Source organism: Myroides sp. DF42-4-2 (genome assembly GCF_030326445.1).
Classification (GTDB): Bacteria; Bacteroidota; Bacteroidia; order Flavobacteriales; family Flavobacteriaceae; genus Flavobacterium.
The window spans coordinates 115,344-173,014 of record NZ_JACAKI010000003.1; the positions used below are offsets into that span (position 1 = coordinate 115,344).

Sequence of the window (57,671 nt, forward strand, 5' to 3'; positions counted from 1 at the left end):
ACAAGCTGAAATAAATCCAAGTTGATCTATTTTTTTTATGCCTGACTTTTGTGCTTGTATGGCTTTCCAATTGTACTGTTGACCAAATCCAATTGAACTGAAACACTCTGCTTTGTTGATGTAAACCTTTCTCATTCTTTTGTCAATCCTAATTTTGCTTTCCACTCTTCATAGAAAGGGGGTATAGCTAACGAAAGATTATTGGCTTTATCGAGGAAAACTTGTGTTGTTTCTCCAGTACAAACCACTTGATCTTGTTCATTTACTATTTTATATCTAAATATAATTTTAGCAGCGGGACTTGCGATATAGGTTGCTCGAATACGAATAACATCTCCGTATTTCAAGGTTAACTTATGAGCGCAAGCGGAGGCTACAATAGGCGTAACATATCCTGCTTCTAGCATGTCTAAGTAAGAGATACCATAGGTTCGTCCAAAGGCCTCTCTAGCATCTTCAAAATACACTAAATAGTTGCCATGCCAGACGATTCCTAGCGCATCTGTTTCGTTGAATCGAACTCGGGTTTCAACTTCAACAGTGAGTTCGGAAACTTCTCTATAAAGATCTTTTTTTCTTATCATAAAACAACGCTATTGAGATCATTACTAATGCAAACAAAAGTAGCAAAATAATCTCAGTTCTAATTTCCCATAAACTGCCTTGTCGAAGCAAAAGGGCATAATACCCTTCCAATCCCCAATTCATTGGTGACAATTGAGCAACATATTGCATGAAAACTGGCATGGCAAAGGTTGGTACCCAAACCCCACTTACAGCTGCGAGTATTACGACAAAAGTTGCTCCAAAAGGAGAGGATTGTTCTTGTGTTTGTGCCACTGTACCAAAAACAACACCCAAAGATATTGCAGATAAACCAATACACAAGGTCAATACGCTCAAATTAAACAACTGATTTCCAATGGTAAACGGCAGCAATCCTAAGGAAGGAAAAACGAATTTCCCCACACCTAAAATCAGGTAAAACTGCAACAAGCAAATCACGAGATACGTTATGATTTTTCCCGCCCAAATAATTCCCATATGCGTGGGAACTGTATAGAGTCTCACTTTAGTACCCTGATTTTTTTCTTTGACTAAATTCATGGCAAAAGGCACAATAATAAAGAAAATAGCAAACAATGACCAAGCTGGGACGTTGTGTTGTACAGCGTTTGGTTTTACTTCATTGTGTAAATCAAGGGGCGATATTTCTTTAAAAGTAAAAAGCGCTTGTTGATTTAGGAGTGTACTATTAGGTTCCAAATCCAGCTGTGCAGCAAAAGCGCTATAGATAAATTTATTCTCCGTTTGAGTGACAATGCGATCAATAGCTGCCTTGATTCCCTCTTTGTAAGCAATTTGCAGGGCTGGATCGAAATATAACACTACTTCTTTTGGTGTAAAGCTCAGTTTTTCTTCTGAATGACTACCAGCTTCGTTTAACTGAAGTACTTCTTCTACATTGGTGTCAATATAATGCTGAATCTCTTGGGTCAACTGTTTGGGAATTACAATAGCCAATTGATAGTCTCCTTTGAGAACAGCATGTGCAGCGCGTTCTTCTGTTAAAGGTTCTCCACCTAAAGAAGTAAGTAATTCAAAGCTTCCCAAGGCTTTTACCTCCTCAAAAATTGCCTGAGAAACTTGATCCTGATCTTGATCAATCACCAATAATTTTACGCGATGATTGGTTATATTTTCATAGGTATTATTTTGAATCAGAGTAACCACGATAACGAGAAACACAGGCATAATAAATAAAATAGCCAAACCGCCTAAATCCCTTGACAGCAGTTTTACCTCTTTGCGGATGGTCATCAGTAATTTATACATTGTCCTTCAAATTTATACCCGTTAGTTGCAAAAAAGCCTCTTCTAAGTTTGTTGTTTTCGTTTGGTTGATCAGATCTTCACTACTGCCCAGAGCAAATATTTTTCCTTGATTAATAATCGCGATAGAGGTACACAATTGCTGTACTTCATGCAAGTGATGTGAGGTGTAAATAATCGTTGTTCCTTTGGCGTTGAGTTCTTTGAGAAAAGAGACAATCAACAGTCTAGATTGTAAATCAACTCCTACCGTTGGTTCATCAAGGAAGAGAATGCTAGGGTCGTGTAAAATACCTGCGATGAGATTTACGCGTCGTTTCATTCCGCCAGAAAAGGTATCCAATTTTTTATGAGTAAACGCCTCTAGGCCTAAATAGTTGAGGTAGTATTGTATTTTTTGTTTGAGTTCTCTTCCCTTTAATCCGTACATACTACCTAAGAATTCGAGGTTTTCATAAGCCGAAAGTGTAGGGTAGAGGGCGTATTCTTGAGGGACAACCCCGATGATACGCTTAATTGCTCTTTCATTGTGTTGGTAGGTTTTCCCCTCAATGCTCAAAAGGCCTGATGTTGGTTTAACCAATCCGTAAAGCATGGATAACAACGTTGTTTTACCAGCGCCATTTGGTCCTAATACGCCAATAAAATCTCCTTTGTTAATTTGCAAAGAGACATCTTCAATAGAAAAGAAGTTTGCTCCTTCATATTGTTTGTATAGCTTTTGTATGTCGATAATAGCCGTTTTCATTAGAGGGCTTTTTTAAGCTTTTTAAAGAATTGTTCTTCCCGATCAGCCAAAGCATTCAGTTCTTCGGACAAGCTGAGGTATACATCCTCTCCATTTTTGCGTTTTTTATACACTCGAGCTGCATTTACGGCAAAATCTCTCCACGCATCACCGATTGCTGTCATTTCAATTGCAAACTCGTTTAAAAAGGGTTTATTTAACTTTTTGGATGCCTCTTGTAAAAAAGCGGCGTAAATAAAGCGAAATCCACCGCCTCCTGTTCCAATTTCTTCCTGCATGCGCACCATTTGTGCCAAAAAGTGATTGGCTTTGGGCACACCGTGTTTCTTTGGCCATTTGACAATGGCTTTGGCCACCATCCGCATCCCACGCACGCCTACTATAGGAACAGGAGCCAGCATATCATTGCACGTTTTTTTTATCGCTTTGACAATCGCCTTTTCCCAATCAATCTGTTGAGGGATGGAAACAGGATAATAGATTTGCCCTTTAGGCGCAAATGCTCCTTGGGCAAATCGCACTTTTTCCAATTCACTAGGAGTTAATTCTGTCGGTGTAGCCATCACGGGATCACTAACCAAAAAATTACTTCCCGTTTTGCCGTAAACAACCAAATTGTGGGCATTAAAATGAAAGCGATACTCTGCTGGAAAATAGGGTAGATGATACACCCCCACTTGAAGTCCACACGGAATTCCCTGTGCAATTTTAACTTCTAATTCCTGTTGTGCTTTCTGTTTATCGGTAAACTTGATGCGTTTTACTTTTAATCCTAAGCGCTTGGCTAAACGGTTAAAAATTAACCCAGGCATAGGCCTATAGCTAATTGCTGGAGCGTGATTTACTTTGACAAAAGGCAAGTAAACAAAAAACAAACCAGAACCAAGTCCAAAAGCCATCGGTTCGCTAATTTGGATCCCTTGATTGCTCAATAAATTTGATGCTACCCCATTTTCGCAATGCGCAGCCTGTTTGTGTACAAAATCTATCTTCATCTTATTTGCCGCTAAATGACTTCAACTCTTCTACGGAAATGTCAAAGGCATTTGCATATTTTTGTAGTACAGATGTACTTAATTTTTTAAATATTTCAGGTTTAAAATGTCGTTTTACACGCCATCTCCAAAGGGATACATAAGCACTTAATGTAGGTAAATCCATGCGGTTCACTTCCATAAAATAGACGATTGGACTAACTACTCCACCCGCTACTTGTTCTTTTGCTTCTTGCACTCGGGTGTTAATGCCCTCTAAAGTCGCTTCTTGAACAATGGTTTTAGTTTCCCAACCTGAACTAAGTGCAGTAACATACTCGCCTTTTTCATTAACTGCATAGCACAGTTCACGAATGTCGTTTTCCTGTAAACTGCTTTTATCTTGTGGCACTTCAGATTCTTTCATTGCTTATTGTTTTTGTAAGAATAGGTTAACTTCAGCTTTTAACACAAGTTTGTCTTCTGTATGCGTGGTAACCTCAATTAAACAGATCGAAAAATCATCTCCATCGAGTCGAGAAATTAACTTTCCCTCTGTTAAGAGCACTTCATCTACCCGAGGTAAATCAAGTATTTCCACCTTTTTCATGGTACTAATAAATCCCAATACTTGTACGTTTTGACGTTCTTGATGATTTTCGTCAAAAAAAAAGGTTTGTCCAACAATAGCGGAACACGTTTGGGCAGCATTTTCCATCAGCCCAACTTCACAAAGTAACTTATCTGTTACAAAAATATTGTCTTCTTTTATATCAAATCGCGTAGCAACACTATCCGCCGTAATAGTTGTAATAATATCCACCATCAGCATTGGATCGCGGTGCGGTAAATAATTTTGTATTTCGATTACTTTCGTATTCACCATAAGATATTAAGATTTTGCAAGGACTGTTTTCATCTGTCCTGTTGCTATTGTGATATCCTTACACATTGTGGTCAACTCTACTAGAGTTACGCCCATAAATTCATGTAAAATTTGTGCTCTAGTAATCAGTTGATCGCCAACTTTCGGCAGTTGAGCAATGTCAATTTTTTTTATGGATCCAATATAACCAGTTGGCGCAGCTATATCTTTCAAATAATAAGCATAACCAGTATGCAAAGCTACAGCCTGTGCCATATGTTCAATAATTCCTGATTCTTGTAATCGATCATTGGATACGCAAATATTATGGCCAACGATTGACAAGCCTGCTTCAATAAAATCAGCTCCAAATTGATAAAGCGCATCCACCATAACTAGGGGTGGACGTTGTGGAATTAATGTTCCAACCAATTCTCTTGCAATTAATTCTCTTTTCTCCATGACTAAATTACTTTTAAATAAGCATATGCATATGAAAATCGTCCGCTTTCTGGAACAGATAATAGAATGCGATCGCCTGATTTTAATTGACCGGAATTCATCAACTCTTCAAACATCAAATAGATTGAAGCAGACCCTACATTACCGACGTGTTTGAGATTCATAAACCATTTGTCTTTGGGAATTTCCATTCCTGCTTCGGCAAATTTGGTATACAATCCCTCCACAAAGTAATGGGAGGAGACGTGAGGTAAAAAATAATCGATTTCCTCTACTGTGATTTTATTTTTCTCCAAGGCAGCTTTCATGCTTTCAACCCCTTTTTCTAAAATATGTTCATTTAATATTTTCACATCTTGTTTCAAAGAGAATACCGATTGCGTCAACCATTCCGCTGCATCATAGTCGCTCCACGGTTTAATACTACCATCGGCTAATTTATCTCCGCCAGCATACATACACGCCTCTAGTTCAAAGGCATACGAGTAGTAATCCATCCATAAAATTTCGACTGATCTTTCGCCTCTTGGTTGGCTTTCTAATAAAAAAGCACCACATCCATCCGATAGCATCCAACGCAGAAAATCCTTTTTAAAAGCGATAATAGGGGTTTGTTCCAGCGCTTTTAAATTAGCTACTTCACCTTCAAACTTCTCTGATTTCATCCAGGTCGATACCCGTTCAGATCCCGTGCAAACTGCATTAGCAGCCGTACCCGCTTTGATAGATAAAAATCCAAATTTTAGCGCATTCATTCCCGAACAACACACGCCAGAAGAGGAATTTAATTCCAGAGATTTTGTCTGCATTAGTCCGTGCACCATAGCGGCATGTGATGGCAATAAACTATCTGGTGTGGATGTTCCACAAGAGAGTACGTCAATTTGAGCTAAGGTAAATTGAGAATCACACAAACCTTGAATAGCTTCAAAAGTTAGCTGTGCATTAGTATGCGTTACTTTTCCTTGCTTGGTCATTGCATAATAGCGGGTCTGAATTCCGTTGTTTCTCAACACAATTCGACGTGCTTTAGAGGCTTGTTGGTCAATCTTACCTAATACTTCTTCCATTTCATCATTAGAAATTGGCATATTCGGTAAACATTTTGCGGCTCTTGTTATAAAAACTCTTCCCATACCTTTACTTTATTCCTTGAAAATACACTTTATCTCGTTGAATTTTCTTGTATTTAAACGGGTACAAAAGGAGGTGGATCAAATGTACAATTGGCGAAATAAACCAAATGGCTATAAACAAATAGACATTGAAACACTTCAACAAAAAAGGTCTTCGCTTGGGGCTACTTTTCAAAATCAATGTAGACCATATGCCAAAAAGTCGATTGGCTTTTCGATCCATTGAAACCAAAAAATGGCGTACCTCTACGGCATTTTGCTGAATGAGCTCTTTTTGTAATCCCTGATAATTAGTACTATATAAATATTTTATTATTGTATCTCCAAATCTCTTACTAGCCAAAATCTCTGCTGTTGAAATCCCTGGCTTTGGCAATAGACCAAATACCTTTCGCTGTTTTCCAGAAAACATCCAATCCACTATGGTAATCACGCTAACTAAGTTAATTGTTCTATCCACAAGGGCAATATTACCAACTAGTATACCATTAATGCTTTGAATCTGTTTTTTTATTTTTTCTTGTGCCATAATCCACATATTCCTGCTACCACTAACCGTTATAATAGGGGTTTGGGCTAATAGCTTTTTTGCATAGCTACTTTTTACAAAGGAATTTATGGGGATAGAAGGCGTTAAATACCACACTTGATAGCCGAGTATAACTAAATCGTATTTCTTGTCTAAAATCGCCTGAGAAGGCGGTAGTATAGGTTGTTCTATTTGTCGGAATGATTCAGGAAAGACATCAAAGAAATCCTCTTTCTTCCAAGGAAAAGCATAGGGCTGTTCCATTTCTATTTCATACCAGGTTATTTCAATTGCTTCGTCTTTGGTTAACGAATCTACCAATTGATCTAATACCCGCTTTAATTGTCCTGACTGACTATAGTAAATGACTAATACACGCTTCATCTTCTTTATTATTTAGTAGAGATGGGTTTTTCCCAAAAATCATAATAATTAAACCATTGTAAGGGGTATTTTTTTACGATTTGCTCTACACTAGTACAATACGAATGGAGCAGGTGTTGGGCATCGCGATGTTTTACTTCAGCCCGTCTTGTGTACAAATGATAGTGTAAATTACACTCTTTCATTACATATACATAGGCAACAGGTACTTTCATACGTGAAGCTATACTGAAGGGACCAGCAGGAAATAGCGCTGCCTCCCCTAAGAATTCTTGTTGTAGGGTTTTATTAGCAGGAAAAAAACGATCCCCTGTAAAACAAATAATTTCATTGTTGGACAGACAGGTATTAATTTCAAAAATATGAGACATATCCTCTTTCACAACAATAAAATTCAGCTTTGTTTTAATGGATATTTGATCGAAATACGCTTTGATAAAACTGTGTTCACGATCTGTTGTTACTAAATTAATTTGGCAGTCAAAATCAATGTCTGCAAAGAAGTACTCCGCTACTTCAAAATTGCCAACATGCGCACTAATTAATATAGCTCCTTTTTTCTCTGCTAGTAATTCTTTTAGAATGTCGATTCCGTCAAAATCATACGTAAAGCGATTTCTCAAACCAATTGAAATAGCCGTTTTATCGATGAGCACTTGACCAAATCTAAAATAGTTGGCATACATCATGACTAGCGATTTTGCCACGCTAAATTGATGTCTGTGGTGAAAGTAATAGTAAAGAACTTTATTGGATTTCCACGCTGTGATAAAATAATAAAAAGCTACAAATATCAGAACGCTATAAGCCGTTCTGATACCGAGCTTTTTTATACATAAAACGAAAATTTTATACCCGAGTAAATTACCTTTAGATTTTCCTTGCCATTGCGCCATCGGTCATCTTACTTTTGCTTAATCTTGCGTTCAATTAAATCGTAAAAATCTTGAAAAGTAACAATAGCTGTAAAATCAGCTTCTACTAATTTAACACCAAAATTTGATTCAATTAATACCACGAGATCAACATAATCTAAGCTGTCCAAATTTAAGCTTTCTCTTAAATTATTTTCTGCTTCAATGACATCTTGATCTACTTCAAATTCTTCAATTAAAATTTGATTAATTTTCTCAAAAATCTCTTTACTATCCATCTATCAACTATATTTTTTAACAATAAGGGCGGAATTTGTACCTCCAAATCCGAAAGAATTGGACAAATATAGGTCAAATTTTTTATCTAACGTTTTTTTAACAATCTTAAGTCGACTCGAATCTTCATCTCCGATTGTGAAATTCTTATTTGGTCCGACGAAATTGTTATTCATCATCAATGTAGAATAAACAATCTCACTGGCCCCTGCCATCCAACATTCGTGCCCTGTTAGTGATTTAGTTGAGGTAACATAAGGCATACTTGCTTTAAATACTTCGTAGATTGCTTTGGCCTCATTTGCATCTCCCAAGGGAGTAGAGGTAGCATGTGCATTAATATACCCTATTTCATCCACAGCAACACCAGCATTTTCGATCGCTCTTCGCATTGCTGTAGCAGGCCCATCAACATTAGGTGTCGAAATATGTCCGCCATTAGAAGAGAAACCATATCCCAACACTTCTGCTATAATAGGTGCTCCACGCTCCATAGCTGACTCATAGCTTTCTAAAATCAACGTTGCTCCCCCACCACTAGGCACTAAACCATTGCGATTAACATCAAAGGGACGAGAAGCTTCGCTTGGGTCTACGCCTTCTTCTGCAAATACCCCCAATCCATCAAAACTAGCCATAGCAAACGGATTAATTTCTTGTGCTCCACCGCAAATAACGATATCCTGAAGTCCTCCTTTAATCATGGCAAAACCAAGTCCAACAGCATGAGATCCACTAGCACATGCCGCACTAATGGTCATATTAATTCCCCTCAATTTAAAAATCGTAGATAAATTCATCGTTACGGTCGAATTCATCGATTTAAAAATGGCACCCGAACCAATTAAGGCGGTATCCCTTTTTTCTCTAAAAATATCGGTTGCCTCAATCACCGCTTTGGATACACTATCATTACCATATAGAATTCCCACTTCGCGTTGTTCTAGGAAATCTAAGCTAATTTGTGCATTTTTCAAGGCTTCCATTGTGGCCACATAAGCGTATTCCGTTTCCTCTCCTATAGAAAGTCGCTGTCTACGATTCAAGTCAGCTTTCAAATCAGGACGTGGAACCATACCCGTATAAGCAGAACGGAATCCCATTTCATGACGTTGTTCATCGTAAATAATTCCCGATTTCCCTTCATATAAAGACGTTTTTACCTCGTCTAGATTTAGTCCTAAACAAGAGTAAATTCCCATGCCTGTGATAACAACTCTTCTTTCCATCAAACCTAATTAAGAATATATTCCACCATTGATATTAATGACTTCTCCTGTGATATAGCTCGCTTTATCTGAAGCTAGAAAACCAACCAAATCAGCTACTTCTTCTGTTTTACCAAATCGATTGGCTGGTATTAATTTTACCAATTCTGTCGCATCTAAATTAGCCGTCATATCGGTTTCAATAAACCCAGGTGCGACTGCATTAACGGTAATATTTCGCTTAGCAACTTCTTGAGCCAATGCTTTTGTAGCGCCGACAATCGCAGCCTTAGCAGCTGAATAATTCGTCTGTCCTGGCGTTCCTTTCATACCTGAAACTGATACCATATTAATAATGCGACCATATCGGTTTCTCAACATCTTTTGCATAAAGAATTGGGTTACATTATAAAATCCGTTGATACTTGTTTGCATCACAGTATTCCAATCCTCATAAGACATCCACATAAACAAACCATCTCTTGTAACCCCCGCATTATTGATAACTACCTCTACAATGGCAGTAGGATTTGTAGCTACCCATTGCGTTAATACCTCCGTTACTTCTTTATTATTACTCACATCAAAACGCAGAATTTCTCCTGTCGCTCCCATTTCCTCCACTTCGCGTAACGTTTCTAACGCCTTTTCTTCATTTGATTGATAATTGATCAAGATGTGATATTTCTTTTCTTGTGCCAATCGCAAACAAATCGCTCTACCTATTCCTCTAGATCCTCCTGTTACTATCGCGGTTTTCATTTGTGTATCTATTATTATATAATTCTATGTTTTATACCTTTTTGCTGTACATAGCTTTTCAACTACAGCCTGAAATTTTTATTTTCCTCTTCTTTTACACGGGTTATTCCACCGTTAACTCCCTAATTTACTATAGCAAGGCGAGACTAAGGCGATTTGCATTGTTAAGTGATCATAAGAATCTTACCTGTCTTCCTCTTTCTACCCAGCAATTTCTGATGAAAATGAATCTCATTGAATATACTGTGATCGAATCGTTTTTCACTCCTTGTCTATCTTTCCAACGTGTTCGTCCTTTCAAACTAGTGTTCATCGTGTATTAGCAGTAAGCTAACACTAAAAAACAATAAATGCAGGGCAAAACGAATCGCAATATTAGGCTTTTAAATAGTCTTTTATCTGTTGTAAATACGGATACAAGGCTTGATCTTCTGAGAATGTAGGAATAATTTGGCGAATTTCAGTATACCATTTTTTGGTAGATTCAGAAACGCTGTCCTTGCACTCTAAAGCATCTATTGCCTGAACTAAGGTTAGCAGTTCAATGGTCAACACCTCAAAGCTATTCTCAATTACCTTGTCACAAAGCACTGCTGCATTAGTCCCCATACTGACAATATCTTGGTTGTCGTTGTTGTTAGGTATACTGTGAATATACATAGACGTTGCTAAGGCTTGACATTCTGCTGTTGTTGAAGTAGCCGTAAATTGTGCGCCTTGCATACCAAAGTTAAAGCCTAGTTTTCCGAGATTGGCAAATGGGGGTAACAATTCATTAATCTTCGCATTGAGCAAATAATTTAGCTGACGTTCAGCTAACATGGTCAGCCGTGTAACAACCAATTTCAGTTTATCCATTTCCAACGAAATATAATCGCCATGAAAATTTCCTCCATGGTATACCTGCTGACTCTTAACATCTATAATTGGATTGTCATTGGCAGAATTCATTTCATTTTCCAATACTTTTCCAACGGCTTGAATCGTATCATACACAGGACCTAAAATTTGAGGAATACAGCGAATAGAATAGTACTCTTGTACTTTATCTTTGAATATATCCTCCTGATTTGTTCCCGAATATAAATGTTCTTCTCTTTTCTTAATTCGTTGACTATCTTTTAAATATTGACGCATTTGGGCAGCAATATGGCGTTGACCTTCGTGTAATTTAGCTTCGTTTAAGGCTTCAGACAAATGATCATCATAAGCAGCAACCAACTCATTAATGGCACAGGCAATTTTTACAGACCAATCCAACAGTTTTGTCGCATTATTCCAATTGAGAATACCAATACCGGTCATCACAGAAGTTCCATTCATCAAAGAAATACCTTCGCGAATACTAATACGCATAGGCGTAATATTTTCAAGTTTAAACACTTCTTTTGTGCTTCTTCTTTCTCCTTGATAAAAAACTTCTCCTTCTCCGATTAATACCAAGGCTAAATGAGCCAATTGAACCAAGTCACCACTTGCGCCCACTCCACCATGTGCGAAAATAAGTGGCGTTATTTGTTTGTTCAACAGGGTTTTCATCAACTCAATAACCTCCAAATTAATACCAGAATATCCTAGAGATAGCGAGTTTAAACGCGCTAAAATCGCAGCGCGAACTTGTGCAATACTCAAAGGATTACCTAGGCCAGAAGCGTGACTGCGAATTAAATTATACTGTAAAGCAACACATTCTTCATCTTTAATGCGATATTGAGCCATTGGTCCAAAGCCAGTATTTACGCCATAAATTACTTTATTTTTAGCATACTCACTTAAAAAATTAAAACTCGTCTCAACTCGCTCTTTAAGCGCTGGATCTAAGACTAATTCGTGTTCTGCCTTTAGATATTGTACGAAATTTTCTAAAGATAAGAAGCCATTCAACGTGTTCATTAACTTGGTATATTAGTTATATTTGTATTCAAATTTAGTCTCCTCTATAGCTTAGCTGAGACAGCAACAAATTTAATACTAATAACATAATAAATAGCAAATAATGTCAATCGAAAATGTAGATGTTCTAATAATCGGAGCAGGTCCATCTGGAAGTGTTGCAGGCAGTTACTTACACAAAATGGGTATTAGCGCTAAAATAGTAGAAAAAACAAAGTTTCCTAGAATTGTAGTAGGTGAAAGCCTTATTCCCCGTGTAATGGATCACTTTGAAGCAGCTGATTTACTTCCAGCCTTGCATACCTACAATTTTCAACCGAAACCTGGTGCCCGATTTATCCGAGGAAAAGAAATCTGTATCTTTGATTTTAGCGATAAATTTTCAGAAGGTTGGGATTGGACATGGCAGATTCCTCGTGCAGATTTTGACAAAGCTATAACGGATGAAATGCAGCGAAAAGGCATTGATATCCAATTTGAAACAGAAGTAATTAAGGTAGAATTTGATGGAACGAATTCCCTTACCACCGTTCGAAATGCACAAGGAGAAAGTTCGCAAATACGCGCTAAATTTTTAATTGATGCCAGTGGATATGGACGCGTTTTACCGCGTATGCTCAACTTAGATGCCGCCTCTAAATTAAGTCCACACTCTGCTATATTTAGCCATATCATCGATGATAGAAGACCAGAAGGAGTAGAGGGAACACAAATCTCATTTGACATTTTAGAAACCAAAGTATGGTTATGGGTTATTCCTTTCTCCAACGGAAAAACAAGTGTGGGAATTGTTGGTCCTACTGATTATATCAATACACTGGGAAATACCACAACAGAAGCCTTACAAAACGCCATTCAACTATCCGATTTTTACATCCAACGTTTTGGTGATTTACCTTTTGATTTTGAACCAAAAAAATTGTCAAATTATTCCACTAGCGTGTCGAAAATGTTTGGTGAAGGCTATGTATTAACAGGAAATAGCACTGAATTTTTAGATCCAGTTTTCTCTTCTGGGGTGTGTTTTGCCACCGAATCGGGTATGTTAGCAGCTAAACTAGCAATCAAAACACTAAAAGGAGAAACAGTAAATTGGCAAACAGAGTACGCCAATTATATGCAGGAAGGAATTGATGTATTTACCACCTATATCCAAGAATGGTACACGGGAAATCTACAAGAACTCTTCTTTCATCAACCTGAAAATCCAGACGTAAAACGCAAAATATGTTCGGTTTTAGCAGGCTATGTATGGGATAAATCTAATCCATTTGTTTTAAAACACAACAGCGTTATTCGCAATATGGCCCATCTAATAAAAATGGAAAAAGGCAGTTAATCTATCCTATACCAAACGAAAATCGCAAAGGAAAACACAATAAAGTAGCCCAAACGGAGCTACTTTTTTTATGTAGATCAGCGAATAAAATAGACAGAAATACAGCATTTGACACCTAAAACTGCTGACATTTTTTTTAATTCCTTCTCTCTTTTATACGTTTTACCACTGGATTAAACGCAGTGTAATCTCTTTTTTACATGGCAAAAAAAAAAGTACAGCCACTCTAAATAAAGAAAAAGTTAGGTCAAAACAGATATATTTCAGCTTGCATTCTCCTCGAAAATTAAGGAGAATTAACCCCAAAATAGCCCCTATTTTTAGCTGCACTTCCGTTGCTTTTCCCGCCTATTAAAAACGAAAAAACACCATCTATGCTTCGAGAAGGAAAATACTCCAAATTCTAAAATTTAAAAATAAAACCTTGATTTACAGCTAACTAACACTTATCAACATCGTATTTTTTAAAATGATCTAATACCTTGATTTTTAAGTAGATCGAAATAAACAGTTTTTGTTGATAAGTAGGGAAAGAATAGAATAACTATTTTTTGTTTAATTGAAATTTATTACAATACGGGATTGGAATGTTGATGTGCAAATTTATTTTTTAGATTCTATTAGTTAGATATCCATAGCCTATGCACCACTTATTAACAGAAATACACACCCTAAGTTGTTGTGAAAAGGCTGTTGATAACGGTTATCAACCGTGTTAATAAGATAGCTATATACTTATTTTAAAGCGATTTAAGAAATGATATCCTGTTAATAAGTTTTTATAAGTCAAAACAGCAAATTCTAGCTGAAAAGTTATTGTACATATTAACAAGCAATATAATAGAGAACCTTTTTTTAAATTTTTAAAAAGATTTTTATTCTATTATTTATATTGTTGATAACGTTGATAAGTCTGTTTTTTTCTCTTTTTGTTTCTTCTTGTCAAAAGTTGACTTTTTTCCTTTTATTTCGTTTCGTTTTTCAACGCTTTTATTTCGTCTGGGGATTGTAGTTTGCGTAAAAAAATTTCGCTTGCCCTTTGATCGATTTACGAAAATTATAAGGCGAAGGTTGAGGTGGTTTTCTGTTGTCTTATTTTTTTAAGAGGCCTTGTATTTTGCGTAAATAAAAATTGCTCATCCTTTAACCGATATACGAAAATTCTAGGCAGTAGTTTGAGTCGATATTCGCTTACCTCCTTTTTTTAGGATCCCGCTGTATTTTGCGTAAACAAAAATTACTCACCCTTTGATCGATTTACGAAAATTATAGAGAGGAGTTTGGGTTGTTTTTTTGTTGTCTTATTTTTTTAAGAGGCCTTGTATTTTGCATAAAAAAAAATTACCTATCCTTTCATCTGTTTACGAAAATTATAGGCAGGAGTTTGAGTCGTTATTTGCTTACCTTCTTTTTTTGGATCCCGCTGTATTTTGCGTAAATAAAAATTGCTTACCCTTTGATCGATTTACGAAAATTATAGAGAGGAGTTTGGGTTGTTTTTTGTTGTCTTATTTTTTTAAGAGGCCTTGTATTTTGCATAAAAAAAAATTACCTATCCTTTCATCGGTTTACGAAAATTATAGGGAGAAGTTTTAGTTGTTATTCGCTTGCGTTCTTTTTTTGGATTCCGCTGTATTTTGCGTAAATAAAAATTGCCTACCCTTTGATCGATTTACGAAAATTATAGAGAGGAGTTTGAGTCGATATTCGCTTGCGTTCTTTTTTTGGATCCCGCTGTATTTTGCGTAAAAAAATTTTGCTTGGCCTTAGATCGATTTACGAAAATTATAGAGAGGAGTTTGAGTCGATATTAGCTTGCGTTCTTTTTTTGGATCCCGCTTTATTTTGCGTAAAAAAAAATTGCTTGCCCTTAGATCGATTTACGAAAATTATAGGAAGATGTTTGTGTGCCTGTTCGCTTGAGTTGCTTTTTAAGATAGCTCTGTATTTTGCGTAAAAAAAAATTGCTTCCCCTTTAATCGGTTTACGAAAATTGTAGGCAGTAGTTTTACTCTGTATTTGATAGATTTAATTTTGCTTCTTCTTGTAAATGGTTTAAAAAATTTTCCAGAGACTTTCGTGTGTTTTATGAAAAATAGGGGAGGGATCTTTAGTTCTTGTCTAGGTTTTGTTGTTTCTTATATTTGCCATTCTAATTTCGGCTCAAGTACCTTTTAATTTGTAGATTTCTTGATTAAAATTTTTCCAACCTTTGTTGTTAAAATTTATTTCTTTTCAAGGTTCGTTTTTTATTTTTATCTATCTTTGATTGGTGAAAGCTGGACATTTGCGTATTTGATTCTAGTTTTTCTTTTTTTTAAAATACGCCAATTACAGGAGCTATTTTTTTTGACTTTTATATGGCTTTTTATTGTTTGAAGCTAAATACTGGTATTACTACAATTTATTTTCAGTTACTTTTTTATTATTTACTGTAGTTCGTTAAAGGTAAGTTTTGAAATAATTTGTTTCAAATTCAGCTTTTCTATTTGTGAATCTTTTTAGATTTCAGTGTATTACTGTTTTGATTTTCATTGTACCTTTGCCAGATATTTTTATTTTATATGATAACTTTTAATTACGAACTGGATTTTTCGCTCCAAAACGAATCCCAATATGAGACTTGGATAGCTTCTATTATTGGTTCTGAGGGTTTTTTGGTAGGGGAGATAAACTATATTTTTTGCACAGATGAGTACTTACACGAAATCAACGTAAAGTATTTAGATCATGATACCTTAACTGATATTATTAGTTTTGATTATACTGATAATCAAGTAGTTAGTGGAGATATTTTTATTAGTATAGAACGTGTAAGAGAAAATGCTGCTGATTTTTCGGTGGATTTTCACACTGAATTATTACGAGTAATGGCTCACGGCATCCTACACTATTGTGGATTTAAGGACAAGAGTGAGGAAGATGAAGCGCTGATGCGTCAAAAAGAGGATGAAAAAATAAAATTGTTCCACGTGGAACACTAAAATGAAAAGATTTTTACAAAAATGAGCATTTTTCAAGATAGATATGATGTAGTTGTTGTTGGTGGAGGGCATGCTGGCTCCGAAGCTGCTGCAGCTGCTGCGAATATGGGATCAAAAACACTTTTGATCACCATGAGCTTGCAAAATATCGCGCAAATGTCGTGTAATCCTGCTATGGGTGGGATTGCTAAAGGACAAATTGTTCGCGAGATCGATGCCTTAGGCGGATATTCTGGGATTGTTTCTGATCAAACGGCTATTCAATTCAAAATGTTGAATAAGTCTAAAGGTCCTGCTATGTGGTCTCCTAGAGTACAATCGGACCGTATGCGTTTCTCTGAAACATGGCGTTTGATGCTGGAAGGAACACCCAATTTAGACTTTTATCAAGATATGGTAAAGTCTTTACTGGTTAAAAATCATCAAGTCGAAGGTGTGGTAACGAGTTTAGGATTGACTATAAAAGCCAAGACGGTAATCCTTACCAATGGTACTTTTTTAAATGGTTTGATCCACATTGGTGAAAAACAGTTTGGTGGAGGTCGAGCAGGAGAGGGAGCGGCTTTTGGGATTACAGAGGATTTAGTTAAGCTAGGGTTTACTGCTGGCCGTATGAAAACAGGTACACCTCCCCGTGTAGACGGACGTTCGTTAGACTACACCAAGATGGAAGTTCAAGGAGGAGATATCAATCCTGCTAAGTTTTCCTATATGGATGTAACCTCGCCTTTAAAGCAACAAAGAGACTGTTATATGACCTATACTTCTGCTGAAGTACACGATCTACTTCGTGAAGGTTTCGATCGTTCTCCGATGTTTACAGGACGTATAAAGAGTCTAGGTCCGCGTTATTGTCCTTCTATCGAAGACAAGATTAATCGTTTTGCCGATAAGGAAAGACACCAAATATTTGTTGAACCTGAAGGGTGGAATACATGTGAAATTTACGTCAATGGTTTCTCAACCTCTTTGCCAGAGGATATTCAATTTAAAGCTTTACGCGCAGTTGCAGGATTTGAAAATGCGAAGATTTTCCGTCCTGGCTATGCGATTGAATACGACTATTTTCCACCGACACAATTAAAACATACTTTGGAAACAAAGCTGGTCGATGGATTGTATTTTGCAGGGCAAATCAATGGAACAACCGGATACGAAGAAGCGGCTTCTCAAGGGTTGATGGCAGGTATAAATGCACACTTAAAAGTGAACGAAAAAGAGCCTTTAATCTTGCGTAGGGATGAAGCTTATATCGGAGTTTTGATTGATGATTTGATCACAAAAGGAACAGAAGAACCTTATCGCATGTTTACTTCTCGAGCAGAATATCGCACTTTATTGCGTCAAGATAATGCTGATTTTAGATTAACACCGATGGCATATTCGATCGGATTAGCCTCTGAAGAGCGCATGAGAAGAATGGAATATAAGCGTTTGGAGTCTGATAAATTTGTTCAATTCTTTAAAGAAACCAGTGTCAAAACAGAAGAGGCAAATCCTATTTTAGAAGCTAAAGGATCGTCTTTAATGAGTCAGCCAGACAAAATGTTTAAGGTATTTTCTCGCCCACAAATTGAGTTAGAAGACATCTTAAAATTCCAAAAAGTGGAGGAGTATATTGCCGAGCACAACATCGATCAGGAGGTTATAGAGCAAGCAGAAATTCAAGTGAAATATTCGGGTTATATCGAAAAGGAAAAGAACAATGCAGACAAATTAACTCGCTTAGAAGATGTGAAAATTCCGGAGAATTTTGACTATGATAAGATCGTGTCTCTCTCATTTGAGTCGCGCGAGAAGTTCAAAAAGATTCGTCCAATTACCATTTCACAAGCATCGAGAATAAGTGGAGTAACCCCGACAGACATATCGATTCTATTAATCCATATGGGGAGATAGGAGGGGATAGCAACTAAAGGATAAGGATTGTTCCACGTGGAACAATCCTTATTTTTTTGTTTAGTAGGTTCGAATTAAGCCCCGTCTTTTCAATGTATTAGCTGGATGTTTAAAGTAAAGGATCAAGTGAAAAAACCCGACTAACTGCCTTTTATAAGGGATTTGGGTAGAGGAAGTAGGAATCGATAGGAATAGAATTAGCAACGTGATTGATATCCTAATAACCCTACTGTACTGTCTTAATTGATGACTTATCTATGGTTTAACTTCCTTAAAAAAATCGGGGACAAGAAAGGGAAATCAATTGTGAACTCGAAATAGTAAAGTATAAAACCTTGGCAAAAGAAGGAGAATCTTTCAGACGCTTATTCTGTTTTTCGATAGCATATAAAAAACAAAAAAAGGAGCGATCATCTAAACAATTCGGTTGTAAAAAATAGACCCACCAGAATACTTTTGTTTAAAAATAAAGTAGAAATTAGACCGGAGTAGATCATTCAAAATTGACGGATTTTTTTTAAAAATATTCAGTTTGAAAAAATGAGGGAACTATTTTTTTGTGATAAAACCTTGTGGAATTTTGACCGCCTAAATCCAACATAAAAAAATGAAAAGCATAAAAATCAAAACCGAAAACGACTTGTTTTTTTACATCTAGTTTACACGATAAATTGGTGTTTTTTTTTCTACTAAATCAAAAGGTGAAAGTTGGATTTTGGATTGCTACTTTTTTTCTTTTTCAATTTTTAGCAATTTGAAAAAGCTAACTTTTTTATGGAAGTTCATCCGAAAAAAATCAATCCGAAAACACAAAATTTCCATTCCAAAATGGAAACTAAAAACGTTCAAAATTTAAGGGAAAAGCGCAAGCTTTTTTTGAATACTCCTAAAATTAGGTGGTACTAAAAAAGGAACCTATTTTTATTTTCTTTAGAAAAAGCAATCAAAAAAAAATAAGAATAACTTTTTTAGATCGACAAAAAAAGAAGAGAAAAGAATGATTGATGCAAAATAGATAGCTCATTCTTTTTTTCTTTCCCTTTGTAATTAAAATTTTGATTGGAGAATAAACGTGTTTTTCTTAGATTAAATTTTAAATTTGGAAGATGATTTTTTTCACTTCGAAAAAAAGCGTTGTAGATTAAAAAGTATAGAGTAGATGGAAAAATTGAATTTTACAAAAGACGAGAAATTTTTAACGGTGCAAGATCACGCTGTTTCAAAAGAAGTATTTTCCTTGTTCTATAATCGCGCTTATGATTTACTGCTTACAGATCCTGTTCCAGCAAAAGAAAATTTGAACAACTACTATCTAAGTGAGAATTACATTTCGCATACGGATGGCAAGCGCAATTTTTTTGAACGAATTTATCAAGGTATAAAGCGCATTGCTTTACGCAGAAAAGTAGATTTGCTTTTCAAACAAAATAATACAGTGGGAACGCTTTTGGATATTGGCTGTGGTACAGGTGATTTTTTGGTAGAAGCGAAAAAGAGCGGATGGGCCACTACAGGCTATGAGCCAAATGAGCATGCTTTTGCCAAAGCAAAAGCGAAGGGAATTACTTTAGTAAAAAAATTGAGTGAATTGGAAGCTCATACATTTGATGTAATCACCCTATGGCATGTGTTGGAACATATTCCTAACTTAGAAGAACAAATCGTTGAATTGAATCGCTTGTTGAAACCTGGAGGTAAATTAATCGTCGCCGTGCCTAATTATAAGTCCTATGATGCTGTTTATTACAAAGAGTATTGGGCAGCCTTTGACGTACCAAGACATCTTTGGCATTTTTCTCAATCTTCGATTCCGCGTATTTTTTCACTTTTTGATTTTACTGTCGACGAACTTCATCCGATGCTGTTTGATAGCTTTTATGTTTCCCTTTTGTCGGAACAGTATAAAACAGGAAAGCGAAATTGGGGTAAAGCTTTATTTGTTGGTTTGCGTTCCAATGTTGAAGCGAGAAATACGATGGAATATTCTTCTTTAATTTATTGCCTGTCTAAAATAAACTAAAACACAAGGATGGCGTAAAAACTGTAGGTATTGAACTGTTTTTCTTATTTTAAAGCGTTTTAAACTACTTTTTTTAGTTGAGTCAATACTTCGTATAGCAAAATATAGATTGTGGATAAGAAAGAAGCTATTATAGCTAGTATTAATAGTTTATTTCTATTGTTTATACTATCTTTATAAGTTATATTTATCGGAATATATAAATTGAAATAATGTAGTATACATTAAAAGTTTTTTTAATTTTACATGTTTTTAAAAAAATCAAAAATGAAAAAAGGTATTTTCGTATTAGGATTAGCTGGATTGTTATTTTCTTGTAACAACAATACAAACTCTGCTGCAACAGAATTTAAAACTGCGTATATTGATTCTTCTAAATTAATGACAGAATATCAAGAGGTAAAAGATATTGAATCGAAATACAAAATAAAATCTGAAGAGAAAGGAAAAGAGCTAGAAGGAGAAATTGCACAATTTCAACGAGAGATTCAAAATTTCCAAAATAACGCAGCACAAAAAGGACAAGCGTGGGCTCAACAAAAAGGAGGAGAGTTACAACGTAAAGAGCAACAAATTCAAATGAAACAACAGTCGATGTTTCAAGAATTACAAGCTGCTAGCGCAAAAGAAATGGATTCAGTAGTGAAAAAAGTGAAAACACACATTGCTGACTATGCGAAGAAAAAGAGTTTAGACTATGTATTTAATACAGAAGAAGCTTCCACTGTAATTTACGGTAAAGAAGAGTACAATATTACGGATGCCATCATCAAAGAATTGAATGCAAAGTATTCAGGTTCATCTGCTGCTTCAACTGTAGACGATAAGAAAGCAGAGGAAACTCCTGCAACAAAAGAAGAAAAATAAGAATATTTAATTACGTATATTATTCAAATAGTCCTAAGCATTCTTAGGGCTATTTTTATTTTAAAACCAATTTAAGTTTTATCTTACCTCAAAAAATGGAAAATTTTTCAAGCGAAGCCAAGTACGTTTTACAGTTTATCAACGAGACCAAGCAGTCCATTTTTTTAACGGGAAAAGCGGGGACAGGAAAGACCACATTGTTGAAAGAGATTGTCAAAAGCACGCATAAAAATACGGTTATTGTTGCTCCAACAGGTATTGCAGCCTTGAATGCTGGAGGTGTTACGATACATTCTTTTTTTCACTTTCCCTTAGCTGCCTTTATTCCGGATGCAGTAAACCCACCTATATTTAGTGAATACGTAAAATTTGAAAATCGGGTGTCGATTAAGAAGCATTTCCGCATGAGTAATGTACGTCGTTCGCTGTTTCGCAATTTAGAATTGCTCATCGTTGACGAGGTGAGTATGCTTCGCGCCGATGTACTAGATGCGATGGATTTTATGTTGCAAACGGTTCGACGCAATAATCAGCCCTTTGGTGGGGTTCAGTTGCTTTTTATAGGCGATTTGTTGCAATTACCTCCCGTGGTGAAAAACGAAGAATGGGAAGTCTTGAGAAGGTATTACGATGGTTCGTATTTCTTTCACTCCTTGATTGTTCAATCCAATCCACCACTGTATATCGAATTAGACAAAGTCTATCGACAATCAGATGATGCTTTTATTAAAATATTAAATAACTTGCGCAATAACACGATTACTCCCGTGGATTTACAAGTACTCAATCAGTATGTAAATCCAACCTTTGATCAAAATAAATCGCAAGGCTATATTACCTTAACTACGCATAACGCCAAAGCAGATACGATTAATTCCGACTCCTTAGCGGCCTTAGAGGCAAAGGCTTATACTTATCAAGCTGAAGTGGTTGGTGATTTCCCTACGTCTATTTACCCCATTGAAAATCAGTTGCATTTAAAAGTGGGGGCGCAGGTAATCTTTGTAAAAAACGATTTATCCTTCGAGAAGAAATATTACAACGGCAAGATGGGGATTATACAAAAGTTGAGTAGCAAGGAGATTTTTGTTAAATTCCCTGAGGAAAATGAGGTGATTGAAGTAGAGCGATATGAATGGCAAAATATTCGGTATAAGGTCAATCCCAATTCTAAGGAAATAGAGGAGGAGCTTTTGGGAACCTTTACACATTACCCTTTAAAACTGGCTTGGGCCATTACGGTTCACAAGAGTCAAGGATTGACCTTTGAAAAAGCAATTTTAGACGTTTCTAAGGTGTTTTTACCTGGTCAGGCTTATGTTGCCTTGTCGCGATTAAAATCGCTGCAGGGATTGGTTCTATTATCGCCAATTCAAATGAATGGTCTAAAGAACGACTTCGATGTGATGCAATATGCCAAAAATAAGGCGGACAAAGACACTTTAGAACAAGAAGTGCTCAAGCAAACCCTACTTTTTTTGGAAGAGAAATTGATCGATGCTTATTCGTGGAAAGGATTGTGCCAGAATTGGCGCAATCACTTGTACTCCTACGGAGAGGAAAACGATAAAAGTAAAAAGAATGACTATAAAAGTTGGACGTTAAAAATTGTACAGACCTTGGAAGAACTCGTGCTATTAGCCGATAAGTTTACCAAACAACTCAGCCATATTTTTTATCAACAACCCGTGGATATTCACTTTGTCAAAGAGCGTGTGGACAAAGCCTATGCGTATTTTTTCCCTTCCTTAGATCACGTGGTATTTGAGCTGTTGTTTACCATGGCACAAGTACGTGGAAAGCGACAAATGAAGACTTTTTTCTCCGAATTAGAGGAATTGGAAGATCAGACAATTAAAGCAGTTTTAGACCTGAAAAAAACCAAACTTTTGGTTGATTTAGTCATTAAAAAAGAACGTATAACCAAAGAAAATCTACGCAGTTTAGAAATAGGGGAGTACCGCATCAATCACCTGACCCACATTGCCTCTTTATTGCGCACCACTAGATTGGATCTACAGGATGATTACGATCTTATAGAAGATTTAAAGTCTAAAGACAACCAGAAAAAAGAAAAGAAGAAAAGCACTTTTGTTCTAACGTATGAGTTGTGGATGGAAGGTCTGCGTGTAGATGCGATAGCTGCAGAACGCAAATTGACGCCTACCACTATATATTCTCATTTGGCTAAATTGATCAGCGATGGAAAAATTGAATTGCACGAAGTGTTAGACCAAGCGAAAATAAAACGTTTAAGCGAGGTGTTTTCACAACACGAGGGCAAATCGCTTGCAGACCTTAAAGCGGCTTCAGCCAACGAATTTACATGGGAAGAATTAAAATTATATCAACGCACTTTACCCGATAGCGAAACCGATTAGTTTCGCTATTTTTTATGGATTAATCGAGTTAATTTAATAGAGAGATCTGTAAAAATCATTTTGCTGTTTCCATTGCGTTCAATATGGTAAATTGCGTTGGATAATTCCTCAAAAATCTCTTCAATATTTGCGCCATTGACAAATGGGGCAAAGTTTTGCAGTTTAAATCGGTCGACTGATGTTTGGTAGTAAACCAAATCGGTCGATTGGTAGTTGTAAAGCAGCGCTTGTCGAAACAATTCAATACAAAATTCCAAAAATTGTTTTTGTTGTTCACGGCCTATGGTGGCTAAGTCCTCACTCCAATCAACGAGATCTTTAATGACTGCTGCATTGCCCTTGGCGCGAAAAGCCGCGCGAACCCAAGTGACAAATTTCTGTTCAAAATCCGTGGAATCGGCACCATTGCGCTGTAACTGCAATGCTTTGTTGTAATTGCCTTGCGCTTGACGAGCAAGCAAAGCCGCTTGCTGCTTGTCACACCCCTGATTGATTAAGGCTTGTTCGATTTCAACGCTGTTTAATGCCGTAAAACGCAACAACTGACAACGCGATAAGATCGTCTGTAAGATGGAAGTTTCGTTTTCGGCAATTAGAATAAAAATCGTCTTGGCAGGCGGTTCTTCTAGAATTTTTAAAATCTTATTGGACGCTTCTGTATTGAGTTTATCGGCCATCCAAATAATCATAATTTTATATCCACCTTCGTAGGATTTCAACGCTAGTTTTTTGAGGATTTCTCCTGCTTCATCCACGCCAATTTGCCCTTGTTTATTTTGAATGTCAATGTGGTTGTACCAATCAAATAAGCTGCCATAGGGGTTGTTTTTGATAAAAATACGCCAAGCTTCGGCAAATTTATCACTTGTAGGATGTTTGCTAACTTCAGTTGTTGTTGCCACCGGATAAACAAAGTGTAGATCGGGATGCATCAAGGCATTAAACTTGATATTACAACTTTCATTTCCGCCTGTGTTTTCACCACCTACATTGCGACAAAGTAGGTATTGCGCATAGGCAATGGCCATCGCTAATGTTCCAGTACCTTCTTGACCAATAAATAATTGGGCATGCGGGATTCGACCGGATTCGGCACTTTGTACTAAGTGATTTTTGATGTGGTTTTGACCAACTATTTCTGAAAATAACATAATGCAAATATAATGGAATTCTTTGGGTATGAGAATGTCTTGGAAAAGAAAACTTCCTCCTGTTTGGGCAACAATTTGATTCGCGTTTTGGAAGACAATTGCCAAGAGAAAATTAAGATAATAATTAAAATAAACGTAATTTCGATTTTAAAAAGATTTATATTTGCGTTAATTGGAACCTATTATAGAAAAATACAACTATGAAAACAATTGATACTGTGAATTTTAATGATAAAAAAGTTTTAATTCGCGTTGATTTTAATGTGCCGTTAAACGATGCTTTTGAGGTGACAGACACCAATCGTATTGAAGCGGCAAAACCCACAATTGAGAAAGTGATTAAATCGGGTGGAGTAGCCATTTTGGTTTCTCATCTGGGTCGTCCAAAAGGAGAAAAAAACCAAGCGTATTCACTGCGACATATTGCGGCTAAAGTGCAAGAAGTCTTAGGTACAAAAGTTACGTTTGTTGACGATTGTATTGGCGATACTGCGAAACAAGCAGTTGCCAACAGCAAAGCGGGAGATGTTCTTTTGTTGGAAAACTTGCGTTTCTACGCAGAAGAAGAAAAAGGAGAGGAGCAATTTGCTGCTGCTTTGGCTTCACTGGCTGATTTTTATATTAACGATGCTTTTGGTACAGCGCATCGCGCCCATGCTTCAACGACAATTGTAGCCAAATTTTTTCCAAATGACAAGTGCTTTGGTTATTTGTTAGCTAAAGAAATTGAAAGTATCAATAAAGTTTTACACAGTACAGATAAACCAGTTACAGCAATTTTGGGAGGATCAAAAGTGTCTTCTAAAATTACGATAATTGAAAATATTTTAGACAAAGTAGACCACATGATTATTGGAGGTGGTATGGCGTTTACTTTTGTCAAAGCACTTGGGGGAGCTATTGGCGATTCCATTTGTGAAGATGATAAAATTGAATTGGCATTGCGTATTTTAGAGCAAGCTAAGGAAAAAAACGTGGAGATTCACTTGCCTATTGACGTAGTCGCAGCGAATGCATTTTCAGCAGACGCTCAGACGCAAATTGTCGATGTAAAAGCAATTCCTGTGGGATGGCAAGGACTTGATGTCGGGCCAGAAACACTTGGGAGTTTGAAAAAGGTAATTTTGGATTCTAAAATTATTCTTTGGAATGGACCACTAGGGGTATTTGAAATGGAGAAATTTGCCAATGGAACCATTGAATTAGGAAACTTCATCGCAGAGGCAACAACTAAGGGTACATTTTCTTTAGTAGGAGGGGGAGACTCTGTAGCCGCTGTGAAGCAATTTGGATTAGCACCGAAAATGAGTTATGTATCTACGGGTGGAGGAGCTATGTTAGAAATGTTGGAAGGACAAATATTGCCTGGTATCAAAGCAATACAAGAATAACAGTATAGGGTGTAGTTGGCGTTGTGGACTATACCCTATATCAAAATATAAAATTATGATTTACAAAGGAGTAGCGTTATCCCTTATTAGCCTATTATCTTTAAGTTTACATGCACAAGAAGGAATAGAAGCAAGCAAGAAAGAACTAGATCCACAAGTATATTTGGATTCAATCAAAGCAAGTTTTGTCAATCATTCTACTAGCGAGCGCATAGAAAAGCTCTGGCTAGGTGAATTGATCAACCAAGATTTGTATGAGGAGATGAATGCAGATTTAACAGGGGATGAATTTTTTAGTGAAGATGCTGGAGAATACGATGGCTTAACAACCGAAGTCTTGAAAGAACGATTGGCTTTATTGAATGAAAAAACGCCATTTAACGTGGAGTATAACGAGTCTCTAGAGCGATTGATTAAGTCGTTTTTAAAGAAGAGAAAAAAGTCGTTCGAACGCCTATTAGGTCTTTCAGAATACTATTTTCCCCTATTTGAAGAACAATTAGCAAAAAACAATATTCCGCTGGAAGTCAAATATTTGACAATTGTTGAATCTGCTTTGAACCCAAAAGCAGTATCTCATATGGGAGCAACCGGGTTGTGGCAGTTTATGTATGCCACTGGAAAACAGTATAATTTGGAAGTTTCTTCCTTTAAAGACGATCGCGTGGATCCGTTAAAAGCATCTGAAGCAGCAGCCAAATTCTTAGGAGACCTCTATGCCATTTTTGGCGATTGGGATTTGGTATTAGCCTCGTATAACGCTGGTCCTGGAAACGTTTCTAAGGCCATTCGTCGCTCAAATGGCTTGACTAATTACTGGAACATACGTCCAAATTTACCACGTGAAACCCAAAACTACCTGCCTGCTTTTTATGCAACAATGTATATTTTCGAATATGCCAAAGAGCACGGAATCAAAGCCAATGACAATATTCCAATGAAATTAGTTCAAACCGATACTGTGGCAGTGAAACGCATGATGAGTTTTGAACAAATTTCTAAACTATTAGACATCAGCGAAGAAGAATTGGAGTTTTTAAACCCAACCTATAAATTAAAAGTTATTCCGTATTCCTCTAGCGAATTAAACTTCCTTCGTTTACCGTTGGATCGCGCTGGTTTATTAGTGTCGAATGAAGAAAAAGTATATGCTTATGTCGATTTTGAGGAAAATCGCAAAGAGAAGCCGAATTACGATATAGCCATTGCGCAAACGTCTAGTGTACGCAATAAATATCACACCATTCGCAAGGGTGAAAGCGTTGGTGTAATTGCCAAAAAATACGGTCTTTCTGTTGTTCAATTGAAAAAGTTAAACAACATGAAAACAAATGTTATCTATCCTGGTAAGAAATTAATCGTAGGGAAATCAACGGTTGCTCAAGCTTCAACGAATGGATATTACGTTGTTAAAAAAGGGGATTCTCTGTATTCAATCAGTAAAAATCTACCAGGTGTAACCATTTCTAAGTTGAAAGCTTTAAACAATATGAGCGATCAATCAACCTTACAACCGGGTATGAAATTGAGAATTAATTAAGTTACATCCTTTGAGATATTTTATTTTCTATATGGTTTGTTTGACTTTTTGTGTGAGTTGTAGTGAACGCACGCGAAAGGATGAAACACAACTGCCTTCCCAAGGTCAAGTGAACCAGGTCTTGGTGGTTATTGACGACGATTTGTGGTTGAGTAATGTAGGAGATACAATTCGAAATTACTTGGCGGCTGCTATTGAGGGAATCACTCCAGTGGAACCCAAATTTGATATTGATCAGCAATCGCCCCGTATATTTGAAAGTACCGCCAAGAGTAGTAAGCATATATTGTATGTGTCAACAAGTGAAAAGCGCACTAAATTTGAGCTTTTAATCAACGAGTACGCTCAACCGCAGCATTTTTTTGTGGTGGAGGGAAAGGACAATAAAAGCCTAATAGACAATTTCTTGAAGCACAAAGATTCCATTATCAGTCGCTTTCACCATCAAGAAATTAGCGAAATGCAGGATCGATTCAAAGAAAGTGTGTTGCGCGATGCTGATTTCTTGCAACATAAATACAAGATTAAGCTCGATCTGCCTGCGTCGTATAAACGCGTATTAACAGATGATAGCTTTGTGTGGTACAAGAAAGAAATAGCGTCTGGAACGAGTAATATTTTAATTTATTGCTTGCCGTATGAGCGAATTAAATCGACCACGGACAAAAGAGAATTGACAAGAGAAATTAATTTTTTGAGGGATTCCGTAGTTGAAAAATACGTTCACTCTTCAGAATCAAATACGTTTATGAATTTGATTGTCGATGCAGAACCACTCAGTCGAACGATTGAACTCAATGGAGTTGAAATTCTGGAAGTAACAGGTATTTGGGATATGGAAAATAGTTTTATGGGAGGTCCCTATCTAAGCTATATTGCCAAAGTAGAAGACAAAAAATATTATTTAATTCTTGAGGGGTTTACCTATAACCCGTCGATGAGTAAGCGCAATGTGTTGCTCGAATTAGAAGCCATTATGCGCACCCTGCGCATCAATCCATAAAAAAAGCGGAGCACTTAACGATGTGCTCCGCTTTTTTTATGCGATGTAATTTAAAGCGATTTAAACGCTTTTTTTTATTTTAATTGCTATTTCTACAACGCTATTGTAAAAGTGATTTAAACCGTTTTATTTTCACTTTCTGAGCTTGTTTGTTGGTGTTGACGAACAAATTTTTCGAACAAGGCTTTCATCTTGTATTCTACCTCTTGATAGGTCAATCGATCTTTGGTTTGATAAAACAACATCATTGCAAACTTTTGGTCCACGTGATCCAAGATTAGCGTTTTGTTTTTTCGATAGCACTCGCGCAGTAAACGCTTGTAATAATTTCGGTCTACCGCCTTTTTAAAATGGCGTTTTGACACGGAAACACCGGTTTGTAAAGGGGGGGCATCTTGGTCGTTTACCTCAATATAAACCAAGCGAAGTGGGTATTTACTAACAGATTTTCCTGTTATAAATAGTTCATCTATAAGCTTTTTAGCTTTTAGCTTTTCTTCTTTTGAATAAGTTTGGTTTTGTTTTGTCATAGGTGGTGCAAAGGTAGAAAAGGAAAACGATATCTATAAAAGAAAAGTCCTAGAATTAATCTAGGACTTTTGAGTTTTTTTATTGTTGTTTAGGCACAGTGGTTTTAACCCCCGCAATTGTGCGTTTTTATTCGTTGTGATACACGTTGTTTTCTTGATTGACATCTGCCATAAATTGGCTAGGGTCAATGAGAATAGATTTTATTGTATTTTTAGGTTTAGGGATGATGAATTTATAGTCTGGCTGCGCCCAACCCCATCCTTCTAAAATAGTGCGTTCATACTCGATATACTGATTGGGTTTGTTCCACATCATGGAAGTATAAGGCACATAAAAAGTTTCCATAGACCCATCTTGATAGGTTACTAAAATGTCTAAAGGCATGCCTGCACGACCAATGCGTTTTAAGGTTACTACAGATTGATTCTTTTGAATTTCTTCTACAAAGAGTACTGCATAGTCAATGGTGTTATTGGTCATGGTCCAATCGGTTAAATACCAATCGAGGTTTGCTCCTGTAATTCGTTCTGCCGTGCGTTTAAAGTCGTTCGGTGTAGGATGTGTAAATTTGTACTGGCTGTAGAATTCTTTTAGCGTTGTCATCATATTATCCCAACCGATGATATAGGCGAGTTGAGTTAAGAAGATCGATCCTCGGCTGTATGCTGAAATGGAATATGCTCTATTGGTTAAATAGTGATCAGCATGTGTAGTCAAGGGCTCTTGAATGTTTCGCGCTACCATGTTGTAGTAACTTTTATAGGTAGAAGCAAAGGGGTTGTTGTCTTCTAAATCTTCTTTAGGCAAGATTTGTAACATCGCTAAATCTGAAATAAAAGTTGTAAAACCTTCATCCATCCATTCGTGTTTTGTCTCATTGGTTGCTAACGTATGTTGAAACCAGCTGTGTGCTAATTCATGTGCTGTAACACCTACCAAACTTGCAAAATTGCGTTCTCCAGTAATTAGCGTACACATTGAATACTCCATTCCACCATCTCCTCCTTGAATAACTGAGTATTGAGAGTACGGATAATCGCCTACATTTTTGTTGAAGAAATCCATTAATTGAGCAGTAATGGGTTGTAATTTCTTCCAGTTTTCTACGATAGCAGGGTTGTTCTTGTACAAGAAATGTAATTTCACGCCGTTCGGTCCATCGTATATATCGTGGATGTAGTTTGGATCTGCTGCCCAAGTAAAATCGAGTACATTGGCTGCTTTGAAATGCCATGTTCTAGTTTTGCCTTTCACTGCAGGTACTTTTACCCCTTCATCTTCGTATCCAAATCCGATTTCGTTGTTGTTTTGTAAGATTCCAGTCCCCCCAACAATATAGTCTTTATCTAGGGTAATTTTTACGTCAAAATCACTCCATACACTGTGAAATTCTCTTCCTAGGTATTGCTCAGTATGCCATCCTTCAAAGTCGTATTCTGCCAATTTTGGAAACCATTGCGCCATAGATAAAGCAACGCCTTCTTTGCTGTTGCGTCCAGCTCTTCGAATCATTTGTGGAACTTGGCCTTCAAAGGTCATGTCTAATACTGTGGTCTGTTTTGGAGCTAGTGGTGTTTTTAACGTCACTTCCATTACAGTACCCACAACGTTGTTTTCTACCTCCACGCCATCTTGAGTAAGGTTTTTAATTTTAAGAAAGCCAATCTCGCTTTCTTTCAGCTTATTGATTCTGCTTTCATGGATTTTACGACCTCTTATTTCTTTGGTATCCACCATACGAGAATCAGGATCAGGAATAGACATCAACAAGGCGTCCATATCACTATTCGGCTGAAAGGCATTGAAATACAAGTGATAAAACACTTTGCGAAGCGTATCAGGAGAATTATTGGTATAGGCAACGGCTTGTTTTCCCGTGTACGTGAATTTTTTAACGTCCATTTTGACATCCATGCTGTAATCAGCATGTTGCTGCCAATACCCTGGATTTGGATTTTGTTGTGCGTTTGCCTGTTGCAAAAACGGCAAAAAACAAAAGAAAACTGCTACTAATTTTTTCATATCTTACTGTAAATTAAAACTCCACAACAAAGTAGAACTAAGTTGTGGAGTATAGGATATTTTTCCCGATTAGAAGAAAAATGTTATTTTTTTGCCTTAGCCAATTTTTCAGCTAAAAGTAAGGCATTGTATGCATTAACAAATTTTCCAGACGTCGAAATTGAATTGAAATTTCTCACTTCTTTTTTCTCACCAACTACAACATCAATATTTACGGCTACACCAGAATCCATGATGATTTTTTTCACTTCTGCTGCTGTAAATTCAGGGTAATACGCTCTAACTAATGCAGCAACTCCAGCTACGTTTGGCGAGGCCATAGATGTCCCTTGTAAGTATTCGTATGAGTTATTTGGCGTTGTTGCGTAAATTTTTACTCCAGGAGCAAATACGTCAACATCATAGTGTCCATAGTTCGAAAAGGTAGCCACCATATTTTTTCCGAACTTAGGATTTAAAGCTCCTACAACAAGGAAGTTGTTTGCTACTTCAGGTCCCATCTTCACGTTGTCATTTGGATAGCGTTCTACACCGCCATCAATGTTCAAATCCATAGCATCATTTCCTGCAGCTACAACGATTAATACGTCTTTAGATTCTGCATATTGGATTGCATCTCGCACCCATTGGCTATTTTCTTCAAAGTACTTACCAAAACTACCATTGATTACTTTAGCTCCATTATCTGCAGCATAGCGAATCGCTAAGGCAATGTCTTTGTCGTATTCGTCTCCGTCAGGAACAGCGCGTAAAGCCATGATTTCTGCAACATCTGATGCAACACCGTCTCCACCTAGCTCGTTGTGACGCGATTGAGCGATGATTCCCGAAACGTGTGTTCCGTGTTTTGCTTCGTCTCGGTCTGGACCTAATACATTGTTATCTCCATAAACGCGATCGTTGATGTTCGAATGATCATCACCCACTAGTTCACGTCCGTTGTAATCAATGTTTAAATGATATTTTAATTTGCTATCTCCGTAGTTTTTATACGTTTCTATCCAAGATAGCTCACGCCCATTGTTTAAAATAGGAGTAATTATTTTTTTAGAGTGTAAAATCTCTTCAGATGCATCCTCAGCAATTGCGTTTAGGTCTTCTACGGTATAGTCTTTTTTACCTAAGAAAGAGGCCAATCTTTCGTTGGCACGCATTAACATATCGGCTCTAACTTGGATTTCTTTTGCGTCATGGATTTCTTTTGCCAATTCTTTAACGGCTCTTTTGTATTGCTCAGATCCGTCATCTCCTCTGCGAACCACGCGTACCATCTCTACGTTTTCATGTACAGATTTACCTAAAAAGTTCCAACCGTGTACATCGTCAATATAACCGTTGTTGTCATCGTCTATGTTGTTTCCAGCAATTTCATTTGGATTGTTCCAAACCTGATCTTTTAAGTCATCGTGATCAATTTCAATACCCGAGTCTATCACTCCAACAACTACTTTTTTAGGAAGTGGTTTTCCCTTTAAAAGTTCCTCGTATGCACGATCAACAGACATGCCTGGTACGGTATCTCTTAGGATGTCTAAATGACTCCATCTCTTTAATTGTTCTTCAGATAAATCAGTAGTTCTTGTAGGCAGTTGATCTACATTTGAAATAGGCTGTTGTATAATTGCTTTTGAGCCTCCACAGCTAGCTAAAGCAAAAGCTAAGGCTGCCGATAGGTAAATTGGTTTAATCAAACGCATTGTTATTTTTTTTTAATTTCGATTTAAGACCGATAAAAATAGTATTTAATTAGTTGAAAACGTTAGGATTAACATTAAATTAAGATATCAGACACCTTGAATTTTTCATTTAAACGCACTCCTTTTTCGGTGTGTTGAACTGTAATTATTTCGTTATGAGCATCATGTTCTAAAAACAACAACCAGTTTTCGTCTGCAGCCATTTTTAAAAATTTTTCTTTTTCGCTTAATGTTAACAAGGGTCGGGTGTCGTATCCCATTACATAAGGCAAAGGGATATGGCCAGCAGTTGGTAAAAGGTCTGCGGTAAAGACCAATTTGCGTCCGTTGTACTCCAATATGGGAATCATTTGCTTATCCGTATGTCCATCGGCAAAGAAAATCGAGAATCCCAACTCGGTATTTAGGGTAAAATCGCCGTCGCTTTTCGGTACAAAATGCAAAGCGCCGCTTTGTTGAATAGGCAGGATATTTTCAGGTAAAAAAGACGCTTTTTCTCTGTCGTTAGGATTTGTGGCCCATTGCCAATGGGCCTCATTGGACCAATAACGCGCGTTTTTGAATGCGTTGACATAGCCTGTGCGATCGGCATTCCAATTTACTGCTCCCCCTACGTGATCAAAGTGAAGATGAGTCAGGAACACATCGGTAATGTCATCGGGGTGAAAACCGTGTTGTGCCAAAGACTTTTCTAAAGTATGGTCCCCCCAAAGCGCATAGTATCCAAAAAATTTATCCGACTGTTTGTTTCCCATCCCCGTATCGAATAGAATCAGACGATTGCCATCTTCAAGGAGGAGCAAACGCGCGCCCAAATCAATTTGATTGTTGGAGTCGGCAGGATTGGTACGGTTCCAAATCGCTTTGGGAACTACGCCAAACATAGCGCCACCATCTAATTTAAAATTGCCACTTTCTATGCTGTATAGTTTCATGTTGATTATTTTGAACAGTGAATGATGCAAAGTAAGAAATTTATGTAAAACCCTGGGCATAAATAACCAATTTATAAGGTATAATCTAATTTTGTATGCCGTTGTTCAGCAGCAAGTCGATCTGTGAGATTTTAGCATAAGCGGCGACAGAACGACTGTGTTTTGCATCAAAGTGAAAGGGTAGTTTAACTTCTTGAAAAAAAGTAAATTACCGTTAAAAAGGCCAAAAAAATGCTTTTCTTGGATTTGTTCAATCCTTTCTTTTTTTTGTGTCTTTTATATCCAAAATTAGATGCGAAATTTGTAACGAAAGCTTTTTAAATAGAAAAAGAATTTATTTCCCGTATTAAACGGATTTCGATTCGTTAGTAAAATTGATAAACTACTGCTTAATAAGTAATTAAAAATGGTTTTAAACAATAGATTTTATCGATTTTAGTATTAAAACTTCTAATCGTTATAAATATGTTAGTTAGTGCTAGAAACCATTTTTTTATAATACCTTTGTCAATCGGTATAGAATTAATCTATTTTAAGTAAAACGTATGATAAAAGTTTCAGATATAGCAAGTAAACGCGTTGCTCTTTTGATGGAAGATGAAGGATTCGATTCTAAGAGAGATTATGTACGTGTAGGGGTAGAAAGCGGCGGATGTTCCGGCTTATCGTACCAATTGAAGTTTGACCGTGAAATTTCAGAAACAGATAAAGTTTTCGAAGATAACGGGGTGAAGATTGCTGTTGATAAAAAAAGCTTTTTGTATTTAGTAGGAACAACTCTTGAATATTCAGGAGGATTAAATGGAAAGGGTTTCTACTTTAACAACCCGAATGCAAGTAGAACTTGCGGTTGTGGAGAAAGTTTTTCTTTATAGTACAAAAAGGGAAGGTTGCGATCTTCCCTTTTACCAAAGTAAAGTCTAATGTAGAAGCAGGTAATAATTGCTTTTAAGTACCAAAATATGAGCAAGTATACAGAAGAAGATTTAAAAAAAGAATTAGAAGGTAAGGAGTATGAGTACGGATTCTATACAGATATAGAATCTGAAACATTTCCAATTGGATTGAATGAAGATATCGTCAGAGCTATTTCTGCCAAAAAGGAAGAGCCTGAATGGATGACCGACTGGAGGTTAGAGTCGTTCCGCATCTGGAAAGAAATGACAGAACCGGAATGGGCTAATGTACAGTATGAAAAGCCAGATTTCCAAGCAATTTCTTACTATTCGGCACCAAAAAGTAAAGATAAATACAAGAGTTTAGACGAGGTGGATCCTGAATTATTGGAGACCTTCAATAAATTAGGTATTTCAATAGATGAACAAAAGCGTTTATCAGGCGTTGCAATAGATATTGTAATGGACTCTGTTTCTGTGGCAACGACGTTTAAAGAAACGTTGGCAGAAAAGGGGATCATATTCTGTTCTATTTCTGAAGCGATTAGAGAATATCCCGAATTAGTTAAAAAATATTTGGGAACAGTAGTGCCGCAAACGGATAATTTCTATGCAGCATTGAACTCTGCTGTATTCTCTGATGGATCGTTCTGTTATATTCCAAAAGGCGTGCGTTGTCCTATGGAGTTATCGACGTATTTCCGCATTAATCAAGCGGGAACAGGGCAATTTGAACGCACACTTGTTATCGCAGATGCGGGTAGTTATGTGTCTTACTTAGAGGGGTGTACTGCGCCGTCTCGCGACGAAAATCAATTGCACGCTGCCGTTGTAGAATTAATCGCCTTGGACGATGCAGAAATCAAGTATTCTACAGTACAGAACTGGTTCCCAGGTGATAAAGAAGGAAAAGGTGGGGTTTTCAACTTCGTGACTAAACGCGGATTGTGTGAGACAAATGCCAAAATTTCTTGGACTCAGGTAGAGACAGGTTCTGCTGTTACTTGGAAATATCCTTCTTGTATTTTGAAGGGAGATAATTCTGTAGGGGAGTTTTATTCTGTTGCAGTAACCAATAATTTCCAACAAGCCGATACAGGAACAAAAATGATTCACTTAGGTAAGAATACGAAATCGACGATTATATCGAAAGGTATTTCAGCTGGTAAATCTCAAAATAGTTATCGCGGTTTAGTGCAAGTAGGCCCACGTGCTGAAAACGCTAGAAACTTTTCTCAATGTGACTCGTTGTTGATGGGGAACGAATGTGGAGCGCACACTTTCCCATACATTGAGGCAAAGAATTCAACCGCTCAAATTGAACACGAAGCTACAACTAGTAAAATTGGAGAGGACCAAATTTTCTATTGTAACCAACGTGGAATTTCAACGGAGAAAGCAATTGCGTTGATTGTCAACGGTTTCTCTAAAGAGGTGTTGAATAAATTACCGATGGAGTTCGCTGTAGAAGCACAAAAATTACTAGAGATTTCATTAGAAGGAAGTGTGGGTTAATCCCAACAAACTAATGAAGGCATTTCGTATCATTACAAATTTAAAATAACAAACAGTTTATGTTACAGATAAAAAACCTACACGCAAGTGTTGAAAATAAAGAAATATTAAAAGGAATTAATTTAGAAGTAAAAGCGGGTGAAGTTCACGCGATTATGGGGCCAAACGGTGCTGGTAAAAGTACATTATCTTCTGTAATTGCTGGAAATGAGGCTTTTGAAGTAACGGAAGGTGAAATGTTATTGGAAGGAGAAGAGTTAGGTGAATTAGCTCCTGAAGAAAGAGCACACAAAGGGGTGTTTTTATCTTTTCAATACCCAGTTGAAATTCCTGGTGTTTCCGTAACAAATTTCATTAAAACAGCAATCAACGAAGCGAGAAAAGCTAAAGGAGAAGAGGAGATGCCTGCAAATGAAATGTTGAAAAAAATTAAGGAAAAATCAGAATTACTTGAAATCGATAGAAAATTCTTATCTCGTTCGTTGAATGAAGGATTTTCAGGGGGAGAGAAAAAGAGAAATGAGATTTTTCAAATGGCGATGTTAGAACCAAAAATTGCCATCCTAGATGAAACGGATTCTGGATTGGATATCGATGCTTTGCGCATTGTAGCCAATGGAGTAAATAAATTGAAAAGCGAAGACAATGCAGTGATCTTAATTACGCACTACCAACGCTTGTTAGAATATATCGTTCCTGATTTTGTACACGTATTGTACGACGGAAAAATTGTAAAAACAGGAGGAAAAGAATTAGCCTTAGAATTAGAAGAAAAAGGATACGACTGGATTAAAGAATCGCTGTAATCTGGCGGTTGATACAGTATACAATCATTTTAATCTAATAGGTAAATAAGGAATATGGAACTTAAAGATAAATTAATTACGTCTTTTGTTGCTTTTGAACAGCAAGTAAGTGGGGAGCATGATACGCTACACGCTATTCGCGTTGAAGGACTAAAGACTTTTGAAGATAAGGGATTCCCTACAAAAAAAGAGGAAGCGTGGAAATACACGTCTCTAAATTCAATTTTGAAACAAGATTTTTGTGTGGTTCCCAAAAAAGAGGTAGCGATTGAGTACAAAGATGTTAAACAGTACTTTTTAAGTGACTCTGATACGTATAAGTTGGTGTTTATCAATGGCGTATTCAGCTCACATTTGTCGTCTACTACACACGATGGCTTAGATGTTTGTTTGATGTCTTCTGCATTGACTAAACCTAAGTACAAAATGGTGATTGACAATTATTACAATACCATTGCGGATAAAGAAGATAGTTTAACAGCTTTAAACACAGCTTATGCTGTTGAAGGTGCCTTCATCAATGTACCGAAGAGCAAAGTAGTTTCAAAACCAATTGAAATTGTTTATTTGTCTACTTCTGCCGAACAAGCTTTGTTAGTTCAACCGCGTAATTTAGTTATCGTTGGAGAAAATGCACACGTTCAGATCTTAGAGCGTCATCAAAGTTTAGACGAGTGTAGCGTTTTCACCAATTCTGTAACAGAGATCTTTAGTCATAAACGCGCGATTGTAGATTTCTATAAATTGCAAAATGACTTAGATACGGGAACGTTGATTGACAATACATTCATCAAACAAAAACAGGAGAGTAGAGTATCGGTTCATACGTTTTCATTTGGTGGAAAGTTAACGCGTAACAACTTGAATTTCTATCAAGATGGTGAGCGTATTGACAGTACGATGAAGGGAATTACCCTGATTGGCGGCAAGCAACACGTTGATCACTATACACTAGTCTCTCACGATAGTCCAAACTGTGAAAGCCACCAAAATTACAAAGGATTGTATGACGACAATTCAGTTGGTGTTTTCAACGGTAAGATTTATGTCGATAAAATCGCTCAAAAAACCGATGGTTTTCAACAAAGTAACAATATTTTGTTGAGCGATAAGGCACAAGTGTATACCAAACCTCAGTTGGAAATTTTTGCTGATGACGTTCGTTGTTCACACGGTTGTACCATTGGTCAATTAGATGAAGAAGCGATGTTCTACATGCGTCAACGTGGAATTCCGCAAAAAGAGGCAAAGGCCTTGCTGATGTACGCCTTTACTGATGAGGTAATGGAGTCTGTTAAAATCCCCGAATTAAAAGGCAAAGTTGCAAAATTGATTGCGAAAAAACTTGGCGTTTCTATGGGGTTTGATATTTAATATTCATTCATTCATAATACGAAAAAGGGTAGTTGACCACCGGTTAACTACCCTTTTTTTTATCTGTATATTTTTAAGCGTTTAACGCCTTTAATCTTTCGTTTTGATATCTGAGTTGCCAACGTGAAGAAAATGGCTTAAACCGATGCTATTGTGCTTTATGGACTTGTTAAATCGTATGTGGCACTTCAACTGCGTTGGTTTTATATTCTTATCTACTTTCATTTGTAATGGTGAAGGTTCTGCTCCACACAATACGCAATTAATTGAATCTTGTTTTTTACTTGAAACTTCTCGGTTAACTTCTTTATATGTGATTCAACGGTTCTCCCACTCAGGTGAATTATCGTACCTATCTCATGATTGGTCAATCCTTGACACGCATAATTGATGATTTGAAGCTCTAGAAAAGTGAGCTTGTAAATACTTTGCAGTGTAGTGTTATTGGAAGTAGAATAAGTCATTTTACTTTTCTTCCATTCGGCTATATGTTGTTCATACGTAGCCTCATGTCCATTTAGTTGTGCTAGGAGTATGGCAAAGATTGCGTTACAGTTTTTTTGACAGTAATACACCTGATCATAACCAACTAGAGTTTGGTGAATATCTTCTTGGTAGACGTGTGAATAGGTAATTATCGGCGTGTTATTGTTTTTTTTTCTCAAAATTTTTATGGCTTCTAAACCGGTGATAATCGGAGTAAATATATCGATAAGCAGAAAATTATTCTGTCTGTAATTTATCCTATTAACGAGTTCATAACCATTGGAATACGTATCTAGTATATCAAAGTTCAAGGTGTGCTTGATGGATTCGATAATTATATTCTTGAAGTGTGAGTCCGACTCACAAATTGATAGATGAATGGGCATTTATATATTTTTTAGCTTGGATAATGTAAAATTAATATTAATTTTGAGTTATTGTATTATTCTCAATAAATAACTTAAATCATTTTATTATGTATTTGAAAAGTATAAATAATAAGAATATATATTTACAAACTATTTATTTTATTGTCAATTTTTTATCTTTGATTTTGGTTTGTTTTATGGTAATCTACTTCTTTTTTGAATGTTCAGACCGTCAACATAAGCAGATTAAAAAAGATGTCCTAGGGTATAAAACAGTGCTGAACAGCCAATACAATTTGCAAAATAAAGTGGATACACTCTACTACTATATGAGCCTATTAAACACAGGTAAAGTTCATAATGATCGCTTTCTAGAGCAGTATATTGCTAAACAGATACAGGAGATAAAAAATCTAGTAGAATCGGATAAAGATGGAGATTTCAACTATTATAGGTTGTTGTTTACTCAATTGGACAGCTTGTTAGTTTTAAAAAATCAGCTCATACAAACCAATAGTGAAGAAGCATTGGCTTTAAAAGATTTGAATGAATGTCTGAACCGTTTCAAGACGGTACAAACAGAATTAAATGAAGACCCCCTGCGTAAATTCAACACTAAATAATTTCAAATGCCACAATATCAAACTAAAACGCTTGCTCAAAAAGAGCACACCTACCAATTTTTGTACCTACTATTTCTATTGCTCCTCACTCAACTGATTCTTGGATTGATCTTTTTGTCTTCTTATCAGTCGCCCTTTTCAACAATTGCCCTGATGGATGCAGAGCTTTTAGAACAGAAAAACCTGTTTAATGCAAAACAAAAGGAAGTTGAACCCTTTGTTGTTGAAACATTTCAAAAAATAAGTGAATTAAAAGAGAATATGCCACAACCTCAAGTTGAAAATGACCTCCTTAGGCGCATGGAGACAATGGCTCATTTTTTTAATCATTCCAACAGTTATGATCCTCGAAAAGAAGGGTATAGGCAAATAGGTGACTTTTATCAGATGTATTTTCAAGACAAAAAAATTCAAGCGAGAAAGTCAGAAAATATTCAACATTTCCGCAAGGAATTTGAGGAGTGTAGCATCGGTTTTAAAGATAAAGAACAACAGTTGATTCAACGAAAGAACATACAAATGGCGCGATAAGATGAACTATAAGAGACAGAATAAGGATCAGTTGATTTTGCTAGTAGCAGTTACGATCATTTTGCTACTCATGGGCATTTACTTTTTTCAAAAAAAGGTTTATGCTCCGTTTTCCGATGTGAAAGTAAGGGTATATCCAACAGTATTGGAGGTAGGAGATACCCTTGAGGTAAGTGAAATTACTTCCATGCCTGGATTGAAGCGATGGGAGTTTGGCGATGGGAGTTTGGCAATGGGCGATCGAGGGAGTCACTGCTATAAAAAACCGGGCTTCTATCAAGTAACTTTCGCTATTAATGAAGCGCTTGTATACACTGCTTCTGTGGAGGTAAAGTCGAGCTCTAAAAAAGATAATGCCGACTATTTTACCACTATAGAAGCACCATCACAGGCTATGCAGAACGAGTATTTGATTTTTCGCGCAAACACGGATCGGGCTAGCTTGTTTAGTTGGAAGTTCGGTGAAACGGGAAACATTGATGCCAAAGAACCTTTTGTCATCTACTCTTATCAAGAACCAGGAGACTATGAGGTGCTTCTCTATACAGATGAAACAGCCTACCCCGTTGTGCACAACATCACGATTCTTCCTTCATACAAAAACCTGACGGAGGAATTGAACGTCGAAGAACAATACAAAGCTATTGACCATGATTTCAAAGAACACTTGCAACAAATAGCTTTGGGAGCTTCTTTTAACGAGCATTATAACTATTTGGTTAAAAAGTACTTATGTGGAAATGAAAATGCATTTGTCACTGTAAATTCTGCTAAGAAAAATTCATTTTATTTCTACTGTATGGGGTTGCGCTTTGATCGTAAAGCAGTCATTCAGTCGGTTAAAGTCGGTTTTGATGAAGAGGTTAGGTGCGTGGTAAAAATTGCAGTTGAACAAATATTAAATTAGAGATGAAGGATAGCGTTAAACGCAGATTAGGGGTTATATTATTCTTAGGAGGAATAGGGTTGTGGAGCTGTGGAGGGAAAAAGATTGCGGTTGAAAAAACACCGGCATCCCGTGTCGTTTACAGGGTCGAAGACAATGAATTGCTTTCGGGATACCCAAAATTTTCAACGCCTTGGATTGTTTTCTCAGCCCAAGAGGAAGGCGCAATATACGACAGGGAGAAGCAAGAGCAAGCGAATAAAAAAGCATCGTTTTTAGCCCCTTTTGTTGTTTTAAAAAAGCGCGGAGATCGCTATAAAGTAGCCCCATACAATACGGGCAGTATGATGAATGGAAAAATGGATCGAGCACAAGTCCAATCTCAAAGCTGGATAGGCGAAAAGGACTTGTTGTTGTGGGGGGAGTCACTTAAAAGTGCTACAACTGGTTTTCGCATAAAAGGATTACTCACTTTGCACCATCCCGATGTGATAGCTAATAGCGAGCAGTTTGTACAAAGCGATTCTATCTCCTTGTTTAGAGATCCGAGTTTACTGCAACGATCCTCGGCTAAAATGCCCCTCAATGCTGTTGTGTATCTCTATAAGTTTTCGGCCGATAACAAAAGAGTACTTGTAGGAGATCGACCTAGAATTGATGCAGACCATCTCGATAGTACCCGATACGGCTGGATTGATGCGCGTATCCTATCCGTTTGGGGAGAGCGAACTGCGTTTAAAGTAAAACCAACCCCCGGAATTCCTGCTATTCAAGTAGGAATGGAACGCAGTGAGACTGCTTTCATTCCTGTTATCTCTTCTTCTGAGATACAGGACATACACGATTTCTATCATATTTTTCCCTTGACTTATCACTGGCGAAAAGACGATTTTTCGATTCGCTATTGGGACCATTATCTAGATTATTCAGCAAACTGGTTGTACAATGTCGATGGGCAACCCATTGCCTATGATACGTATAAAAAGCGTGTAGTAGCGCATCGAAAGTTAAACTTGGTTTTTGTCCTCGATGGATCAAGGGAAGTAATGGATCATTTGGGGGCTTTCAAAGTGATCATGCAGGGATTAGCGGAGCAATTTGATCAGGAGTCTTACTTTGATTCTATTTCCTATTCCACGCTTTTTTACCACGTGAGTGCTGCTGTAAAACAAGGTTCTGACCAACATACACAAGATTTTTCATCTTGGTTTCACGCGTTTGAAAGGCCAATGGAGATGCCAGAACACTCCGCTGCCAATATCAGTCTGTATGAAGCGATGGATGACTTGAGCTCCCTCCTGAAATCCCGTGAAAATGAGAGCAACTTGGTGGTGGTAATTGGTAAGGCTATACAGCCAAAAGACAAGGAAAAGCAACAAAGACTTATCGATAAACTTGTCGATACACATAGTCGCTTGCTCTTTTATCAGGTTCAGGCCAATTATTTGGATCCAGATAACGATTTTGTACTCTTTGCTGAAGAGGTAATAAAAGCTTCTTCGAATCAGCTCATCCCTTATAAAAAGCAGCTCTTGATCCGTCATGAAGATGTAGTAGAAGGCAATGAATTCGACTTATCTCAGGGAAATCAAGGGTTTTATCACTTGGATTATCCCTTGCAGAGCATGCATCAGGGCGCGGTTCTATTTCCGAAAAAAGGACAAGTGAATGCACCGCTTGCCCTTCAAAATACGCTTCAACGTATTACCCAAGCGATTGTTATAGACAACAAGAAGATTGACAGCACATTAACGGCGGCTTTTACTAGTGATCAGGGGATGTCACGAACTAAAATAAAGGCGACTTACCAGCCTTTTTTTCAGCAAGACCAGCCCTATGTACCACTTGTGCTTGCCAAACAGCTAGAGCGTCAATCGCGCGTTTTTATGCAGGAGGGCATACTGAAAAAACAAGAAGATATAGGTGTTGACGCCTTGGAATACGGGGTGCTTTTAGACGAAGAAGAACTGGCGGATATACGCGATTATTACCTCAGTATTTACGCAGCTGTGATCAAGAATAAGAAGAACCTCAGCAATAGACGAATGATTCGACGATATATTCAAGTAGCCCGAGGGAGAAGCGTATTGCCTAATAAAGTAACAAAAAGCTTTTTACTCGCTAACACTATGTCTACAGGGCTTTTTCAACGGACGGGATTGTATGAGACTAACGCTGACTCCCTATCCGTCTTGAAGCTGAAGCAATGGAAGCAAACCCGACGGATGAATGCGAAAATGTTGGAAGATTTCTTCAGCAGTTTTAAGACAAAGGCAAGTGAAATAGAGGAGCACAAAGGAGATAAAACGGTGCGTTTACAGCAGAACGACCACTGCTTTTATTGGTTGAATCAAGCGTATATCCCCATTTTAAATTATAACAACCAACAGCTAAAAGATCAGTCGTTTGACCTATTGCCTGTCGAACTCGAAAAAATAAAGGAACAAAACCCTAAAAAAGAAGTTAATGAGGGCCATGCGAAGGATTATATCGAACGCGTGAAAAAAGGAATGCCCTAAAACAAAAATGAATATGAACGTATTGTTATTCAGTGAATCCCTGCAAGAAGTGATTCATATCGCACAGTCAATTGCGAGAGAAAATTATAATGCAAAGTATGCTGGGGCTCATGTTTTACAGGCGCTGATGCATAAAAATGTTGAGTTACACGATTTTTTAGTACGCCTGGGCAAAGACCCTGCCTATGTATATGAATGGGCAGAGGTTAGAATAGAAGCCTACCCGAAAACGACGCAGCTAGCAACGCAGATTGTGGAAGCAAGCAGCTTAGAGGTGCTGTGGGAGAATGCAGAAGACGTAAGAAGTAAATTAGGATTACTAGAAGTAACACCTTTGTGTGTATTGGCTAGTCTTGTAAAACCCAATACGATATTTACCACAGAAGAACTAAGATCGTTGCCACTGAGAGAATCCGAGTTGTTTTTTGCAATTCAGTCGATGGAAGATAGGGGCGAGCGCATAGTCGAAGAGGGGCTACTCGGTGAAAAAGGTCAAGCGACATCGCTACAGCATTTAGAAAAATATGGTATTAACCTGATTCAAAAGGCAAAACTGGGGCATTATAGTGCTGTGGTTGGTCGCGAAAAGGAGATTCGAACCCTAGTTGAAATTTTAGGTCGAAAAACCAAGTCAAATGTTCTCTTAGTAGGCGAGCCAGGTGTAGGAAAAACCACCTTGGTTGAAGGATTTGCTCAGCAGTTGAGTCAAGAGGCAGTTCCTTCCCTTTTAAAAGGCTGTCATTTATACCAGTTAGATCTTGGACTTTTAGCGGCTGGTACGAGTTATAAAGGAGAAGTTGAGGATCGCTTGAAGAAGGTTTTAACGGAGTGTAAACAGTTAGGGCGCACACTTCTTTTCCTGGATGAGATTCACCAATTGTTGGATCACAGAGGAAGCTATGGGGGAGTGGCCAACTTGCTGAAACCCGATTTAGCAAATGGTAGCTTGACGATTATCGGCACAACCACAGGGGAAGAATATCGCAAGATTATTGAACCGGCCAAGGCTTTCAACAGGAGATTTGAACGATTAGACGTGGTTGAACCCGATGTGCAAACCTGTGTAAAAATGTTGTCGAGCGTTGTGGGAAATTATGAAGAACACCACGGGATTCAAGTGGAAGCCCAAGCATTGCTTACTTGTGTGACCTTGGCGAAACGCTATGCGAAGGAGAAGAAGTTACCCGATACTGCTTTGGATTTGTTGGATCGCACCATGGCGGCGATTGGCTTATTAGACGAGCGCTCAACAGTGGTATTGAACGCTTGGAAAGCAGACTACGACAATCGCCTAGCTCAAGTTTTTGCAGACGAACAAGCCAAAGCAAGTGAACTAGTTTGGCTGTATTGCCAATTAAAAAACAGCCTGAGTCCTATTCTATGGGGACTACTAAGGGAACAGCCCGAATTAGATTCGAGTATGTCAAGTGTGCATTTGGAGCAAACCATACTGTCAATTTATGGGGAATTAATCGAAAATAGCAAGCAGAAGGTAGGTCGGGTATCAAGTTTGGAGATTGCGGCGGTTATGGCGGCTAAAACGGGTATTCCATTGGGAAAAATACAAGTTCAAGAAAAAGAAAAACTCCTGGGGATGGAGGAGTTACTTGGTCAACGCGTTGTAGGGCAACAGCACGCTTTAAAGGTTGTCGCAGATGCGATTGTGGAAAGTCGAAGCGGATTGAATAAACCCGGACAACCCATGGGCTCCTTTTTCTTTTTAGGACCTACCGGTACTGGAAAAACAGAACTTGCCAAAGCCATTGCCTCTTTGCTTTTTAACGATGAAAAGGCAATGATCCGTTTCGATATGTCTGAGTTTAAAGAAGAACATGCGGCAGCTCTGCTGTATGGAGCACCTCCAGGATATGTAGGCTATGAAGAAGGCGGGATGCTCGTCAACAAAATAAGACAACAACCCTATGCCGTAGTGTTATTTGATGAGATTGAGAAAGCCCATTCTTCTATTTTTGATGTCTTTCTTCAGCTGATGGACGAGGGGAAGATCCACGATAAATTAGGAAAAGAAGGCGACTTCAGCAACGCCTTGATCTTGTTTACCTCCAACATAGCAAGTGACGCAATTCGCACCGCTTTTGACAAGCAGCACATCCCAACCTCTAAGGAGTTAATGGAGTTGATGCAAGGACATTTTCGACCAGAATTCCTCGGTCGAATTACAGAAATTGTTCCTTTTGGGCCAATTACCGTACCAATGGCCCAAGAAATTTTTTCGATTCAGCTCAAGACCTTGCGCCAGGCCTTTGATCGACTGAATATAGGGTTTGAAATTTCGGATGTAGCCCAGAAGCAATTGGCAATAGCGGGCTTTACTAGTCAGTATGGCGCTCGACAAATCAACGGGGTAATTCGGCAGGAAATCGCACGGCCTATTTCTAAAATGATAGTAAGAGAACAGCTAAGGGCTGGACAAAAAATTTACGTGGATTGGCAAGAGGAAGCTGTTGTTTTTCAACTTGTTAAATAAGGGAAATAATGCTACATACGTTTTTAAAATTTCCGTTCAACCCAGAGTTAGCCATGACCGAGGGCGGGGTGATACCCACGTGTAGTTTGGCCGAGAGTATTGCACAACACGTGATGTTGCTCATTCTCACGCGAAAAGGAGAGAATCGATTTAATCCAGATTATGGCAATGCTGTATGGGACTTAGAGTTTGATAACGGGATTACAATTGTGGAGTGGGAGCGCGTCTTCGAAGAGAGTTTACTCGAACAAATCAAAAAATATGAAACGCGAATTAGTTATCCTCAAATACAGGTACACATGGAATACGTGGAACATACGTATGGAACGAAGGACTTTGTGGAGATCCGAAAAAAGGCCAAAATAGGAATCAATGCCGAGTTAACGGGCCTAGGAGAACGCTATACTTTTAGCACACAGATCTATTTAAGCCCTATGGCTGTAGACTAAATAAACAATGCGATGAAAAAGATTGTAAATAACAATGCGAAGGAAGTCATAAAGGCTAGAATCCTTCAACATGCAACAAAACTTTGGGGAGTGCACAACCCCAATGCGCTAGATCCACTAGTCTCTCTATTAATTGATGCATTTAGTACGGAGATATTTAAAGTGAATAACGATATTGAGAGTATCAAGGTGAATATTTTAGAAAAAATTGCGCGATTATTAACGCCAAGCATTTACACTTATCCACAACCCGCCCATGCTATAGCGATTACACAACCTGAAGAGTCACGGGAGATTTTGTTGGATCACCAGGAATTTTACAGCAAAAAGGTCTTTCCCTCTACGGTGAAAACAGTAGGGGATCTCAAGTTTGACCTACCTTTTACTGCTGTGGGTCATGTACAACTTGTAAAATCTAACGTTTGTTATCGCCTGATAGGGAATACTATTTGGGAGTATGACGCTTTTTACAACAGTATAGCCACTGTAAAACTCGACCAAGCGGTAGGAAGGAATCAGCTCTTTTTAGCGTTGGACCTCAGCGCGTATGAGCTAGAAAATCTTCCTGATCATTTCAGCTTGTATTGCGATAATCCAACGTATGATAGCCTTGAGTTTGTGTACAAATTATTGCCTTTTACCACAGCCTCTGTGAATGGAATGCCCTTGGTGGTAACTGCGGGGCTATCCTACGCAACTAAAGCGAAAAAGTACAGCTATGATTCAACATTTGAAGACTATTCTATTGAAAAACGCATACAAGAACGGATCAAGAGTATTTACGCAAATAAATTCATAGAGTTGAGCGGATTTAAGCGCAAGGTGGACGAGCTTGCACTTGCCGACGTACCTGAGAATCTTTCTTTTTTACTTGCCAATCAAGAAGCAAAACAGCTAATAGAAAACAAAAAGTTACTGTGGATTCAATTTGATTTTCCAGCGCAATACAGCCAAGATATTTTGGAGGGCTTTTCTTTTTATTTGAATGCATTTCCCGTGTACAACAGGGGATGGAGACACAATGAATCGAGTTTAGATATCATGGGTAATACCATTCCCTTAGTAGCGCAAATCGGAGAAGCCTTTTTGTATACAGAGGAAATTGTCGATAGTCAAGGCAGGCTGTATAGCGAGATTCTCTTTTCTGAAAACAATAGTTTAAGACAAGGGTTATATACAGTTCGAAAGGGTGGGATGGAGCGCTTTAGTGAACGCAATGCCATAGATCTCATCACTCAAGTGATTGAACTTACGCGAGATGAGGTATCTGCCTTTGGTGTTCTCGATCGAGACAAAGTGATCGAAGCACTTAAAAAGATGGTGTATCAAATGCGCGCTTTGGACCAAAAGGTTAAGGCTGTAAACGGCAGTGTGGCAAATGAGGTGCACTATGTCATTGTAGAGCCAAAGTCACAGACAGAATACATACAGGCAACTTATTGGATTACCCATTGTGCTTTAGCCAACAACATCCGAAAAGGTGTGCAACTCACGCAACAAGACAAGGTGTATACCAATGCCAATAGGCATATTACTTTGTTGAGTACGACCCAAGGTGGAGAACGTGAAAAGAGGGGCACGGATGCTATTCAAGCCTATAAATATGCGTTGACTACACGCGACAAAATCATTTCTAAAGAAGATGTGAAAAATTATTGCAAAATGGTTTTACAAGCAAATTGTAAGCAAATTACTATTGAACGAGGCATACAAGTAAGCGATAAGCCTAAAGAAGGCTTTGAGCGCACAGTAAACATCGAGATTGTAGTGGACAATTACGAAGACATGGGTACGCAGTATTGGATTGATTACGCGCGCAGTTTAAAGCAAGAAATAGCCAGTCGATCGATAGATGGAGTGACGTATATCATCCATTTTAAAGGTGAACATTTGAATGAAGAAGAGGCATAGTACATGAAAGATAGCAATTCATTATACCTTCAAGATTACAACAGCTTGGATACAGATTATAAAACAGAGGTAATAGCCTATCAAATTTGGAAGTATTACCCTGATGTCGACGGTGTTTTTTTGAAGCGGTTAGGAAGTAATAATCGCAGCTTCCACAAAGACCTTAGGCGCATTAAAGTCGAATTTATGGAGGTAAAAGAAAATATTATCAGCGTCGAAAGTTACAGGGAAGGCATTTACGACTATCTACCGGAAGGTATTTTTCACCCTCCATCACACAAGCATAGCCGCACAAATATTGTGGATGTGGTGGATCAAATTCGACAGCAAAGACAGGTTGAACAAAAGGCTCGTTCTTTTTTTCAGCCTTTTGAAATGGAGGTTTACTTCAGTCATCTAAAGGCTTTAGAGCTCGCAGCTAGTTTTGATGGCCTAGATCCAAGCAATCAATACTTACAGGTCTTGGAAGAGCTATGGCCCTTACTGAAACTGTTAGATACTGCCAATGCGCGTATTTTCTCCTTCTTACTTCCCTATTTTCACCAAGCAAGAGGAAAAAAAGAATGGATAGCAAAGTCTTTGAGTAGGTGTTTTAAAATACCGGTAGCTATTTCATTTGTACCCAATAGAATAGCAGCAATTGAAGATCGCTCTACAGTATTGGGAGTCATGCAAATGGGACTAACAAGTGTATTAACCGAAGATCATTTTGACGGGGAGAAGAGTTGGCTGTTTCGCTATGGTCCAATTGACTATGCCGATTTGCATCTGTATTTAGAAGGAACGCCCTTGAGGCTTTTGTTACAAGCGATTTACGACTATTGTTTACCTGTTACTGCAACGGTAATAGAACGCTTTATCACCCAAAAAAATCAACATTCATTTCGACTGGAAAACAACAATAACAGCTTATTAGGGTATTCTACCTATTTGTGAGGCTCAAACAACAACAGTTATGCATATAGAATTTATAAAAGCTTTTTTTCTTGAACATTTAATTATACCCACAGTTTTGATTGTACTTGCTTTTTTACTGGTATACCTCAAAAAAAAATTGCCCTTTATCCGGGCTAAAGAGTTGATATTGTACCTTTTGGTAGGAGGGGTTCTGTTGGGCGTGCCTGGATTATTTGGGTTTGCTGGAAATACCTTTAATCCCTATTGGTATTTGATTGGGAGTATTCTTTACTTTTTGATGGGTTGTATCCACCTCAACCAAATACGAAAGCGATTTCAAGCGTTGGATGTTGCAGAAGGACTTTCAACCTTGTTTGAGGTGAGCATTTCTGTATTTATGCTGTTGTTGGGGGTATTGCTCTTTACCTATCTTTTTGATTGGCTTAGCCCTTTTAAAGGATACGCCTTGTTGTCTGCTTCTTGTAGTATCACCTTTTTTATTCCCTTGCTATTTGGCTATTGTTTCAATCAGTTTTTAAAAATTCCCCTTAGTATATACAAGACATGGAACTATCAGTTAAATAAGCAGCCAATTGATTTTGAAGGGTTTGATTTAAGTAAATTAAAGGTGGTTACGCTGGAGTTGAGTAAAAATGAAGGGGAGGGACATCAATTTCGCATTCAGGCAAAAACACTTGGAACGGGAATTACATTTGGCGATTGGTTTCAAAAAGTATTGGAAGATTACAACTTTAAAAACGCATCATACACCATCGAGTTGCGCAACGAAGAGAGAGTGTATTACGCCTGGATATTTTATGTGAAACGATCCATGTTTCACCTCCGACACTACATTGATTTTGAATTAGATATTACCCAAAATAAAATTAAGGAAAACGATGTAATTATTTGTAAACGCGTAATGGAACACAAACAACAAATAAACGAATGAAAATGATAAATTCTGAAAAATACCAAGCCATTAACTGGGTTGATGGCATGAAGATTTCACAACAACACTTTGACGCACATACCAACTTTATTTTGGATGGATTTAGAGAAGTACGCGCTGTGTTTACCAATGCATTTACTTATGGTTTACTGCCTTTAAATGGCAAAAGCAGCGGGCAAGCGATCTTTGATTTAGTTGACTCTCTAACCGGAGATGTTGAGGTGGTTATTAAGCGTTGTAGCGCATTAACACCTGGGGGCTATAGAATTGATCTCGATGATTTTAAAACGAGTTTAAAAGAGCTACTTCCTGTAGTAGCTGAAGAGTTGCATCAGCAAAAGATCCCTTACTACTTGCTTCTGTCGGTCAATCCTTTTGATAAAATTCCATACGGTCCCCTTGATTTAGAAGAAACTCCTCCGCGCTATCCGTTTACGAAGCCTCGCCATCGTATCGAATTTATGCCTGTGACTTCTTTTGATACGAACGGATCTATGGAAGAATCAAACTTTATCGTCATCGGTAAAATAATCGTGCAAGGGGAAACACTGCAAACAGACGTACATTTTATTCCCCCTTGTACTAGTATGAGGAGCCATCCCTTATTGCTCCAATCGTACAACCGCGCCGCTACTTCCTTGCCCCTGCTTCAAAAGTATGCATTGCGTATTCTTCAAAAGAATAAAATAGACAAGCAAAATTCAACATTAGCCACTAATGTAAAGCAATTGTGTCAAGTGTTAATCCGCGATATAGGCAGTACTTACTTTCACTTTAGAAATGTAATTCCCCATGTATCGCCTATTTATTTTGTCGAAGGTTTTTCTCAACTGTCCATTCACCTCTATCAAACTACACAAGTTCTTTCATCGGTAGACCTTGAAGAACTACTCAGCTATATTGGAGAATGGAGCGATTTAGCCCCTCATATGCTTTTAAGTCAGCTAACTACTGTGGCTGAAATGAAATATGAACACCTGGATTGTGGGGCGCACCTGGATCAAATTCATCTCCTTTTGAGCAGTTTAGAAAAGATCTTTCTGCAACTGAGCGAGCTTGATTATATCGGACAGCGCAAAGAAAACATCATCATTACAGCATTAGAAGTAGCACCCCCACCTAAGACAAATCGCGGTTGGAGTGTGTTGGATTAAATGAGAAATACATGGAGCTGTTTGATCGATTCAAAAACGTAGTCAAGTCAATTGCGGAATCTGTGGAAGTTGGACTAGAACAGGCCTTGCAAGGAAGAAAATCAACAAGAAAAAACAAGAGAGAGTCCGAGGGTAGTAACAAGAATCAAACGGCCTCAACGAGTGAAAAAAGTAATATTAATTTTAATAAGAACGAGAAAATGACAATGTTTAATTATGGAGTTGGTGGCAATGAAGTAAAAGTTGACGCTAACGAGGCCATTCAAGAAATTCAGGGCAATAAAAGTTTATTAGTGGCCAAACTCACAACGGATGATGCCATCGCCCCTGAAATTGTAACGGGGTTGAAAACAGTGGAAGAGGTGTTTCATTATTTCACCCCCAGTTTGGAAATGGAACACGAAACCGCCGATGGACAATCAGTAAAAGAAGTGTTTAGATTCAATAATCTCGGAGATTTTACTCCCAAAAAAATGGTGGAAAACTCCCCTTTTTTGAAAGGACTAAAGGTGGATGAAGAGCAGTATAACAAGATTGTTAAACAGATGCAGGTCAACAAAGTACTTCGAAAAGTATTGGAAGACCAGGAAGCAAAAAGAGAATTTGCAGATACGTTAAGAGCAATTGCAGAAGAATTAGAAAAGTAAGAAAGCATGGCAAAAGTAGATCAAGAAACACAGAAAAATACGCAACAGGAGCTGAATCAAGCCCAACGAAGTATGCTAGATACGCCTGTAGTAGGCAAGGCTTTGGAGAAATTGGGGGGCTATGGATTTGTAGAAACTGTCGTGGATGGCATGGCGAATATGAATCCCGAACGAAAAGCGAGGAAACAAATCTTTCTTACGGATTCTAGTAAGAAAGGGGAGCGTGAAGAATTGTTGAAAAACATACAGTTATGGTTGGAATTGTTAGAATCCGATCAATCCACAAAGGAACTCATTGACGCTTGTAAGCAAAAAGCTACCCAGGCCGTATCCTGTTTAAAGAGCAATTTGAAACAAGCCTTGCTGCAGAGTCGCGAGTTGGAGGTGTCCTATCGTACGATTGCACAGTTTTATAAGAATACAGAGCTGGATAAAGTGGATAATGTGCATGTGATCAACGCTTCAATGGAGCAAATAACTGATCTAGACAATCCGGTATTCATCAATTACATAGCAGAAGAATTTAAGCTGTACTACGATCGATTGGATCTGCGTGACAACTATTCGTTGTTGTCTATTCCTGGGTATATGGGGTCTAATATGGTGGTGGACAAATGGGCTAAAATCTGCAATGAAAACAAAGTCATGTTGCTCACTGACTTCGCCAATTTAGACAAGCCAGATGATGTGGTCGACCTATTTTACTCGGCTAATCTGACGAGCGGAGATGTTCACAAGAGCAATGTCATCATGACTTGTAACTGGTTAGTTGGTCGCGGTCGCGCTGAGGAAGTAGGAGAAGAAGAAGATGTTTTTATTGCACCTTCGACCTCGCTTACAGGCAAGATTCACAAAACGCTTATGTCACAAGTTGCTGCTGGTAAAAAACACGGCGGAATCAACGAGGTTAACGCTGTTAAGTTTGAGCTCAAGAAAAGTGAGATCTCTCAACTCGAAAAAATGGGACTTGTGCCGATGGTGAATGAATACGGCAAGATTATGGCCTTTTCGGCAAAAACCTTGTTCGATGGCGACAATATTGGCCTGCAAACCTATTCTGTCGTTCGCGTTTTCGATTATGTGACCAAAGTACTATTGGATTTTTTAAATCGCCGTGCTTTTGAAAATTGGAATGCAAAAAACGAAGATGATTTGCGCAAGCAAATTGTCCTGTTTTTAGACGGAATCAAGGGAGCCGATAAATTGATTGAAAAATTTAAAATCGTGCGTTTCGAGCAAGATAAGCACCAAAAAGACCGTGTATGGCTCGATATCCGCTTAACTCCTTATTTCCCCGCTAAAAGCTTTGTAATTAAGCTAGACGGGCATAAAGGAGATGATGGCAATGACTGGGAAGCCGAATATGTACAAGAGTAAGCCTAGACCGCATTGTAATCCGCTGTTAAACCTGTATAATCAAGAGGTAATTCTCGGCTTTTTAGTTTCTCAATTTGTTGATATAGTAGGTTTGAATTAAATTTATTTAAATAGTGTATAAATTAGAAAATAATAGTTTTATTTGTTAAGTTCTGGTGTATTTTAACAGTAAAACCCCTCTATTTTTTTAAAAAAAGAGAATATGTTAAGTTTTCTTCCTGAATAGTTTTTAAGTTTGATGTAGTAATAATTTAAAACTAAAAAGTTATGGCAGAAAACAATTCAAGAGCCGTTTTAAAATTCAATGGAGGTGACGCACAGAAAGTATTAAATTTGAAGTATGGTGTCTCTCGTTCTGTCGATGTTTCAGGACGTGTAGCATCTGATCCTTCCAATGCCCTCATTACCATTACAGTAGAAGCAACAGATAAATCGGAGATTTTAGAAAGTTTGCTCAATGGGAAATACAAACCAACAAAAGGAGAAATCATCTTCAATAAATCCCATGAAGAGGGAACGTTGATTTCTTTAACTTGGTCTAATGGATACGTAATCCAGCATCACGTTGATTTTGATGCCATCAATTCCAATGCCATGTATATTTCTTTTGTGGTCAGTGCAGAGCAAATTGAATATGGAAACTCAGCGTATCAAGGAACCTGGCCAAGCGCATAATTAACTTGGACTAGCAGTTCACACGCTTGTTGTATTAAAATCAGAACGGGTACATAGTTAGTTTTACAAAGCTTCCTGCATTGATGCGATTTACGCAATCCAATGGTTTTGTTGACGACTTACTACTCGTTCTGTTTTTTTATTGCTAGACAGATGCATTTCATTTTCCTATTGGGATGTGATCTATATAGGTTCTTCCATTGTTGATCCGCGGATCTCAATTGGAAATAGTAGGATTAGGCAGATCTTCTTTAAGGCCACAACCGTCCTTTATCCCGCTATCTAGTTGCTCCACTAGTTTTGGGGCATTCTCTCCTTTTAAGTAGTTAATTCGCAATTAACCGTATAGTAAGATAATTTAGTTTATGACAAGTAAAACTTTATTTGATGCTAAGGAGTCAGAGCAAACAAAAAATCCCCTTGAAGCTATTGAATCTTCTTTAGTTGCTGCAGCTGATCAAGACTATGGAAGCCCCGCAAAAACCATTGTAAACCCCACTCCTATTGGGGTTAACCATTTAGTTGATCTAAAAATAACAATGGAAGGCACGGAGTGCTTGAGTTTTATAAACTTTCGTTTGAATCAGTGCATCAAGGGACATCATTCGTTTGAATTATCCTTACATCACAATGCATTAGGCAAGAGTGAAACCTATCAAATGGCTCACACTCAAGAATTATTGGGAAAGCGTATTTTAGTGCGTTTTCATTTAAAAAATAGTCGTGAAAATCTTGAACGCGACTTTATTGGACTCATAACAGAGGTTAGCTTTGAGCAAAAACAAGGTAACCATGGCGACATTATTCTCCGAGGATATAGCCCTACTATTTTACTCGATAAGGCTCCACATATTCAGAGTTTTGGAGGATCGAATCCCCTTTCGCTGCACGCAATAGTCCAAGCTGTTTTGGAAGAAGGTTACGCGCAAAAAGGAAAATACAACTATGCTGTTCAATCCCATCGACAAGTCAATCTCTCTTATAGTTGTCAGTACAACGAAACAGCCTATAATTATCTAGCGCGAATGGCTGAGGCCTATGGGGAGCAATTCTTTTACGATGGAGAAGTACTGCACTTTGGTGATTTTCCCCTTGCGGAGTCTACAATTCCCCTTACTTATGGACGCGATATTGATCATGTCAAAGTAAGCCTATCCGCACAACATGTTAACCGGGATTTGTACGGATATAACAGTCTAAACAATGAGCGGTTAAGCGCAATAGGAAACACCAAATTAGTTGCCAAAGGGACTCTCGCTAAGGTAGCTTATGAAAAATCACAACGCATTTTTACAGCGCCTTCTTTGCAAGTAGCCCCAATAAAGGCATCCACCAACCAAGATATCACCCAAGCACAGAAAGGACTTATCGCAAGTGAGGGCATGAATGCTTTTGTTGTTTCTGGTACGACAACAGTACCATTTTTATATCCAGGATGTAAAATAGAACTCCATGTGCTGCAATCGCCAGGCAAAGAAAGTCACTACTTCACCAAGTTGATGATCACTAGTATTAAGCATGAAGTGGACGCATTGGGCACATATAAAGGATATTTTGAGGCTGTAGATGCTGATACAGGTTTTATTCCGCGTATTCACTTTGATACACCCGTGATAGAGCAGCAAATTGCCACGGTAGTTAACAACGAAGACCCTAAAAGTAAAGGACGCGTACAAGTGCGATTTGACTGGCAAAAAGTAGATGAAAATACGGCTTTTATTCGCGTGGTGACGCCAGATGCAGGGAGTAGTGCTGTTGTAGACAAAAATCGTGGTTTTGTAACAGTCCCTGAAGTTGGCGATCAAGTGATCGTAGGCTTCATCAACCAACATCCAGATCGACCTGTCGTTATGGGAAGTCTGTTTCACGGTGATGCAAGTGCTGGCGGAGGCATAAGAAACAGCATTAAAAGTTGGAGCTCTAAAAGTGGCCACATCATCGAATTCAATGATGAAGGAGGAATAAAAATAGTGGACAAGAACAAAAACTTCATCGAACTCGACGGAGGTGGAACTATTGTTGTGAAGAGTGCCCAAGCAATTAGCATACAATCGGGAAAATCGAAGTTGACCCTTGAGGAAAATGGAATGATTACCCTAGAAGGAGAGGAGTTATTCCTCAAGGGAAAAACCATCAATAATGTGGCGTCAACAAGACTCGTAGCACAAAGTGGAGAGGCGATTTTGTCCTTGGATGCGGAGGAAAATGAGGCTACACTTTCCTCTAAAACAACAGTAGTGGACGGCAAGAGTAGTGTAACTGTAAGTGGTGGAATAAAAGCCAAGCTAACGGCGGATGGCACGGCAGCCGTTGAAGGAGCAATCGTCAAATTGAACTAGGGCAATGGAGTGTAATCCAATTCAACAAAGAGCGGAAGAACTTGAGTTAAAGTATCTCGAGCTAAAGGATACGCATCCCTATACCTTTCTTGTTTTGCGCACCCCTTCGGATGATTGTGAAATGATAGATGCCTTTTACGATTATATGGTCGCAATCGACAATGAAATTGACGATGTTGTTGTGGTCTTTAAGTCTGGAATGCAACAGGTGAATCTCTATAGCAAGGCTTTGGTGGAAGAGTTGTTTATGTCTACATTTTTGTGGAATTATACAGATAAACCACCGGGCATTGCGTCCAATTATATACACTGGAAATTGGATGTCACAACTCCCGACACCCATAATGTAGCGGCACTATTTGTGTCGAATATTAACGCCTTTTGCGCCAGTGTGGAATTTGAAGAAGACTCCTATTTAGTCTGTGTTTTAGATGATCCAAACAAGCGTGTCAAGGCAATGCTTCGCTGGTTGAAAGATTTAGCCGTACTGGAGTTGCACCCTAAAGTTCGACTAGTATTATCCGATACATTTGAGCAACCAATATTCGATGAACTCCAACATTTTGCTCCTAAATCAACCCATATTTTACCCCATTTTTTTGGTTTGGCACAAGCCATAAAAGAAGTGGCCGCAATGGGAGACCCTGATGCTCCTGATACAAAGTATCGGTATCACTTGGTACAGCTGTATGATGCGATTGCTAAAAAACAAAAAAATGCGATTGACCAACACGCAAATAGTTGTCTCGCTATCGCAGATCGCTTTAAGGAAACAGAGGCCCACTGGTACATTCAAAAAACGATGGTTTACTGCGCTTTAGCTACTTCAGCATATAGCGAGCAACAAGTTAATAAAGCAATCAGCTATATGGATGAAGGAATCTCCATCTTGCAAGAGATCGAAGGTCAACTCGCTGAAGATCTAGTCGGGCAAATAGCGGCACAATCCCATTTGTTTAGAGGGAGCTTGTTTATGATGCTCAACAAGAGCGACAAGGCGATTGAAGATTTCAAAAGCGGGGTGACCCATTGTGAGAATCGACAAGATTACCTGATGCAAATTGAGGCTTATC

At 37.9% G+C, this 57,671-nt stretch carries 49 protein-coding genes (2 of these 49 cut by a window edge); 28 read left to right on the top strand and 21 right to left on the bottom strand.

From position 1 onward, the window contains the following. The 15 genes from HX062_RS04470 to flxA all read right to left on the bottom strand — a co-directional run. Positions 1-135, bottom strand: the 5' portion of a protein-coding gene (locus HX062_RS04470) for a beta-ketoacyl-[acyl-carrier-protein] synthase family protein (protein WP_286466557.1). 987 nt of this gene lie to the left of the window's left edge; the window shows 135 of its 1,122 coding nt (coding positions 1-135); its start codon is at positions 133-135; its stop codon lies beyond the left edge, outside the window. Further along, on the bottom strand, positions 132-584 hold the full coding sequence (locus tag HX062_RS04475) for an acyl-CoA thioesterase (protein WP_182626044.1): 453 nt from the start codon (positions 582-584) through the stop codon (positions 132-134). Before HX062_RS04475 ends, HX062_RS04470 begins: the two co-directional genes overlap by 4 nt. After that, a complete protein-coding gene (locus HX062_RS04480) occupies positions 559-1,836 on the bottom strand; it encodes an ABC transporter permease (RefSeq protein WP_286466558.1) in 1,278 nt (425 codons plus the stop codon). Before HX062_RS04480 ends, HX062_RS04475 begins: the two co-directional genes overlap by 26 nt. Further along, on the bottom strand, positions 1,829-2,581 hold the full coding sequence (locus HX062_RS04485) for an ABC transporter ATP-binding protein (RefSeq protein ID WP_182626042.1): 753 nt from the start codon (positions 2,579-2,581) through the stop codon (positions 1,829-1,831). Before HX062_RS04485 ends, HX062_RS04480 begins: the two co-directional genes overlap by 8 nt. After that, positions 2,581-3,576: a BtrH-related acyltransferase DarH gene (gene darH / locus HX062_RS04490; protein WP_182626041.1), complete on the bottom strand. Its 996-nt coding sequence runs from the start codon at positions 3,574-3,576 to the stop codon at positions 2,581-2,583. Before darH ends, HX062_RS04485 begins: the two co-directional genes overlap by 1 nt. A gap of 1 nt (position 3,577) precedes the next feature. After that, on the bottom strand, positions 3,578-3,982 hold the full coding sequence (gene DarG / locus HX062_RS04495; protein ID WP_286466559.1) for a flexirubin biosynthesis protein DarG: 405 nt from the start codon (positions 3,980-3,982) through the stop codon (positions 3,578-3,580). 3 nt (positions 3,983-3,985) lie between these two features. Further along, positions 3,986-4,441 (bottom strand): hotdog family protein, encoded by a 456-nt coding sequence (locus HX062_RS04500; RefSeq protein WP_182626039.1) that lies wholly within the window; start codon positions 4,439-4,441, stop codon positions 3,986-3,988. 6 nt (positions 4,442-4,447) lie between these two features. Beyond that, a complete protein-coding gene (locus HX062_RS04505) occupies positions 4,448-4,882 on the bottom strand; it encodes a hotdog family protein (protein ID WP_182626038.1) in 435 nt (144 codons plus the stop codon). A gap of 2 nt (positions 4,883-4,884) precedes the next feature. Continuing rightward, positions 4,885-6,018, bottom strand: a complete 1,134-nt coding sequence (darB, locus tag HX062_RS04510) for a dialkylresorcinol biosynthesis protein DarB (RefSeq protein ID WP_286466560.1) — start codon at positions 6,016-6,018, stop codon at positions 4,885-4,887. Positions 6,019-6,022: 4 nt separating this feature from the next. Then, entirely contained in the window at positions 6,023-6,931 is a 909-nt protein-coding gene (locus HX062_RS04515) for a flavodoxin (RefSeq protein ID WP_286466561.1), read from the bottom strand. 8 nt (positions 6,932-6,939) lie between these two features. Next, complete coding sequence (locus tag HX062_RS04520) at positions 6,940-7,827, bottom strand: lysophospholipid acyltransferase family protein (RefSeq protein ID WP_182626035.1); 888 nt, start codon at positions 7,825-7,827, stop codon at positions 6,940-6,942. An 8-nt stretch (positions 7,828-7,835) separates the two neighbouring features. Then, entirely contained in the window at positions 7,836-8,084 is a 249-nt protein-coding gene (locus tag HX062_RS04525; protein ID WP_182626034.1) for an acyl carrier protein, read from the bottom strand. Between the two features lie 3 nt (positions 8,085-8,087). Further along, on the bottom strand, positions 8,088-9,311 hold the full coding sequence (locus tag HX062_RS04530) for a beta-ketoacyl-[acyl-carrier-protein] synthase family protein (protein WP_182626033.1): 1,224 nt from the start codon (positions 9,309-9,311) through the stop codon (positions 8,088-8,090). Between the two features lie 9 nt (positions 9,312-9,320). Further along, positions 9,321-10,052 carry a flexirubin biosynthesis SDR family reductase FlxB gene (flxB, locus tag HX062_RS04535; protein WP_286466562.1) on the bottom strand — a complete coding sequence of 244 codons (732 nt, stop codon included), beginning with the start codon at positions 10,050-10,052 and terminating at the stop codon, positions 9,321-9,323. Between the two features lie 375 nt (positions 10,053-10,427). Next, the gene (gene flxA / locus HX062_RS04540) at positions 10,428-11,945 is read right to left on the bottom strand and encodes a flexirubin biosynthesis tyrosine ammonia-lyase FlxA (RefSeq protein ID WP_286466563.1); all 1,518 of its coding nucleotides are present in this window, start codon (positions 11,943-11,945) and stop codon (positions 10,428-10,430) included. Positions 11,946-12,048: 103 nt separating this feature from the next. Here flxA and HX062_RS04545 point away from each other — a divergent pair, with 103 nt between their 5' ends. The 6 genes from HX062_RS04545 to HX062_RS04570 all read left to right on the top strand — a co-directional run bounded on the left by HX062_RS04545 (position 12,049) and on the right by HX062_RS04570 (position 23,435). Further along, positions 12,049-13,284 carry an NAD(P)/FAD-dependent oxidoreductase gene (locus tag HX062_RS04545; RefSeq protein WP_286466564.1) on the top strand — a complete coding sequence of 412 codons (1,236 nt, stop codon included), beginning with the start codon at positions 12,049-12,051 and terminating at the stop codon, positions 13,282-13,284. Positions 13,285-15,848: 2,564 nt separating this feature from the next. Continuing rightward, positions 15,849-16,268, top strand: coding sequence for an rRNA maturation RNase YbeY (ybeY, locus tag HX062_RS04550; protein ID WP_286466566.1), 420 nt, complete (start codon positions 15,849-15,851; stop codon positions 16,266-16,268). 21 nt (positions 16,269-16,289) lie between these two features. Further along, a complete protein-coding gene (gene mnmG, locus HX062_RS04555; RefSeq protein ID WP_286466567.1) occupies positions 16,290-18,167 on the top strand; it encodes a tRNA uridine-5-carboxymethylaminomethyl(34) synthesis enzyme MnmG in 1,878 nt (625 codons plus the stop codon). A gap of 1,168 nt (positions 18,168-19,335) precedes the next feature. After that, complete coding sequence (locus tag HX062_RS04560) at positions 19,336-20,187, top strand: class I SAM-dependent methyltransferase (protein ID WP_430530057.1); 852 nt, start codon at positions 19,336-19,338, stop codon at positions 20,185-20,187. Between the two features lie 267 nt (positions 20,188-20,454). Beyond that, a complete protein-coding gene (locus HX062_RS04565; protein ID WP_286466568.1) occupies positions 20,455-21,054 on the top strand; it encodes an OmpH/Skp family outer membrane protein in 600 nt (199 codons plus the stop codon). A gap of 95 nt (positions 21,055-21,149) precedes the next feature. Continuing rightward, a complete protein-coding gene (locus HX062_RS04570) occupies positions 21,150-23,435 on the top strand; it encodes a helix-turn-helix domain-containing protein (RefSeq protein WP_286466569.1) in 2,286 nt (761 codons plus the stop codon). A gap of 5 nt (positions 23,436-23,440) precedes the next feature. On the opposite strand, the gene HX062_RS04575 is transcribed toward HX062_RS04570, so the two are convergent. Further along, positions 23,441-24,586: a DNA polymerase III subunit gene (locus HX062_RS04575; protein WP_286466570.1), complete on the bottom strand. Its 1,146-nt coding sequence runs from the start codon at positions 24,584-24,586 to the stop codon at positions 23,441-23,443. Between the two features lie 200 nt (positions 24,587-24,786). Between HX062_RS04575 and HX062_RS04580 the strand changes: the two genes are divergently transcribed. Genes HX062_RS04580 through HX062_RS04590 form a run of 3 tightly spaced genes read left to right on the top strand, consistent with a single transcriptional unit; the run spans position 24,787 to position 28,520 of the window. Next, positions 24,787-25,977, top strand: a complete 1,191-nt coding sequence (locus tag HX062_RS04580) for a phosphoglycerate kinase (RefSeq protein ID WP_182626023.1) — start codon at positions 24,787-24,789, stop codon at positions 25,975-25,977. 55 nt (positions 25,978-26,032) lie between these two features. Then, entirely contained in the window at positions 26,033-27,517 is a 1,485-nt protein-coding gene (locus HX062_RS04585; RefSeq protein ID WP_286466572.1) for a lytic transglycosylase domain-containing protein, read from the top strand. Between the two features lie 10 nt (positions 27,518-27,527). Then, positions 27,528-28,520 (top strand): DUF4837 family protein, encoded by a 993-nt coding sequence (locus HX062_RS04590; protein WP_255492354.1) that lies wholly within the window; start codon positions 27,528-27,530, stop codon positions 28,518-28,520. A 116-nt stretch (positions 28,521-28,636) separates the two neighbouring features. Here the strand turns inward: HX062_RS04590 and rnpA are convergent, their stop codons facing one another. The 4 genes from rnpA to HX062_RS04610 all read right to left on the bottom strand — a co-directional run bounded on the left by rnpA (position 28,637) and on the right by HX062_RS04610 (position 33,705). After that, positions 28,637-29,050: a ribonuclease P protein component gene (gene rnpA / locus HX062_RS04595; RefSeq protein ID WP_286466573.1), complete on the bottom strand. Its 414-nt coding sequence runs from the start codon at positions 29,048-29,050 to the stop codon at positions 28,637-28,639. A gap of 127 nt (positions 29,051-29,177) precedes the next feature. Beyond that, a complete protein-coding gene (locus tag HX062_RS04600) occupies positions 29,178-31,073 on the bottom strand; it encodes a M1 family metallopeptidase (RefSeq protein WP_286466574.1) in 1,896 nt (631 codons plus the stop codon). 83 nt (positions 31,074-31,156) lie between these two features. Continuing rightward, positions 31,157-32,770: a S8 family peptidase gene (locus HX062_RS04605; protein ID WP_286466575.1), complete on the bottom strand. Its 1,614-nt coding sequence runs from the start codon at positions 32,768-32,770 to the stop codon at positions 31,157-31,159. A gap of 74 nt (positions 32,771-32,844) precedes the next feature. Continuing rightward, complete coding sequence (locus HX062_RS04610; protein WP_182626018.1) at positions 32,845-33,705, bottom strand: MBL fold metallo-hydrolase; 861 nt, start codon at positions 33,703-33,705, stop codon at positions 32,845-32,847. A gap of 545 nt (positions 33,706-34,250) precedes the next feature. Here HX062_RS04610 and HX062_RS04615 point away from each other — a divergent pair. The 4 genes from HX062_RS04615 to sufD all read left to right on the top strand — a co-directional run bounded on the left by HX062_RS04615 (position 34,251) and on the right by sufD (position 38,296). Then, complete coding sequence (locus HX062_RS04615) at positions 34,251-34,580, top strand: HesB/IscA family protein (RefSeq protein ID WP_182626017.1); 330 nt, start codon at positions 34,251-34,253, stop codon at positions 34,578-34,580. Between the two features lie 87 nt (positions 34,581-34,667). Continuing rightward, positions 34,668-36,116: a Fe-S cluster assembly protein SufB gene (gene sufB, locus HX062_RS04620; protein ID WP_286466576.1), complete on the top strand. Its 1,449-nt coding sequence runs from the start codon at positions 34,668-34,670 to the stop codon at positions 36,114-36,116. Between the two features lie 59 nt (positions 36,117-36,175). Then, positions 36,176-36,922, top strand: coding sequence for a Fe-S cluster assembly ATPase SufC (gene sufC / locus HX062_RS04625; protein ID WP_182626015.1), 747 nt, complete (start codon positions 36,176-36,178; stop codon positions 36,920-36,922). A gap of 54 nt (positions 36,923-36,976) precedes the next feature. After that, a complete protein-coding gene (gene sufD / locus HX062_RS04630; RefSeq protein ID WP_182626014.1) occupies positions 36,977-38,296 on the top strand; it encodes a Fe-S cluster assembly protein SufD in 1,320 nt (439 codons plus the stop codon). A gap of 221 nt (positions 38,297-38,517) precedes the next feature. Here sufD and HX062_RS04635 read toward each other — a convergent pair whose 3' ends face one another. After that, a complete protein-coding gene (locus HX062_RS04635) occupies positions 38,518-39,168 on the bottom strand; it encodes a response regulator transcription factor (RefSeq protein WP_286466578.1) in 651 nt (216 codons plus the stop codon). Positions 39,169-39,257: 89 nt separating this feature from the next. On the opposite strand from HX062_RS04635, the gene tssO (HX062_RS04640) reads away from it, so the two are divergent. The 15 genes from tssO (HX062_RS04640) to HX062_RS04710 all read left to right on the top strand — a co-directional run. Next, positions 39,258-39,773, top strand: a complete 516-nt coding sequence (gene tssO, locus HX062_RS04640) for a type VI secretion system TssO (RefSeq protein WP_286466579.1) — start codon at positions 39,258-39,260, stop codon at positions 39,771-39,773. 6 nt (positions 39,774-39,779) lie between these two features. Then, positions 39,780-40,304 (top strand): type VI secretion system TssO, encoded by a 525-nt coding sequence (gene tssO, locus HX062_RS04645; protein WP_286466580.1) that lies wholly within the window; start codon positions 39,780-39,782, stop codon positions 40,302-40,304. A 1-nt stretch (position 40,305) separates the two neighbouring features. After that, a complete protein-coding gene (locus tag HX062_RS04650; RefSeq protein WP_286466581.1) occupies positions 40,306-41,211 on the top strand; it encodes a PKD domain-containing protein in 906 nt (301 codons plus the stop codon). A gap of 2 nt (positions 41,212-41,213) precedes the next feature. Further along, entirely contained in the window at positions 41,214-43,709 is a 2,496-nt protein-coding gene (gene tssR, locus HX062_RS04655) for a type VI secretion system protein TssR domain-containing protein (protein ID WP_286466582.1), read from the top strand. Between the two features lie 13 nt (positions 43,710-43,722). Next, complete coding sequence (locus tag HX062_RS04660; RefSeq protein ID WP_286466583.1) at positions 43,723-46,197, top strand: ATP-dependent Clp protease ATP-binding subunit; 2,475 nt, start codon at positions 43,723-43,725, stop codon at positions 46,195-46,197. A gap of 8 nt (positions 46,198-46,205) precedes the next feature. Beyond that, entirely contained in the window at positions 46,206-46,646 is a 441-nt protein-coding gene (locus HX062_RS04665) for a GPW/gp25 family protein (protein WP_255492353.1), read from the top strand. Between the two features lie 12 nt (positions 46,647-46,658). Further along, complete coding sequence (locus HX062_RS04670) at positions 46,659-48,557, top strand: type VI secretion system baseplate subunit TssF (protein WP_286466584.1); 1,899 nt, start codon at positions 46,659-46,661, stop codon at positions 48,555-48,557. Positions 48,558-48,560: 3 nt separating this feature from the next. Then, complete coding sequence (locus tag HX062_RS04675; protein ID WP_286466585.1) at positions 48,561-49,493, top strand: type VI secretion system baseplate subunit TssG; 933 nt, start codon at positions 48,561-48,563, stop codon at positions 49,491-49,493. 19 nt (positions 49,494-49,512) lie between these two features. Further along, on the top strand, positions 49,513-50,406 hold the full coding sequence (locus HX062_RS04680; RefSeq protein ID WP_286466586.1) for a TssN family type VI secretion system protein: 894 nt from the start codon (positions 49,513-49,515) through the stop codon (positions 50,404-50,406). Next, entirely contained in the window at positions 50,403-51,560 is a 1,158-nt protein-coding gene (locus HX062_RS04685) for a hypothetical protein (protein WP_286466587.1), read from the top strand. Before HX062_RS04680 ends, HX062_RS04685 begins: the two co-directional genes overlap by 4 nt. 11 nt (positions 51,561-51,571) lie before the next feature. Continuing rightward, complete coding sequence (locus tag HX062_RS04690) at positions 51,572-52,207, top strand: hypothetical protein (protein WP_182626004.1); 636 nt, start codon at positions 51,572-51,574, stop codon at positions 52,205-52,207. A gap of 6 nt (positions 52,208-52,213) precedes the next feature. After that, on the top strand, positions 52,214-53,584 hold the full coding sequence (locus tag HX062_RS04695) for a DUF5458 family protein (RefSeq protein ID WP_182626003.1): 1,371 nt from the start codon (positions 52,214-52,216) through the stop codon (positions 53,582-53,584). A gap of 267 nt (positions 53,585-53,851) precedes the next feature. Beyond that, a complete protein-coding gene (tssD, locus tag HX062_RS04700) occupies positions 53,852-54,259 on the top strand; it encodes a type VI secretion system tube protein TssD (protein WP_182626002.1) in 408 nt (135 codons plus the stop codon). A gap of 365 nt (positions 54,260-54,624) precedes the next feature. After that, positions 54,625-56,598 carry a type VI secretion system Vgr family protein gene (locus HX062_RS04705; protein ID WP_286466588.1) on the top strand — a complete coding sequence of 658 codons (1,974 nt, stop codon included), beginning with the start codon at positions 54,625-54,627 and terminating at the stop codon, positions 56,596-56,598. Between the two features lie 4 nt (positions 56,599-56,602). Next, positions 56,603-57,671, top strand: partial view of a hypothetical protein gene (locus HX062_RS04710; protein WP_286466589.1) — the 5' portion only. It continues 272 nt past the right edge of the window; only the first 1,069 of its 1,341 coding nucleotides appear in the window; the start codon lies at positions 56,603-56,605; its stop codon lies off the right edge, out of view.

Bases quoted from the DNA above. Each gene is read 5' to 3' on its own strand.
- HX062_RS04475 (WP_182626044.1), bottom strand. From the start codon at position 584: ATGATAAGAAAAAAAGATCTTTATAGAGAAGTTTCCGAACTCACTGTT.
- HX062_RS04480 (WP_286466558.1), bottom strand. From the start codon at position 1,836: ATGTATAAATTACTGATGACCATCCGCAAAGAGGTAAAACTGCTGTCA.
- HX062_RS04485 (WP_182626042.1), bottom strand. From the start codon at position 2,581: ATGAAAACGGCTATTATCGACATACAAAAGCTATACAAACAATATGAA.
- darH (WP_182626041.1), bottom strand. From the start codon at position 3,576: ATGAAGATAGATTTTGTACACAAACAGGCTGCGCATTGCGAAAATGGG.
- DarG (WP_286466559.1), bottom strand. From the start codon at position 3,982: ATGAAAGAATCTGAAGTGCCACAAGATAAAAGCAGTTTACAGGAAAAC.
- HX062_RS04500 (WP_182626039.1), bottom strand. From the start codon at position 4,441: ATGGTGAATACGAAAGTAATCGAAATACAAAATTATTTACCGCACCGC.
- HX062_RS04505 (WP_182626038.1), bottom strand. From the start codon at position 4,882: ATGGAGAAAAGAGAATTAATTGCAAGAGAATTGGTTGGAACATTAATT.
- darB (WP_286466560.1), bottom strand. From the start codon at position 6,018: ATGGGAAGAGTTTTTATAACAAGAGCCGCAAAATGTTTACCGAATATG.
- HX062_RS04515 (WP_286466561.1), bottom strand. From the start codon at position 6,931: ATGAAGCGTGTATTAGTCATTTACTATAGTCAGTCAGGACAATTAAAG.
- HX062_RS04520 (WP_182626035.1), bottom strand. From the start codon at position 7,827: ATGGCGCAATGGCAAGGAAAATCTAAAGGTAATTTACTCGGGTATAAA.
- HX062_RS04525 (WP_182626034.1), bottom strand. From the start codon at position 8,084: ATGGATAGTAAAGAGATTTTTGAGAAAATTAATCAAATTTTAATTGAA.
- HX062_RS04530 (WP_182626033.1), bottom strand. From the start codon at position 9,311: ATGGAAAGAAGAGTTGTTATCACAGGCATGGGAATTTACTCTTGTTTA.
- flxB (WP_286466562.1), bottom strand. From the start codon at position 10,052: ATGAAAACCGCGATAGTAACAGGAGGATCTAGAGGAATAGGTAGAGCG.
- flxA (WP_286466563.1), bottom strand. From the start codon at position 11,945: ATGAACACGTTGAATGGCTTCTTATCTTTAGAAAATTTCGTACAATAT.
- HX062_RS04545 (WP_286466564.1), top strand. From the start codon at position 12,049: ATGTCAATCGAAAATGTAGATGTTCTAATAATCGGAGCAGGTCCATCT.
- ybeY (WP_286466566.1), top strand. From the start codon at position 15,849: ATGATAACTTTTAATTACGAACTGGATTTTTCGCTCCAAAACGAATCC.
- mnmG (WP_286466567.1), top strand. From the start codon at position 16,290: ATGAGCATTTTTCAAGATAGATATGATGTAGTTGTTGTTGGTGGAGGG.
- HX062_RS04565 (WP_286466568.1), top strand. From the start codon at position 20,455: ATGAAAAAAGGTATTTTCGTATTAGGATTAGCTGGATTGTTATTTTCT.
- HX062_RS04570 (WP_286466569.1), top strand. From the start codon at position 21,150: ATGGAAAATTTTTCAAGCGAAGCCAAGTACGTTTTACAGTTTATCAAC.
- HX062_RS04575 (WP_286466570.1), bottom strand. From the start codon at position 24,586: ATGTTATTTTCAGAAATAGTTGGTCAAAACCACATCAAAAATCACTTA.
- HX062_RS04580 (WP_182626023.1), top strand. From the start codon at position 24,787: ATGAAAACAATTGATACTGTGAATTTTAATGATAAAAAAGTTTTAATT.
- HX062_RS04585 (WP_286466572.1), top strand. From the start codon at position 26,033: ATGATTTACAAAGGAGTAGCGTTATCCCTTATTAGCCTATTATCTTTA.
- rnpA (WP_286466573.1), bottom strand. From the start codon at position 29,050: ATGACAAAACAAAACCAAACTTATTCAAAAGAAGAAAAGCTAAAAGCT.
- HX062_RS04600 (WP_286466574.1), bottom strand. From the start codon at position 31,073: ATGAAAAAATTAGTAGCAGTTTTCTTTTGTTTTTTGCCGTTTTTGCAA.
- HX062_RS04605 (WP_286466575.1), bottom strand. From the start codon at position 32,770: ATGCGTTTGATTAAACCAATTTACCTATCGGCAGCCTTAGCTTTTGCT.
- HX062_RS04610 (WP_182626018.1), bottom strand. From the start codon at position 33,705: ATGAAACTATACAGCATAGAAAGTGGCAATTTTAAATTAGATGGTGGC.
- HX062_RS04615 (WP_182626017.1), top strand. From the start codon at position 34,251: ATGATAAAAGTTTCAGATATAGCAAGTAAACGCGTTGCTCTTTTGATG.
- sufB (WP_286466576.1), top strand. From the start codon at position 34,668: ATGAGCAAGTATACAGAAGAAGATTTAAAAAAAGAATTAGAAGGTAAG.
- sufC (WP_182626015.1), top strand. From the start codon at position 36,176: ATGTTACAGATAAAAAACCTACACGCAAGTGTTGAAAATAAAGAAATA.
- sufD (WP_182626014.1), top strand. From the start codon at position 36,977: ATGGAACTTAAAGATAAATTAATTACGTCTTTTGTTGCTTTTGAACAG.
- HX062_RS04635 (WP_286466578.1), bottom strand. From the start codon at position 39,168: ATGCCCATTCATCTATCAATTTGTGAGTCGGACTCACACTTCAAGAAT.
- tssO (WP_286466579.1), top strand. From the start codon at position 39,258: ATGTATTTGAAAAGTATAAATAATAAGAATATATATTTACAAACTATT.
- tssO (WP_286466580.1), top strand. From the start codon at position 39,780: ATGCCACAATATCAAACTAAAACGCTTGCTCAAAAAGAGCACACCTAC.
- HX062_RS04650 (WP_286466581.1), top strand. From the start codon at position 40,306: ATGAACTATAAGAGACAGAATAAGGATCAGTTGATTTTGCTAGTAGCA.
- tssR (WP_286466582.1), top strand. From the start codon at position 41,214: ATGAAGGATAGCGTTAAACGCAGATTAGGGGTTATATTATTCTTAGGA.
- HX062_RS04660 (WP_286466583.1), top strand. From the start codon at position 43,723: ATGAACGTATTGTTATTCAGTGAATCCCTGCAAGAAGTGATTCATATC.
- HX062_RS04665 (WP_255492353.1), top strand. From the start codon at position 46,206: ATGCTACATACGTTTTTAAAATTTCCGTTCAACCCAGAGTTAGCCATG.
- HX062_RS04670 (WP_286466584.1), top strand. From the start codon at position 46,659: ATGAAAAAGATTGTAAATAACAATGCGAAGGAAGTCATAAAGGCTAGA.
- HX062_RS04675 (WP_286466585.1), top strand. From the start codon at position 48,561: ATGAAAGATAGCAATTCATTATACCTTCAAGATTACAACAGCTTGGAT.
- HX062_RS04680 (WP_286466586.1), top strand. From the start codon at position 49,513: ATGCATATAGAATTTATAAAAGCTTTTTTTCTTGAACATTTAATTATA.
- HX062_RS04685 (WP_286466587.1), top strand. From the start codon at position 50,403: ATGAAAATGATAAATTCTGAAAAATACCAAGCCATTAACTGGGTTGAT.
- HX062_RS04690 (WP_182626004.1), top strand. From the start codon at position 51,572: ATGGAGCTGTTTGATCGATTCAAAAACGTAGTCAAGTCAATTGCGGAA.
- HX062_RS04695 (WP_182626003.1), top strand. From the start codon at position 52,214: ATGGCAAAAGTAGATCAAGAAACACAGAAAAATACGCAACAGGAGCTG.
- tssD (WP_182626002.1), top strand. From the start codon at position 53,852: ATGGCAGAAAACAATTCAAGAGCCGTTTTAAAATTCAATGGAGGTGAC.
- HX062_RS04705 (WP_286466588.1), top strand. From the start codon at position 54,625: ATGACAAGTAAAACTTTATTTGATGCTAAGGAGTCAGAGCAAACAAAA.